Annotated in this window: 53 protein-coding genes and 2 tRNA genes (1 of these 55 running past the window's edge); 7 read left to right on the top strand and 48 right to left on the bottom strand. The window is 62.2% G+C overall.

From position 1 onward, the window contains the following. The 5 genes from IFO71_RS06115 to ppsR all read right to left on the bottom strand — a co-directional run. A protein-coding gene (locus IFO71_RS06115) for a ligand-binding sensor domain-containing diguanylate cyclase (protein WP_192028657.1) crosses the window boundary here: on the bottom strand, positions 1 to 2,409 show its 5' portion. The gene continues 684 nt to the left of window position 1, outside the view; the window shows 2,409 of its 3,093 coding nt (coding positions 1-2,409); it begins with the start codon at positions 2,407 to 2,409; the stop codon falls past the left edge of the window. A 185-nt stretch (positions 2,410 to 2,594) separates the two neighbouring features. After that, positions 2,595 to 2,670 (bottom strand) — tRNA-Glu (locus tag IFO71_RS06110). Positions 2,671 to 2,692: 22 nt separating this feature from the next. Next, positions 2,693 to 2,768: transfer RNA gene (locus tag IFO71_RS06105), tRNA-Ala, on the bottom strand. Positions 2,769 to 2,811: 43 nt separating this feature from the next. Then, the gene (locus IFO71_RS06100) at positions 2,812 to 3,300 is read right to left on the bottom strand and encodes a DUF1249 domain-containing protein (protein WP_192028656.1); all 489 of its coding nucleotides are present in this window, start codon (positions 3,298 to 3,300) and stop codon (positions 2,812 to 2,814) included. Positions 3,301 to 3,418: 118 nt separating this feature from the next. Continuing rightward, positions 3,419 to 4,243: a posphoenolpyruvate synthetase regulatory kinase/phosphorylase PpsR gene (ppsR, locus tag IFO71_RS06095; protein ID WP_192028655.1), complete on the bottom strand. Its 825-nt coding sequence runs from the start codon at positions 4,241 to 4,243 to the stop codon at positions 3,419 to 3,421. Positions 4,244 to 4,583: 340 nt separating this feature from the next. On the opposite strand from ppsR, the gene ppsA reads away from it, so the two are divergent. Beyond that, positions 4,584 to 6,956 carry a phosphoenolpyruvate synthase gene (gene ppsA, locus IFO71_RS06090; RefSeq protein WP_192028654.1) on the top strand — a complete coding sequence of 791 codons (2,373 nt, stop codon included), beginning with the start codon at positions 4,584 to 4,586 and terminating at the stop codon, positions 6,954 to 6,956. A gap of 57 nt (positions 6,957 to 7,013) precedes the next feature. On the opposite strand, the gene IFO71_RS06085 is transcribed toward ppsA, so the two are convergent. The 19 genes from IFO71_RS06085 to ndk all read right to left on the bottom strand — a co-directional run bounded on the left by IFO71_RS06085 (position 7,014) and on the right by ndk (position 28,045). Next, positions 7,014 to 10,004: a ligand-binding sensor domain-containing diguanylate cyclase gene (locus tag IFO71_RS06085; RefSeq protein ID WP_192028653.1), complete on the bottom strand. Its 2,991-nt coding sequence runs from the start codon at positions 10,002 to 10,004 to the stop codon at positions 7,014 to 7,016. Positions 10,005 to 10,083: 79 nt separating this feature from the next. Continuing rightward, positions 10,084 to 10,686: an oligoribonuclease gene (gene orn, locus IFO71_RS06080; protein WP_192028652.1), complete on the bottom strand. Its 603-nt coding sequence runs from the start codon at positions 10,684 to 10,686 to the stop codon at positions 10,084 to 10,086. A 211-nt stretch (positions 10,687 to 10,897) separates the two neighbouring features. Next, positions 10,898 to 11,431 (bottom strand): tRNA adenosine(34) deaminase TadA, encoded by a 534-nt coding sequence (gene tadA, locus IFO71_RS06075; RefSeq protein WP_332309328.1) that lies wholly within the window; start codon positions 11,429 to 11,431, stop codon positions 10,898 to 10,900. Between the two features lie 5 nt (positions 11,432 to 11,436). Further along, complete coding sequence (gene guaA / locus IFO71_RS06070; RefSeq protein ID WP_192028651.1) at positions 11,437 to 13,002, bottom strand: glutamine-hydrolyzing GMP synthase; 1,566 nt, start codon at positions 13,000 to 13,002, stop codon at positions 11,437 to 11,439. 197 nt (positions 13,003 to 13,199) lie between these two features. Beyond that, positions 13,200 to 14,657: an IMP dehydrogenase gene (guaB, locus tag IFO71_RS06065; protein WP_192028650.1), complete on the bottom strand. Its 1,458-nt coding sequence runs from the start codon at positions 14,655 to 14,657 to the stop codon at positions 13,200 to 13,202. 98 nt (positions 14,658 to 14,755) lie between these two features. Further along, the gene (locus IFO71_RS06060; RefSeq protein ID WP_192028649.1) at positions 14,756 to 16,033 is read right to left on the bottom strand and encodes a TRAP transporter large permease; all 1,278 of its coding nucleotides are present in this window, start codon (positions 16,031 to 16,033) and stop codon (positions 14,756 to 14,758) included. Further along, positions 16,030 to 16,533 carry a TRAP transporter small permease gene (locus tag IFO71_RS06055; protein ID WP_192028648.1) on the bottom strand — a complete coding sequence of 168 codons (504 nt, stop codon included), beginning with the start codon at positions 16,531 to 16,533 and terminating at the stop codon, positions 16,030 to 16,032. Before IFO71_RS06055 ends, IFO71_RS06060 begins: the two co-directional genes overlap by 4 nt. Continuing rightward, positions 16,530 to 17,534 carry a TRAP transporter substrate-binding protein DctP gene (gene dctP / locus IFO71_RS06050; protein WP_192028647.1) on the bottom strand — a complete coding sequence of 335 codons (1,005 nt, stop codon included), beginning with the start codon at positions 17,532 to 17,534 and terminating at the stop codon, positions 16,530 to 16,532. The genes IFO71_RS06055 and dctP overlap by 4 nt, the downstream gene beginning before the upstream one ends. Further along, on the bottom strand, positions 17,521 to 18,300 hold the full coding sequence (locus tag IFO71_RS06045) for a TRAP transporter TatT component family protein (protein WP_192028646.1): 780 nt from the start codon (positions 18,298 to 18,300) through the stop codon (positions 17,521 to 17,523). Before IFO71_RS06045 ends, dctP begins: the two co-directional genes overlap by 14 nt. A gap of 80 nt (positions 18,301 to 18,380) precedes the next feature. Next, positions 18,381 to 19,259 carry a bifunctional methylenetetrahydrofolate dehydrogenase/methenyltetrahydrofolate cyclohydrolase FolD gene (gene folD / locus IFO71_RS06040; protein WP_192028645.1) on the bottom strand — a complete coding sequence of 293 codons (879 nt, stop codon included), beginning with the start codon at positions 19,257 to 19,259 and terminating at the stop codon, positions 18,381 to 18,383. A 142-nt stretch (positions 19,260 to 19,401) separates the two neighbouring features. After that, the gene (moeB, locus tag IFO71_RS06035; protein WP_192028644.1) at positions 19,402 to 20,577 is read right to left on the bottom strand and encodes a molybdopterin-synthase adenylyltransferase MoeB; all 1,176 of its coding nucleotides are present in this window, start codon (positions 20,575 to 20,577) and stop codon (positions 19,402 to 19,404) included. Further along, positions 20,574 to 21,326 (bottom strand): hypothetical protein, encoded by a 753-nt coding sequence (locus IFO71_RS06030; protein ID WP_192028643.1) that lies wholly within the window; start codon positions 21,324 to 21,326, stop codon positions 20,574 to 20,576. Before IFO71_RS06030 ends, moeB begins: the two co-directional genes overlap by 4 nt. A 109-nt stretch (positions 21,327 to 21,435) precedes the next feature. After that, complete coding sequence (der, locus tag IFO71_RS06025; protein ID WP_192028642.1) at positions 21,436 to 22,833, bottom strand: ribosome biogenesis GTPase Der; 1,398 nt, start codon at positions 22,831 to 22,833, stop codon at positions 21,436 to 21,438. Positions 22,834 to 22,850: 17 nt separating this feature from the next. Then, the gene (bamB, locus tag IFO71_RS06020; protein ID WP_192028641.1) at positions 22,851 to 24,017 is read right to left on the bottom strand and encodes an outer membrane protein assembly factor BamB; all 1,167 of its coding nucleotides are present in this window, start codon (positions 24,015 to 24,017) and stop codon (positions 22,851 to 22,853) included. Further along, positions 24,010 to 24,678 (bottom strand): YfgM family protein, encoded by a 669-nt coding sequence (locus IFO71_RS06015; protein ID WP_192028640.1) that lies wholly within the window; start codon positions 24,676 to 24,678, stop codon positions 24,010 to 24,012. Before IFO71_RS06015 ends, bamB begins: the two co-directional genes overlap by 8 nt. 102 nt (positions 24,679 to 24,780) lie before the next feature. Continuing rightward, positions 24,781 to 25,656 (bottom strand): RodZ domain-containing protein, encoded by an 876-nt coding sequence (locus IFO71_RS06010; protein ID WP_192028639.1) that lies wholly within the window; start codon positions 25,654 to 25,656, stop codon positions 24,781 to 24,783. Between the two features lies 1 nt (position 25,657). Beyond that, positions 25,658 to 26,383, bottom strand: coding sequence for a type IV pilus biogenesis/stability protein PilW (gene pilW / locus IFO71_RS06005; RefSeq protein WP_192028638.1), 726 nt, complete (start codon positions 26,381 to 26,383; stop codon positions 25,658 to 25,660). 19 nt (positions 26,384 to 26,402) lie between these two features. Continuing rightward, positions 26,403 to 27,578 carry a dual-specificity RNA methyltransferase RlmN gene (gene rlmN / locus IFO71_RS06000; RefSeq protein ID WP_192028742.1) on the bottom strand — a complete coding sequence of 392 codons (1,176 nt, stop codon included), beginning with the start codon at positions 27,576 to 27,578 and terminating at the stop codon, positions 26,403 to 26,405. A gap of 41 nt (positions 27,579 to 27,619) precedes the next feature. Next, the gene (ndk, locus tag IFO71_RS05995; RefSeq protein WP_192028637.1) at positions 27,620 to 28,045 is read right to left on the bottom strand and encodes a nucleoside-diphosphate kinase; all 426 of its coding nucleotides are present in this window, start codon (positions 28,043 to 28,045) and stop codon (positions 27,620 to 27,622) included. A gap of 262 nt (positions 28,046 to 28,307) precedes the next feature. Between ndk and IFO71_RS05990 the strand changes: the two genes are divergently transcribed. The 3 genes from IFO71_RS05990 (at position 28,308) to IFO71_RS05980 (ending at position 32,703) form a co-directional block, all read left to right on the top strand. Further along, complete coding sequence (locus IFO71_RS05990) at positions 28,308 to 28,928, top strand: TetR/AcrR family transcriptional regulator (protein WP_192028636.1); 621 nt, start codon at positions 28,308 to 28,310, stop codon at positions 28,926 to 28,928. 39 nt (positions 28,929 to 28,967) lie between these two features. Then, positions 28,968 to 31,337, top strand: coding sequence for a 3-hydroxyacyl-CoA dehydrogenase NAD-binding domain-containing protein (locus IFO71_RS05985; RefSeq protein ID WP_225444433.1), 2,370 nt, complete (start codon positions 28,968 to 28,970; stop codon positions 31,335 to 31,337). A 166-nt stretch (positions 31,338 to 31,503) separates the two neighbouring features. Then, positions 31,504 to 32,703 carry an acetyl-CoA C-acyltransferase gene (locus IFO71_RS05980; protein WP_192028635.1) on the top strand — a complete coding sequence of 400 codons (1,200 nt, stop codon included), beginning with the start codon at positions 31,504 to 31,506 and terminating at the stop codon, positions 32,701 to 32,703. A 102-nt stretch (positions 32,704 to 32,805) separates the two neighbouring features. Here IFO71_RS05980 and IFO71_RS05975 read toward each other — a convergent pair whose 3' ends face one another. The 22 genes from IFO71_RS05975 to IFO71_RS05870 all read right to left on the bottom strand — a co-directional run bounded on the left by IFO71_RS05975 (position 32,806) and on the right by IFO71_RS05870 (position 53,593). Next, positions 32,806 to 33,930 carry a hypothetical protein gene (locus tag IFO71_RS05975; RefSeq protein WP_192028634.1) on the bottom strand — a complete coding sequence of 375 codons (1,125 nt, stop codon included), beginning with the start codon at positions 33,928 to 33,930 and terminating at the stop codon, positions 32,806 to 32,808. A gap of 136 nt (positions 33,931 to 34,066) precedes the next feature. Next, positions 34,067 to 35,356, bottom strand: coding sequence for an NAD(P)/FAD-dependent oxidoreductase (locus IFO71_RS05970; RefSeq protein WP_192028633.1), 1,290 nt, complete (start codon positions 35,354 to 35,356; stop codon positions 34,067 to 34,069). Between the two features lie 8 nt (positions 35,357 to 35,364). Further along, a complete protein-coding gene (gene pgsA, locus IFO71_RS05965; protein ID WP_192028740.1) occupies positions 35,365 to 35,937 on the bottom strand; it encodes a CDP-diacylglycerol--glycerol-3-phosphate 3-phosphatidyltransferase in 573 nt (190 codons plus the stop codon). 8 nt (positions 35,938 to 35,945) lie between these two features. Further along, on the bottom strand, positions 35,946 to 37,826 hold the full coding sequence (gene uvrC / locus IFO71_RS05960) for an excinuclease ABC subunit UvrC (RefSeq protein ID WP_192028632.1): 1,881 nt from the start codon (positions 37,824 to 37,826) through the stop codon (positions 35,946 to 35,948). Beyond that, on the bottom strand, positions 37,826 to 39,250 hold the full coding sequence (locus IFO71_RS05955) for a redoxin domain-containing protein (RefSeq protein ID WP_192028631.1): 1,425 nt from the start codon (positions 39,248 to 39,250) through the stop codon (positions 37,826 to 37,828). The genes uvrC and IFO71_RS05955 overlap by 1 nt, the downstream gene beginning before the upstream one ends. 69 nt (positions 39,251 to 39,319) lie before the next feature. Further along, complete coding sequence (locus tag IFO71_RS05950; protein WP_332309326.1) at positions 39,320 to 39,796, bottom strand: low molecular weight protein-tyrosine-phosphatase; 477 nt, start codon at positions 39,794 to 39,796, stop codon at positions 39,320 to 39,322. Beyond that, on the bottom strand, positions 39,793 to 40,563 hold the full coding sequence (kdsB, locus tag IFO71_RS05945; protein ID WP_192028630.1) for a 3-deoxy-manno-octulosonate cytidylyltransferase: 771 nt from the start codon (positions 40,561 to 40,563) through the stop codon (positions 39,793 to 39,795). The genes IFO71_RS05950 and kdsB overlap by 4 nt, the downstream gene beginning before the upstream one ends. Next, on the bottom strand, positions 40,560 to 41,582 hold the full coding sequence (gene lpxK, locus IFO71_RS05940; RefSeq protein ID WP_192028629.1) for a tetraacyldisaccharide 4'-kinase: 1,023 nt from the start codon (positions 41,580 to 41,582) through the stop codon (positions 40,560 to 40,562). Before lpxK ends, kdsB begins: the two co-directional genes overlap by 4 nt. Before the next feature lie 27 nt (positions 41,583 to 41,609). Next, a complete protein-coding gene (gene msbA / locus IFO71_RS05935; protein ID WP_425502871.1) occupies positions 41,610 to 43,394 on the bottom strand; it encodes a lipid A export permease/ATP-binding protein MsbA in 1,785 nt (594 codons plus the stop codon). After that, on the bottom strand, positions 43,391 to 43,819 hold the full coding sequence (locus IFO71_RS05930; RefSeq protein ID WP_192028628.1) for an ExbD/TolR family protein: 429 nt from the start codon (positions 43,817 to 43,819) through the stop codon (positions 43,391 to 43,393). The genes msbA and IFO71_RS05930 overlap by 4 nt, the downstream gene beginning before the upstream one ends. Continuing rightward, positions 43,816 to 44,460, bottom strand: a complete 645-nt coding sequence (locus IFO71_RS05925) for a MotA/TolQ/ExbB proton channel family protein (protein WP_192028627.1) — start codon at positions 44,458 to 44,460, stop codon at positions 43,816 to 43,818. Before IFO71_RS05925 ends, IFO71_RS05930 begins: the two co-directional genes overlap by 4 nt. A 99-nt stretch (positions 44,461 to 44,559) precedes the next feature. After that, positions 44,560 to 46,890, bottom strand: coding sequence for a DNA internalization-related competence protein ComEC/Rec2 (locus IFO71_RS05920; protein ID WP_192028626.1), 2,331 nt, complete (start codon positions 46,888 to 46,890; stop codon positions 44,560 to 44,562). Between the two features lie 89 nt (positions 46,891 to 46,979). Then, positions 46,980 to 47,669, bottom strand: a complete 690-nt coding sequence (gene lolD / locus IFO71_RS05915; protein WP_484573324.1) for a lipoprotein-releasing ABC transporter ATP-binding protein LolD — start codon at positions 47,667 to 47,669, stop codon at positions 46,980 to 46,982. 4 nt (positions 47,670 to 47,673) lie between these two features. Beyond that, complete coding sequence (locus tag IFO71_RS05910; RefSeq protein ID WP_192028624.1) at positions 47,674 to 48,921, bottom strand: lipoprotein-releasing ABC transporter permease subunit; 1,248 nt, start codon at positions 48,919 to 48,921, stop codon at positions 47,674 to 47,676. A gap of 28 nt (positions 48,922 to 48,949) precedes the next feature. After that, on the bottom strand, positions 48,950 to 49,348 hold the full coding sequence (locus IFO71_RS05905; RefSeq protein ID WP_192028623.1) for a hypothetical protein: 399 nt from the start codon (positions 49,346 to 49,348) through the stop codon (positions 48,950 to 48,952). 13 nt (positions 49,349 to 49,361) lie between these two features. Next, the gene (locus IFO71_RS05900; protein ID WP_225444432.1) at positions 49,362 to 49,613 is read right to left on the bottom strand and encodes an FAD assembly factor SdhE; all 252 of its coding nucleotides are present in this window, start codon (positions 49,611 to 49,613) and stop codon (positions 49,362 to 49,364) included. Next, complete coding sequence (locus tag IFO71_RS05895) at positions 49,606 to 49,914, bottom strand: hypothetical protein (RefSeq protein WP_192028622.1); 309 nt, start codon at positions 49,912 to 49,914, stop codon at positions 49,606 to 49,608. Before IFO71_RS05895 ends, IFO71_RS05900 begins: the two co-directional genes overlap by 8 nt. Beyond that, on the bottom strand, positions 49,911 to 50,696 hold the full coding sequence (locus IFO71_RS05890; RefSeq protein ID WP_192028621.1) for a succinate dehydrogenase iron-sulfur subunit: 786 nt from the start codon (positions 50,694 to 50,696) through the stop codon (positions 49,911 to 49,913). The genes IFO71_RS05895 and IFO71_RS05890 overlap by 4 nt, the downstream gene beginning before the upstream one ends. Positions 50,697 to 50,782: 86 nt before the next feature. Continuing rightward, complete coding sequence (gene sdhA, locus IFO71_RS05885; protein WP_192028620.1) at positions 50,783 to 52,570, bottom strand: succinate dehydrogenase flavoprotein subunit; 1,788 nt, start codon at positions 52,568 to 52,570, stop codon at positions 50,783 to 50,785. Positions 52,571 to 52,581: 11 nt separating this feature from the next. Next, positions 52,582 to 52,962, bottom strand: coding sequence for a succinate dehydrogenase, hydrophobic membrane anchor protein (gene sdhD, locus IFO71_RS05880; RefSeq protein WP_192028619.1), 381 nt, complete (start codon positions 52,960 to 52,962; stop codon positions 52,582 to 52,584). After that, positions 52,959 to 53,357 (bottom strand): succinate dehydrogenase, cytochrome b556 subunit, encoded by a 399-nt coding sequence (gene sdhC / locus IFO71_RS05875; RefSeq protein WP_332309325.1) that lies wholly within the window; start codon positions 53,355 to 53,357, stop codon positions 52,959 to 52,961. The genes sdhD and sdhC overlap by 4 nt, the downstream gene beginning before the upstream one ends. 71 nt (positions 53,358 to 53,428) lie before the next feature. Next, a complete protein-coding gene (locus tag IFO71_RS05870) occupies positions 53,429 to 53,593 on the bottom strand; it encodes a DUF1674 domain-containing protein (protein ID WP_192028735.1) in 165 nt (54 codons plus the stop codon). 63 nt (positions 53,594 to 53,656) lie between these two features. Between IFO71_RS05870 and ygfZ the strand changes: the two genes are divergently transcribed. Both ygfZ and IFO71_RS05860 read left to right on the top strand, forming a co-directional pair. Further along, positions 53,657 to 54,493, top strand: coding sequence for a CAF17-like 4Fe-4S cluster assembly/insertion protein YgfZ (gene ygfZ, locus IFO71_RS05865; RefSeq protein ID WP_192028618.1), 837 nt, complete (start codon positions 53,657 to 53,659; stop codon positions 54,491 to 54,493). Positions 54,494 to 54,606: 113 nt separating this feature from the next. Continuing rightward, positions 54,607 to 55,431, top strand: coding sequence for a phosphate/phosphite/phosphonate ABC transporter substrate-binding protein (locus IFO71_RS05860; RefSeq protein WP_192028617.1), 825 nt, complete (start codon positions 54,607 to 54,609; stop codon positions 55,429 to 55,431). 22 nt (positions 55,432 to 55,453) lie between these two features. Here IFO71_RS05860 and IFO71_RS05855 read toward each other — a convergent pair whose 3' ends face one another. Then, complete coding sequence (locus tag IFO71_RS05855; RefSeq protein WP_192028616.1) at positions 55,454 to 56,338, bottom strand: DnaJ C-terminal domain-containing protein; 885 nt, start codon at positions 56,336 to 56,338, stop codon at positions 55,454 to 55,456. 122 nt (positions 56,339 to 56,460) lie between these two features. Next, positions 56,461 to 56,901, bottom strand: coding sequence for an Hsp20/alpha crystallin family protein (locus IFO71_RS05850; RefSeq protein ID WP_192028615.1), 441 nt, complete (start codon positions 56,899 to 56,901; stop codon positions 56,461 to 56,463). 148 nt (positions 56,902 to 57,049) lie between these two features. Between IFO71_RS05850 and IFO71_RS05845 the strand changes: the two genes are divergently transcribed. Beyond that, positions 57,050 to 57,529 (top strand): peroxiredoxin, encoded by a 480-nt coding sequence (locus IFO71_RS05845; RefSeq protein ID WP_192028614.1) that lies wholly within the window; start codon positions 57,050 to 57,052, stop codon positions 57,527 to 57,529. The last annotated feature ends 142 nt before the right edge of the window (positions 57,530 to 57,671 follow it).

The following is a 57,671-nucleotide window of genomic DNA, read 5'->3' as shown; positions in this document are numbered from 1 at the left end:
CAGACGTTGGTTCGCTTCGGCCAAGTCGGCGGTGCGGCTTTGAACCAACGCTTCAAGCTGTTTGGCTTGTCGCTGATAACGCAATCGTTGAATTCGATAGGCCAACCACGAGAGCAGGACCAGCGAAGCCACAACCAGCACCTTGAATCCAGTGGTTTCACCAAAGCTCGGTGCAATCTTGAAGTCCAGGGAGGCAGCGTCACTCCATTCACCGTTGGCAGTTGAGCCTTGCACTTCGAAGCGCAGATCGCCGGCGGGAAGATTGGTGTAGCTCACGATGCGTTGGCCGATTTCATCAGGCGAACGCCAATCTTCATGGTAGCCAAGCAGGCGATAGCGGAAGCTGACGCTACGCGGCTCGTGGAAGCTGATGGCGGTGAATTCAAAGCCAAGATCACGCGAACTCGCCGCTAGCTCAAGTGTCGATTCCGGACGAATCTGGCGCCATTCATCTACCACGCGAAGCCGTTCCACCACGGTGGTCGGCGGCGATTTGGGGAACAGCACATCATCGGTGTCGATCACCACCAGCCCATCGCGCGTCGGCGCCCACAGTTCGGGTCCGCGTTGCAGGCCTTTGGCATTGCCAGCACCATTGCAGCAGAAGCCTTTCTGGCCACCGCGGTGGTCGCCGCGTTCATTCAGCAGCATCTGACCATGCACGCGATCCGTCTCACCGCGCGCCAAGGCGTAAAGATCGCTCAATGGCACGCGTTCTACACCACGAATCCCCCCCAACCACAGATAGGTATCGTCATGCGCAATGAAGAATGCCGCATTGCTGGGCATGCCCTGCTCACGCCCGGCCCGAGTCCAGCGCTGGTCGTGCAGAAAGTACACTTCTTCGGACAGTGAGCCGGCAACCAGGTCGCCACTTGGCAACTCGTGCAGTGCGGTGATGTCGAGCCCTGCGGGCAATCCATCACTTGGTTTGAAGGGCTGCACGCGCCCGTCGGAAAACTCGAACAATCCAGCTTGCCCACCGAGCAACAGACGTCCATCACGCGTTTGCAGTAGAAAGCGCAACCTTGGGTCGGGCAATCCGTCAGCGGTAGCGAACTGCTGCAGTTTTTTGCCATCGTCGCGAAACAGGCCGCCAGTGGTGGCAAACCAGAGCACCCCGTTTCGATCGCGGATAATGCCATTGATCTGCAGCGCTTCCATCGGACGATAGCGTTCGGGCTGCAGCAGTTGTTCGTCTTGCCATACGGCCAGACCGCGTCGAGTACCGATCCACACAACACCCGGTTCAACCAACAGGGTATAGGCGTTTGGATGGGGCAGATGGCTGCCGTCGACAATGTGCCGGAACTTGCCGTCTTCAAACAGGCTCAGACCCTCGTCCGTACCCACCCAAAGTCGGTCGCCCTCGCCCGCCGCTACCGACCACAGCAACGGCGTGGCTAGCCCCTCGCGACGACTGAAACGCCGGGTCCAGCCATTGCGCAATCGGGTAACGCCGTTCCATTGACTGCCAAGCCAGAGGTTCGCTTCGCGATCCTGGAACAGGGACCGCGGCGCCAAGGCGGTTCCTTCGCGGACGATCCGCTCAACCAGACGGCCGCCGCGAATACGACTGAGGTGGGCAATTTCCGCCACCCACAGATTGCCATCAGTGTCTTCCAGCAATGCCTCGATCGGCACTTGCGACAGCGCATCGTCCGAGTAGCGCTGCCATTGTCCGAACTCAAGCAGAAACAGGCCTTCACTGGTGCCCGCCCAAAGTCTCTCGTCAGAGTTGACAAGCGAACTGACCTTGGCATTGTTGGCTTCGACGGGAAAGGCCAGAAACTGCAGTTCGGCATCTGACTTGGCACGCCGATACACGCCGCCGACGCTGCCGATCCACAGCGCATCCGGACCAGCCAGCAGCGAGTGCACCGATCTTGGAAGTTTGAGCAGGGGCTCAAGCGCGCGCTCGCGAATCTGGAAAATGGTCTGGCCTGCCGCAGCAAGCACATCGGAATCCACCTGTGCCAGGGCGACGAAACTGGGCGACTGCAGCTCGCCGTTCTGCACCAGAGGCAGATCCGAAAACACCCCCTGCTCCCAGACCGCCAGGCCTTTGTAGGTCGCGATCCACAGCCGCCGCTGGCGGTCGACCATCAAGGCATTGATATAGGCACCGGGCAGATCGGGCACATTCTCCGGCGTGTAGACAGTGAAGCGGTGACCATCGAAGCGCGCCAGGCCGGCTTGCGTGCCGACCCAAAGATAGCCTTGATGATCCTGCGCCAGGGCCAGTGCGCTGATCTGCGGCAGGCCTTGCTCGATGCTCCAACTGTCGCTGACATAGTCGTGAAATGACTTGTCAGGGTCGAGCGCCTTCAGCGCGGGACTGAATGCCAGCGCGAGCAGCAGCAGGAGGCGCAGCCCGGCGTGGGCTGTGACGGTTCGAGGCAAATCCATGCCCAATCATAGCCGTGCCGAGCCAGTTGAGCGCGTGATCGATCCGACAACTGCGGCATATCGGCGTGCAAGCGGCTTCCGCATCGGAACCTGCAACGGCGCGCAGCCATGCCCCAGAAGCTCGCCCAATCTACATGCTAAGTAGACAGACAAGAAAAAGGGCCCGGTTTCCCGAGCCCTTCAATTGGCGTCCCCACGGGGATTCGAACCCCGGTCGCCACCGTGAAAGGGTGATGTCCTAGGCCTCTAGACGATGGGGACGTGTTCTTATTGTCTGGTTTCCTGGTGGAGCCAGCCGGGATCGAACCGGCGACCTCTACAATGCCATTGTAGCGCTCTCCCAGCTGAGCTATGGCCCCACTGCTGGAAAGACGCGCATTCTATGGGGCGTTTGGGACCTCGTCAAGCCTCTGCAACCTCTTTGTCTGAATATTCGCTCGCGACCTCCAACAAGGTGAACGGCGAATGCCCCAGGTCGGCCAGATAGTCGAGCCACTTCGACAGGAACACATTCATCTTCAGTCGGTGTCCGACCACGGTTCGAGCAGTGGCGTCCAGGCCCAGAACATCGTGCCAGTTGCGGCCGATGTAGCAGTGCGTCACTTCGGCCATGCGTGCGTCCATGTAGTAACGCAAGTAGGCCGATGGATCACGTGCGCCGGTCTCATCATCCAGCATGTCGTAGGTCAGCCGAATCTCCAGCGTGTAGGGATGGCGCTCGAGGATATCGACACACAGATCTAGCCCGTCATCGACACTGGAACGCATCGAGTTCGGCAACGCGCTGGACAGCGCGAACACGCGCTGCAACTTGAGAAAGTTTTCGGCGTACAAACCCATCAGAAAGCCAAATCGGCTTAAGCGCATACCGGCGGCGTCTGAGAGGCTCATGGCTCGATACTAGCACGCGATCTGGCGCTGCCCGCCAGCCCACTTAGGCTGGCATACTTGGCTCTTGCCACGCGCCGTTTGCCCGGGCGGAAATCCGCTGACGCCGGGGTGGCTATCGCTAGAACATCTCGCGTTCGATACCTAGGGCGCTCATCATCTTGCTGGCGATTTCCTCGATCGAAGTGTGCGTCGAGTTGAGCATCGGAATCGCTTCCTGACGAAACAGCGTCTCGGCGGCGCTGACTTCAAATCGGCATTGGTCGAGGGTGGCGTAGCGGCTGTTCGGGCGGCGCGCCTGGCGCACCTGCTGCAGTCGAACCGGATCGATGGTGAGACCAAACAGCTTGCGGCGATGCGGCTTGAGCTTCTTCGGTAACTCTGCGCAGCCTAGATCATCATCGGTCAGCGGGTAGTTGGCGGCGCGAATGCCGAAGTGCAGCGCCAGATACAGACAGGTGGGCGTTTTTCCGGAACGCGAAACGCCGACCAGTATGACATCCGCATCGTTGTAATCGAGGTCGACACCATCATCGTGCGACATGGCATAGTTGGTGGCGCTGATGCGTGCTTCGTACTCGGCCATGTTCACCAGACCGTGGGCCTGCCCTACGCGCGGCTGCCGCTGCACGCCAAGTTCGGTCTGCAACGGTTCGATGAAGGGCTCGAACACGTCCAGAATCAGCGCCCCGCTCTCGGCCAGCAAGCGTGAGAGTGAGGGATCCATGATGGTATTGACGATGATGGGCTTGCAGGCGCGCTGTTCGCCGACACGGCGAATCCGCTCCGCCGCCAAGCGGGCCTTGTCTTCCGTGTCGACAAAGGGAATTCGCTGGGTCACGAACTCGACGCCGGAGAATTGCGTCAACACGCTGTGGCCGATGGTTTCGGCGGTAATGCCGGTGCCATCGGAGATGAAGAACACTGGACGCGCGGTGGCGGACATCGGCGACTCCCCAAACAAAGCCGGCCGCAGTCTAGCAGTTTGTCCAAGAGCGCCTTGGCGTGGACGGTTCGGCGACGTCCGATTCCGCATCAACCCGCCCGCCGTGCTTCGCTCAGGCTGGTTTCGACGCGTTCAGCCAGCGCACCGAGGCACTCCAAACGAGGCGCATGGCGCCGACGCGCTGCGGTCACCGACGACACCGGAACCTCTCCGATGGCATCAGCAAATGCCTACAGCCCGCACCAGATTGGCCATTGTGAACAAATCAAGCTTGTTTGCACTATGCCGGGCGGCGAAAATACGGGGCTGATTCTGATCGGCATGTCTGCCGGGAGCCCTCTTGGACGCCAATATCCTCTGGTTGCACCAGCTTCGCCTCTCCGACCTCGCCGACGTCGGCGGAAAGAACGCCTCTCTGGGCGAAATGATTGGACACCTCAGTGAGCTCGGGGTGTCGGTGCCCGGTGGCTTTGCTACCACGGCACACGCATTCCGCGCCTTCATTGCCCATAACAATCTGCATGAGCGCATCTATTCCAAACTGGCCACGGTCGACGTTGACGACGTTGATGCCCTGGTCGCCGTCGGTCGTGAGGTTCGTGGCTGGGTGATCGAAGCGCCGTTGCAGCCGGATCTCGATCAGGACATCCGCAAGGCCTACGTCGAACTGTGCGAGAAGGCCGGTGCCGCTGACATCGCGGTTGCGGTTCGCTCATCGGCCACTGCTGAGGACCTTCCCGACGCCAGCTTCGCCGGCCAGCAGGAAACCTTCCTCAATGTCGAGGGCGCCGATGCAGTGGTTGTACGTGTTAAGGAGGTGTTCGCCTCCTTGTACAACGACCGCGCGATTGCTTATCGCGTTCATCACGGTTTCAAGCACGAGGACGTGTTCCTGTCCGCCGGCGTGCAGCTGATGGTGCGTTCGGATGTCGGCGCATCGGGCGTGCTGTTCACCCTCGACACCGAGAGCGGCTTTCGCGATGCGGTGTTCATCACCTCGAGCTACGGGCTGGGTGAAAACGTGGTGCAGGGCGCCGTCAATCCCGATGAGTTCTACGTGCACAAGCCGACCCTGCTGGCAGGGCGTCCGGCCATTCTGCGCCGCCAACTGGGCTCCAAACAGATTCGCATGGTGTATTCCGTTCAGCCGGGCGAACGCGTGCGCAACGAAGACACGCCGGCGGCCGATCGTATGCGCTTTTCGATCAATGATGCCGACGTCGAAGAGCTGGCTCGCCAGGCACTGACGATCGAAGCGCACTATGGCCGCCCCATGGACATCGAGTGGGCCAAGGATGGCGTGACGGGCAAACTCTATGTTGTGCAGGCACGTCCGGAAACCGTACGCTCGCGCGGTCACGCCACCCAGATTGAGCGCTTCCATCTTGGCGCGCGTGGCGAAGTGGTAACCGAGGGCCGCGCCATCGGACACAAGATCGGCTCCGGCGTTGCTCGCGTGGTGCGTAGCGTGGCAGAAATGTCGAAGGTACAGGCCGGCGATGTGCTGGTGGCTGACATGACCGACCCTGATTGGGAACCGGTGATGAAGCGTGCTGCCGCCATCGTTACCAACCGCGGCGGGCGCACCTGCCATGCCGCCATCATCGCCCGCGAACTCGGCGTGCCGGCGGTGGTGGGCTGCGGCAATGCCTTGTCGACGATTGAGGACGGTGCCGAAGTTACCGTCAGCTGTGCCGAAGGCGATACCGGGTTCATCTATCGAGGCACCCTGCCCTTCGAACGCGTGGTCACCGATCTGGGCAACATGCCGCCGGCACCGCTGAAGATCATGATGAATGTGGCCAACCCCGAGCGTGCGTTCGATTTCGCCATGCTGCCGAACGCGGGTGTCGGCCTGGCGCGACTGGAGATGATCATCAACAGTCATATCGGCGTCCATCCGAAAGCGCTGCTGGAATTCCAGCGCCAGGATGCGGACACCAAGCGATTGATCGAAGCCAAAATGGCTGGCTACAGCGATCCGGTGCAGTTCTACATCGATCGCCTGGCCGAAGGGATTGCCACGATCACCGCTGCGTTCGCACCCAATCCGGTCATCGTCCGCCTGTCTGACTTCAAGTCGAACGAGTACGCCAACCTGATCGGCGGTCGCAACTTCGAGCCGCATGAAGAGAACCCCATGATCGGCTTCCGTGGAGCCAGTCGTTATGTGGATCCGAGCTTCCGCGAGTGCTTTGCGCTTGAGTGTCAGGCCATGCGCAAAGTGCGTGAGACCATGGGGCTCAGCAACGCCTGGGTGATGATTCCCTTCGTGCGAACACTGGAAGAAGGTCAGCAGGTGATCGACGTGCTGGCCGAAAACGGCCTGAAGCGCGGCGAGAATGGCCTGAAGGTGATCATGATGTGCGAACTGCCGTCGAATGCGCTGTTGGCCGACGAGTTCCTGGAGATGTTCGATGGCTTTTCGATCGGCTCAAACGACCTGACCCAGCTGACCTTGGGTCTTGATCGCGATTCGGCGCTGATCGCCGACCTGTTCGACGAGCGCAATCCTGCGGTCAAGAAGTTGCTGGCCATGGCGATCAGCGCAGCCAAGCGCAAAGGCAAGTACATCGGCATCTGCGGCCAGGGGCCGTCGGATCACCCGGACCTGGCCGAGTGGCTGATGGACCAGGGCATCGAATCGGTGTCGCTGAATCCGGACACCGTGGTCGACACCTGGCTGCGTCTGGCCAAGCACCGGGCGGGCTGAGCCAGAGCCCCCAGGCAGCTGCCCGGCGTGTCGGGCAGCTCGCCCGGATATCCGGGCCTAGCTTTTCGGCAACTCCGACTGCCAGACGCAAACCCGGTCTCGGCCGCTGCGTTTGGCCTCATACAGGGCCTGATCGGCGCGCCTGACCAGCATCGCTTCATCGGTGCAGCCTTCGGCACTGGCCACACCGAAACTTGCTGTTAATGTCTCGCCGGCGGCAAATTCGCCACAATCAATCGCCGCAATCTCAGAGCGCAGGCGCTCGGCCAGTTGATGGGCTTCTTCGATGTCGCTGTTGGGCAGAATCAGAGCGAATTCTTCGCCGCCAAAGCGAGCAGCCAGATCCATCGTACGACACTTTTCCTGCAGCACCTGGGCCAGAGCCTGCAGGGCCTGATCGCCAGCGCTGTGCGAAAAGCAGTCATTGATGCGCTTGAAGTGATCGAGATCAAGCACCGCCAGGCAAAGCGGCTGGTGCAGGCGCTGAAAGCGGGCAAACTCACGACGCAGCCATTCATCGAAGGCGCGACGATTGGCCAAGCCGGTCAACGGATCCTCTCGGGCCTGACGCTCAAACGCCTCGCTTTGCTCACGAAGTTGCGTCAGCAAGGACTCGCGGTCGCGGTCGGCCACCACCAGTCGTTCAGTCTGCTCGCGCAGCGCTTCGGTGCGTTCATCCACCAGTCGCTCCAGCACCTGCCGGGCCGATTTCTGTTGCTGATGGCGATAGCGGACCAGGAGCAGCACCAGCAGAACGCCGACGGCGGCAGCGGCAAACCAGGTGATGGGTCGCTGCCACCAGAACGGCAGCACCTGCACCTGTACGCTCGCCTCAGAACCGTAGGGCAGTCCCCGGCGCAGGGCCGCCGACACGCGGAACTGGTAGCGACCCGGCGGTAGGCTGGTGAATTCGGCCGACATCCGATTGCTCGACTCAACCCAGTTCCGGTCAAAACCGTCCAGTCGATAGCGATAGGTGATGGTTTCCGGGCGCAGGAAGCTGAGTCCGGCAAAACTGAATTCAATGCGTCGACTGCCGGGCGGCACCACAATGCTGGCCCGCTCGCCCGTTCGGACGCGACGATCATCGACCATCACTCGCTCAATCGCGACCGGTGGCGGCACGGGTTGAAACGCATCCAGGGCGGCCGGGTCGACCAGACTGAGACCGAGCGCAGTCGAGAAGGCAAGGCGGCCATCGTGTAGCAAGGCCGCTGATGGACTTGAGCCGCCATTGCACTGGGCACTGGCCATGCCATCGAGTTCGGTGAAGTGCTGCGCATCCAGACGTTCCACCCGACCATCTACCAATGCCTTGGCCGACGCTCGCTCCAGCCTGATCACGCCGCGATTGGAACTGATCCAGATATGACCCTGTTGGTCGAGCACGATCTGGAACAGTTTCTCGACCGGGAGGCCATGTGCATAACCGATTCGTGCCAGCCCATCGCCGCGACGATAGATCACGCCGCGGTCGCTGGCTAACCAGAACGCACCATCGGCATCTTCGGCAATGCCGAACACGCTCTCCGCGCCGTCGATCAACGCCACGTGCTCGAATCGCCGCGTGTCCTCGTTGAACCAGGCCAATCCCTTGTCGGTACCGGCCCAGATCCGGCCATCGCGATCCTGATGCAAGGTCAGCACGTATTCTCTGGGCAAGCCATGTCGGGCATCGAACACCGTCTGCTCCGCCCCATCGAGCAACAGCAGGCCACGCGTCGTGCCGATCCAGATTCGATCTTGGGCATCGCTGAGCAAGGTCCGCACCTGGTTACTGGGCAAGCCACCGGCGCTGTCGAGAAACGGCTGCACCATGCCATTGGCCCAGCGCATCACGCCTTGCAGATAGGTACCGATCAGCAACTCACCGCCATCCAACTCGGCCAAGGTCAGCACTGACATCAGTGGCCCCACTTGCTCTGCCTGATTGCCGCGCATGCGCACCAGACCGGTGCTGGAGCCTATCCATAGTTCTCCGTTGGAGGCAGGGAGAACGGATCGCACGTAGTCGTCGGCCAGCCCTTGCGCCTGACGCACATTGACGAAGGGGCCCTCACGCAGACGCATCAAACCGCCGCTGGTGCCCACCCAGAGACTGTGCTCGCGATCTTCGAACAGCGATGCAACGCGCTGATTGGGCAGGCCCAGAGCCTCTCCGAAATAGTCGACGCCGCCGTCGGCGCGCAGCCGATACAGGCCGCGATGGGTGGCCCCTGCCCACACGGTGCCATGGCGATCGCGCAAGATCCGTTGAATCGCAATGCCGTCGAGTGATGGGTTGAACGAGGCAAACGATCCGCCGTTGCTGACCACGAGGCCAAACTCCCCCCCCACAAGCAAGCGATCGTCCTGACTGTGAACCGCGAACACCGCCCCGGCCGGCAAGCCTCGTTCGGCGCCAACCTGACTGATCTCGTTGTGGTCAAAGACAGCCAACCCGGTGCCGGTGGCGATCCAGATGCGACCGTCGGCATCTTCATGCAGAGCGTTCACCAGCGGGCTGGGCAGGCCTTGCGCGACGGCAAAATGCTCAACGCGCCCATCCGGATGGCGCCGATCAACCCCGCCGAACTGGTAGCCGATCCAAAGACTGCCATCGCTGGCCTCCAGCAAGGCCATCACTTCATTGTGGGAGAGGCCTTGTTTGGTACTCAGGAATTCCCATTGGCCACGTTGCACTCGGGCAATTCCGCCGCGCGAGCTACCCAGCCAGACGCCCCCATCGCGCGCCGCAATCACGGCCCGATAGCCTTCGTCTGGCATCTCCGGCAGTTCATCTCGGCCGAACAGGCGGAAATCGCGACCGTTATAGCTGACCGCCCCCTCCCAGGTGGCGAACCAGAGGTAGCCCTCTTCGGTTTGCGCAATGCCATTGACCAGGTTGTGCGGCAGCCCCTCGCGGGTTGTCCACACCTCGCGCAAATAGTGGCTCAGGGGGCGCTGATCGGCCGTTGCAGCGTGTACAGCGACGCTGCCAAACAGCATCAGGGCCAGCAAGCAAGGCAACAGTCCGGCAGGTTTTGCCCAACGCTTGCGCCCGTTCATACCGGTGGGTTCAATCCGGGTGGGTGGCTGAAGCTCCAGGCTAACGCCGTGCAGCGCGCTCGTCTAGCGCGGGCTTGGACTAAGCGCTGGCGCTCGGGCCAGCGAGCTGCCCCATGAACTTTCGGTAATAGCGCAGTTCTTCGACCGATTCCCGAATGTCGGCCAAGGCGGTGTGAGCCGACTGCTTGACCATGCCCGAAGCCACTTCAGGTGCCCACTGCTTGGCCAGCAACTTGAGAGTTGAGACATCCAGCAGGCGATAGTGGAAGTAGTCGTCCAGCCGCGGCATCCATCGGTTAAGGAAGCGTCGATCTTGATAGATCGTATTGCCACATAGCGGTGATACTCCGGGTGCCACCCATTGGGCAAGAAAGTCCAAGGTCTGCTGCTCGGCCTCAGCCAGGGTCACCAGCGATTCCAGAGCGCGCTGCCACAGGCCAGACTTGCTGTGCTGGTTGCGGTTCCAGTCATCCATGCCCTCAAGCCGCTGGAGTGAGGTCTGAATCGCCAGCTCCGGCCCTTCGGCCAGCACCTGCAGATCGGCATCGGTGACCAGACACGCAATCTCCAGGATTGTGTCCTTGTCCGGATCAAGACCGGTCATTTCCAGATCGATCCAGACCCAGCGCACGGCGGCGGGTGTGGCAGGGTCGGTGCTGGCCGGTTTTGCCGCTTCGCTCATGGTGTTTGCCTGTACTGAGGTTGGGAAGGCATAAGCCTCACGGGCATCTTGCGACTTGCGCCGCCGGCGGTCGTGGAACGGGTTAACAATTCTGCGACCGGTGAACTGTAACGGATGACGGGGTAGAAGGATCGCGAAGCGGAGAACGCGGCACTGTTGGCCAGAGTCCAAGCCCGGCGGCCTCGTATTTCAACCTCACCGCCCGGATTGATCAACAAGCATCCAAGGGCGCACGTCCGCGTTTCTTGCGGAAGTAATTGCTCAAGCGACGACTCGCGTCTTCAGCCAACACGCCGCTCAACACCTCGACGCGGTGGTTGTGACGCGGATCGGCCAGCAGATCGAACACGCTGCCACAGGCCCCGGTTTTCGGATCATCCGCCGCAAACACCAGCCGTTCCACTCTGGCATGAATCAGGGCCATGGCACACATGGCACACGGCTCCAGGGTGACATACAGGGTGAGCCCGGGTAGACGATAGTTTTGCAAGCGCTGACCCGCCGCACGCAAGGCAACGATCTCGGCATGCGCGCTGGGGTCATGCTCGGCGATGTTGCGATTGCCACCGATCGCGATCAAGGCATCGTTGGCATCGACCAGCAAGGCTGCCACCGGCACCTCGCCGTCTTCGCGCTCGATGCGATCGGCCTCATCCAGGGCGCGTTGCATCCAGTAGCGATCACGCTCCTCGACCGAGCTGCCGCTGGCCGGGCAGGCCTCCGATTGCGCCGCTGCGTCTTCCACTCGCCCTATTCCCACTCGATGGTGGCGGGCGGCTTGCCGGAGATGTCGTACACCACGCGCGACACGCCGCGCAATTCGTTGATGATGCGGCGCGAAACCTTGTCCAGGAAGGCGTACGGCAAATGCGCCCAGTGCGCCGTCATGAAATCGATGGTTTCGACCGCACGCAGCGCGATCACCCACTCGTAAGCGCGAGCATCGCCGACCACGCCCACCGACTTCACCGGCAAGAACACCGCAAAGGCCTGGCTGGTCTTGTCGTACAGGCCGGCAGCGCGCAGCTCTTCGATGTAGATTGCATCGGCCTTGGCCAGCAGCTCGGCAAACTCGCGCTTGACCTCGCCGAGAATGCGCACGCCGAGGCCCGGCCCCGGGAATGGATGGCGATAGACCATTTCGCGCGGCAGGCCGAGCTGGACGCCCAACCGACGCACCTCGTCCTTGAACAGCTCGCGCAAGGGTTCGACCAGCCCCAGATTCATGTGTTCGGGCAGGCCGCCGACATTGTGGTGACTCTTGATGACGTGCGCCTTGCCGGTCTTGCTCCCGGCCGACTCAATCACGTCGGGATAGATTGTGCCCTGGGCCAGCCAGCGCGCATTGGCTCGCTTGCCGGCTTCCTCGTCGAAGATATCGACGAACAGATTGCCGATGATCTTGCGCTTGCGCTCGGGATCACTCACCCCTTCCAATGCATTGAAGTAGCGATCGGCGGCATTGACCCGGATCACCCGCACGCCAAGATGCTCGGCGAAGGTATCCATCACCTGATCGCCTTCCTTCCAGCGCAGCAAGCCGGTGTCGACGAACACACAGGTCAGCTGATCGCCGATCGCCTTGTGCAACAGCGCGGCCACCACGGAGGAATCAACACCCCCGGAGAGACCGAGAATGACTTCGTCATCGCCGACCTGCTCGCGCACCCGGGCGATCTGATCGTCGATGATATTGGCCGCGGTCCACAAGGTTGCGCAGCCGCAAACGTCCACCACGAAGCGACGTAGCAAGGCCTGACCCTGCTTGGTGTGGGTGACTTCCGGGTGGAACTGCACGCCATACCAACGCTTGTCGTCATTGGCGAACGCCGCGACCGGAATGCGATCGGTGGTGGCGGTGACGGTGAACCCCGGAGGCGCTGCGGTGACGTGATCACCATGGCTCATCCAGACATCCAGGCGCGGTGCATCGTCATGATCGGACAACCCGCCGAGCAGAGCATCCTCGACCAGCAGATCCACTTCAGCATGACCGAACTCGCGCTGATCGGCCGCTTCAGTCGCCCCCCCCAGCTGCACCGCCATGGTCTGCATGCCATAGCAAATGCCGAGGATCGGCAGCCCGCTGTCAAACACCTCCTGTGGCGCTCGCGGCGAACCGGTCTCGGTGGTCGACTCCGGCCCACCGGACAGAATGATCCCCTTGGCACCGTACGCAGCGATTTCCGAGGGATCATGATCCCAGGCCCAGATCTCGCAATACACGCCGATCTCACGCACCCGCCGCGCAATCAACTGCGTGTACTGCGCACCAAAGTCGAGGATAAGAATCTTGTCGCTGTGGATGTTGGTCATTGGGAGCCGTGATTGGGGTGATTGGTGATTGGTGATTGGTGATTAGTTAAGAGCGCTGGCGTGAGGCAGGAAACTGGCCTTGTAAACGCACCTGTCGAGCTGGGGAGCCGGATGCCCGCAACGGAGCGAATCAAATCGGACTGGCGACGCCTTCTCTTACAAATCACCAATCACAAATCACCAATCACAGCTCTCCCTCAACTCATCCTATAATTCGGCGGTTCCTTGGTGATCTGCACATCATGCACGTGCGACTCGCGTACGCCGGCGTTGGTCACGCGGACAAACTGCGGTCGGGTACGCATTTCTTCGATGCTGCTGCAGCCCACATAACCCATCGATGCGCGGATGCCGCCGGCCAGTTGGTGGACGATGGCACTGATCGAACCGCGGTAAGGCACACGGCCCTCGATGCCTTCGGGCACCAGCTTGTCGGCGTCGGAGGCGTCCTGGAAGTAGCGGTCCTTGCTGCCCTGTTGCATGGCGCCGAGTGAGCCCATGCCGCGGTAGCTCTTGTAGCTGCGGCCCTGGTATAGCTCGACTTCACCCGGTGCTTCTTCGGTGCCGGCAAACAGGCCACCGATCATCACCGCATTGGCGCCGGCCACCAGGGCCTTGGCGATGTCACCTGAGTAGCGGATGCCGCCGTCGGCAATCAGGGGAATCTGATCTTTCAGCGCTGCGGCCACCATGCCGATCGCGGTGACCTGCGGCACGCCCACGCCAGCGACGATACGGGTGGTGCAGATCGAGCCCGGCCCAACACCGACTTTCACCGCGTCGGCGCCGGCATCCATCAAGGCCAGCGCAGCATCGCCGGTGACGATATTGCCGCCGATCACCTGCACTTTGCCGAAATTCTTCTTGGTCCAGTTGACCCGATCCAGCACGCCCTGCGAGTGTCCGTGCGCGGTATCGACCACGATCACATCAACCCCGGCGGCGACCAGGGCTTCGATCCGCGCTTCGGTGTCGCCAGCCACGCCCACCGCAGCGCCGGCCAACAAGCGCTCGTCGGCGTCCTTGGCGGCGTCTGGGTTGTCCTGGGCTTTCTGAATGTCTTTCACCGTGATCAGGCCGCGCAAGTGGAACGCGTCATCGACCACCAGGACTTTCTCGATGCGGTGGGTGTGCATCAACTGCAGGACCTCATCGTGGCCGGCACCTTCGCGCACGGTGATCAGGCGATCCTTCTTGGTCATGATGTGGCGCACCGGATCGTCCGGTTTGGTTTCAAAGCGCATATCGCGGCTGGTTACGATGCCGACCAACTGCCCCCCCTCCACCACCGGCACGCCGGAAATGCGCCGATCAGCGGTGAGCTTCATCACCTGGGCAATGGTGGTATCCGGGCTGACCGTGATCGGCGAGCGGATCACACCGGCCTCGAACATCTTCACCCGCCGAACCTCATCGGCCTGGCGCTCCAACGGCATGTTCTTGTGCAAGATGCCGATGCCGCCCAGCTGGGCCATGGCAATGGCCAGTCGGGACTCGGTGACCGTATCCATGGCGGCACTCAGGATCGGCAGGTTGAGTTCGATGCCACGCGTCAAGCGGGTGGCGAGCCGAACGTCCTTCGGCAGGACGTTGGAATGCGCGGGGATCAGCGAGACGTCATCGAAGGTAAGGGCTTCGGTGTGGATGCGCAGCATGGGCGGCTCCGACAAATGAAGCCCGGCATTATAACCTGCCGCGGGCCAACGAATCAGACTGTGCTCGCAGTTGGCGGCGCCGGGTTCAGCTGATGGTCTCAGCCTATCGCGAACAGCGATAGGGTCGACCACCAGGTGATCAGCAGCACGCAGCCCAGCAAGACCAGGAAGAACGGCCAGCTGGCCCGCACCAGGGTGGTGACCGGCGCGTCAAAACGGTAGCTGGCTATGAACAGGTTCATTCCCACCGGCGGAGTGAAGTAACCGAGCTGCAGATTGGCCAGCAGGATGATGCCGAGGTGTACCGGATGGATACCGAAACCGGCGGCGACCGGCATGAGCAAGGGCACCAGAATGACGATGGCGGAAAAGATATCGAGCAACATGCCCACTGCCAGCAGGAACAGGTTCAGCAGTAGTAGGAATACCCAGGGGCTCTCGATGCGGGCGCTGATCCATTCGAACAATCGGCTGGGGACTTCCTGATCGATCAGCCAATTCGAGAGCGCCAAGGCCATGCCCAGCACGACCAGGATGGCGCCGATCAGCCGCACCGAATCGGCCGCGGCGTCCAACAGACGCGGCAGTTTCATCTCACGCCGAATCAGCACCAGCACTACCAGGACATAGAGGGCGGTGAGCGCGGCGGCCTCGGAGGCCGCCACCCAGCCGGCGTAGATGCTGCTCAACACCAGCACCGGCAGGGGCAATTCCCAGGCCGCCTTGCGCAACGAACTCAGGCCTTCGGCGAGTTCAAAGCGACTGCGCGTCTGCGGGCGTTGCAGACCGCGCCACACCGCCAGAACCGACAATGCCGCCACCATCAGCAGGCCAGGCACGATGCCAGCGATAAACAGGTCTTCCACCGTGGTCGGCGGATCGGTGCCCAACTGGCCGGCGACAAAGCCGTACAAGATCAGCGGCAAGGAAGGCGCAAACAGCAGGCCCAGGCTACCTCCGGCAGTGAGCAAGCCAAGGGTGAACTGGCGGCTGTAGCCAGCGCCGACCAGGGCCGGATACAGCAAGCCGCCCAGCGCCACGATGGTGACCCCGGAGGCACCGGTGAAGGCGGTGAACAGCGCACAGACGCAGAGCGCGACGATGGCGACACCGCCGGGCAACCAGCCGAGCCAAGCCTGCACTACAGCCAGCAGCCGCTTCGGCGCCTCGCTTTGCCCCAGCAAGGTGCCGGCAAAAGCAAACAGCGGGATCGCCTCTAACCCGGGCAACTGGCCAAGGCGCTGGAACTCCACCGCGACCAGGGTCAAATCGTAGTCAAGTTGATGAAAGCCGATCATCGCCGCAGCGCCAATCAAGACGAACAACGGCACGCCCAGCAAGGCCGCCAGCAGCAAACCGAGCCAGGCCCAGATCACGGCGTTTCGGCCTTTGCTGCCACGATCGATTGCCAGCCAAAGCGCAGCGCCATCAGACCGAAGCCGATTGGCAGAATCAGCAAGCTGCACCACATCGGCAGGCCGGGCAGCAATTCCATCCCACCGTCCCTTTCCAACTCCACCAGCCGCCAGCCGTACCAGGCCAGGGTGGCGCAGAAGGCTGCCGAGATCAGGCTGACCAGTCGCGATTTCCAAGCCGCCCAGGGCCGCTGATCGGCCTTGGGGTCGAGCTCGATGGCGATGTGCTTGCGCCGTCCGGTCGCCGCCAGGGCGCCCAGCACGGCCAGCCAAAGCACTGACTGCCGAATCAGCCCGTCGGCGTGGATCCAGGCCTCATTGAACAGGGCGCGGCGAATGATCTGCCAGGCAGCCAGCAGAACCAGGGCAACGATGGCCGCGCCCAGGATGTGGCTCTCGACCCTGTGCAACAGCGAGGGCGAGTCCTTTTCTTGTTGAGGGTCGGCCGGCTGCTCGCTCATCCTTGCCTGCGGCGCTGCAGCTCTGCCCGAAGCTTTCCGATCACCTCTCCATCGAGCCGGCTTTCGGCGATCAAGGCGTCTACCACCTCGCGCCCGACTGTGCGCCAACGATCGCGCTCGCTTTCCGACGGTTGCACTACCTGGACACCGAGTTGCTTCAAGGCATCGAGCGCGGAGGCATCGGAACGACGATTCTCCGACTCGATGCGATCGCTACCCTGGGCGAATGCCTGCAGGGTGGCCTGTTGATCGGCTTCGCTGATCTTGTTCCAGGCGCGTTGATCGATCACCACATAGCCGAGGATATAGCTCAGCGGCAAATCCAGCAGCCGGCGCATCTTCGAATGCCACTGCAGCGCGATGGCGCCTGAAGTGGTGTTGGCGACAGTATCGATCAGCCCGGTCTGCAGACCGGTGAACACATCAGGCAAGGCCAGAGGGATGGGCGACACTCCCCCGGCCCGGAAGGTGCGCTCGGCAATCACGTCGTTCTGCGGCACCCAGATCTTGCGGCCTTCAAGCGCCTCCCGGCTGCCCACATCATCGCTGGACATCAGATAGGCAAAGCCGACGCCGGTCATCGACAACACCGCATAACCGGCCTTGTTCAGATCATGCCGGATGTACTGATCGAACTGCTGGCGAATCGGTTTGATCTCGGCCGGATCATCAAACAGGAAAGGCAGTCCATACAACTGGGCATTCTTGCTCAAGCCGCCAAGCTCGCTGCCGGTCAGAGCCCCCCCATGCAGCTGGCCAAGCTTGATCTTGCGCAGCACGGTGGCGTCGTTGCCCATCACCCCGCCCGGATAGAACTTGATCTTGACCCGGCCCTCAGTGGCCTGCTCAGCACGCTCGGCGGATGCCCGCATTTCGGTCATCCACAGCGAGCCCTCAGGCGCGACAGTGGCGATTTTCAGTGTCTGGGCTGCGTGCGCCTGCCCGGCGAGAGCGAGCAGGCAGGCGAGCGAGCTGCTCAGCAACCGGCTAAAAATAGTCATCTGCCGTCTCCATCAAATGCTTGGCGCGCTGCTTAGCCAGCACGTTCGCCAAGGTCAACTCCGGTGCGGTGGCATCAGCGGACAGCACTTCTTCCACCAATCGATCATGCAATTCGCGATCAAACTGAGCGCGAGCATAGTGTTGAGCGAACATCGCCTTGGCCATCAGGTTGCGTCCTGATGACACTTCGACCGCCCGCTCGAACGCGGCCTTGGCCTGCTCCGGCTGGCCGCCCACGGCCGCCGGCCTGAGCGAATTCAACACGCCCATTACCACCCAGGGCATGCCTTGACCACGCAGCGGCTGCTGTTCAATCACACAGCCGATCAAGCTCTCCACCTTGGGCAGGGCGGCAATCGCGCCCCAATCCTGACTATTGGCCTGAATATAGGTTGCCCAGGCATTGCCCAGCACGAACAGCATGTCGGCCGATTGCGCGTCACAGGACTGCAACTGTGCCTGGAACACATCGACCGGACCGTCAAGTGCCTGACACAGAGCCTCATCCTGCAGACAGATGTAGCGACGCGCATAGTCCAGGGCGCGCCTGGACAAGCGCCGAGCACGCTCTGGCTCGTCGATGAAACTAACGGCATAGGTGGCATTAAGCTCGGCCGCGGCACTTAGCAGAGGCTTTGACTCCGGCCGATCGATCAGCAGACCATCGAGCAACAGCAGATAGGCCGGCAAGGCTTCGGCCACGGTTTTCGGGTCATCATGGCTGCGAATGCCAGCGGCAAGGCCATTGCCAACGCCGCTGAACATTGAGGCGCACCCTGCCCCAAGGACGCTCACGCACAGTGCCAGCGCGATGCCCATGAGACGACTGGCGAACGGCAAGTGCATTAGCTTTGATCCGAATGGCGTTTGCGGGTCAATCGGGCAGCTTCCAGGGTGTTCTGCATCAAGGTAGCCACCGTCATCGGCCCCACCCCGCCCGGCACCGGGGTAATCCAGGCCGCACGCCGACTGGCGGCAGCAAATTCCACATCACCTACCAATCGGCCGTCATCCAAGCGGTTGATACCGACGTCGATCACCACCGCACCGGGTTTCACCCAGTCGCCCGGAATGATGCCCGGCCGGCCAACGGCGACCACCAGGATGTCGGCCTTGCCCACCTGCTCGCGCAATTCCTCGTGCGGGGTGAACTTGTGACAGGCCGTCGTGGTGGCCCCAGCGATAAGCAGTTCCATCACCATCGGCCGCCCGACATGATTACTGACGCCGACGACAACCGCGTTACGCCCTCGGACCGGCCGATCGGTATGGCCCAGCAAGGTGGTGATGCCCTTCGGTGTACAAGGACGAAGGCCCAGCTGACGCAAGGCCAGGCGACCGACATTGGTCGGATGAAAACCATCGACGTCCTTGTCCGGATCGATGCGGTCGAGCACCGCAGTGGCATTGATATGCGGCGGCAGCGGCAGCTGCACCAGGATACCGTGCACTTCGGGGGCGGCATTGAGGCGATCGATCAGCTCGCGCAGCTCGGATTCGCTGGTGTGCTCGGACAGATCGAAATCCAATGAGCGAAAACCGATCCGCTCACAGGCCCGACGCTTGTTGCGTACGTACACCGCCGACGCCGGGTCGGCGCCGACCAGCACCACGGCCAGCCCGGGCGGTGAAATCCCTTGTTTTTGCTCTTGCATCACTTGCCGGCGCAAGTCGTTGATCAATTCATCGGCAACTGACTTGCCATCCAAAATGCGGGCCGACATTACTGCTCCAAGAAGATGCGTGAGTGGAAGGTCGCCCGGACGCAGCGACTTTCTGCTCTGGCGAGTTGAAACCATCGCTCACCGGAGCAACAAGACTCCTGATTATCGCCGATCAATCGTTTCAGCGTCAGATCGTCTCAAATCAGCCTTGCGGCGGCGAATTCGCGCACCATTCGGCCACCGGTTGCAGGTCGCTCGTGCCGGCGCGACCACAGGCCGGGCAATCCGGATCGGGCGGGATGCGGGTCAAGCGCATTTGCAGACTGAGCAGGTCAAGACTCAACAATCGCCCATCCAGTGAATCGCCAATCCCCAGCAGCAACTTGATGGCCTCGTTGGCCTGCAACAGGCCAAAGATTCCCGGCGTCACACCGAGCACGCCGACTTCGCTGCAGTTGGGGGCGAGCTCGGCCGGCGGCGGAGCCGGAAACAGGCAGCGATAGCATGGCGAATGACCGCGCCTGACCCCGGCATTGAACACAGCCACTTGACCCTGGAAACGATGCACCGCGGCGAACACCATCGGTTTGCCCTGGCGCACACAGGCATCGGACACCCGATAACGCGTCGGCAGATTGTCCGATCCATCGACTACCAGATCGCAGGCGGCAACGTGCTGATCGACATTGGCATCGTCGATCCGCTGTGTCAGCACCTCGACCTTAACTCGTGGGTTCAGCGCCTGAAGACTGAGTCTGGCCGACTCTGCCTTGTTCATGCCGATACGCGCCTCGGCATGCAGCACCTGGCGCTGCAGATTGCTGCGTTCCACCTTGTCGTCATCGGCAATGCGAATATGGCCCACCCCGGCCGCAGCCAGGTATTGCAACGCAGGGCAGCCCAGTCCGCCGGCTCCAATCACCAGAATCCGGCTCGCTTGCAGTGTTTGTTGACCACTCAGGCCAATCTCGTCGAGATTGATATGGCGCGCATATCGCTGCAGCCAATCGGGGTCAAGATCACGCTGCTCGATGGGCAAGCCGGCCGCCTTCCACGCATCGAAACCACCGGCCACCGAGCGCACTCTGGAATAGCCAAGACGCTGCAGTGCCAAACCGGCCAGCAACGAACGCCGTCCACTGCCGCAGATCAACAGCAATTCCTCATCCGGCGACCAGGCGTACTCACCCAGCCCCAGCTCCAGCGCCGAACGCGGCGCCGACTGCGCGCCGCTGGGCGCCGCCACGGCAAACTCATGCGCTTCGCGCACGTCGATCAGGCGCGCACCCTGGGCCTGACGATCGAACGCTACCTGACAATCCACCTCTTCGACCAGCCGGCGCGCTTCTGCCAATGGATCGTAGGGTTGATAGCTCACTCCATTGCCCTCGCCGACTGCCACAGCAAACGCCCGCCCTGTTCGCTCATCTCGATCAACCCCAGTTTTTCCGGCAGATTCTGCCAATCAGCCGCTGGCAGCAAGGTGCCCAATTGGCGCACTGCCACCTGATTCAAGGTCAGCCATCCCAGCTCCACCAGCCCCATTCGCCCGGGAACCCGCTGTCCGGGGCCGAGCAGGGTCAGCTCAACGCCGGCCCGTGGTGCAGTCGGCAGTCCCTCGAGCTGATCGAGCAAGGGAACCATGGCAAGACACCAAGCTGCGATCAACGATAGCGGATCCGACTCGACCTTGACTGTCCATTGTTGTTGCTGCTGCTGAATGATCAGCTTGCCGTGTTCGCGCGCGGCCCAGGTCCAGTGCTCAGCTGTGGCGCGCTCGGCCGGCAGACGGTCCAGACTGCCCGGCGGCAACAAGGCGATGACCAGATCGAACCCTTCCTGCAGGCTGCGCAGGGCGGCATTGAACACCCCTCCCGGGTAGTCCGCCGCAGGCCAACTGGTCGGCGCTACGCCGCGCTCGGCGAGCGCGGCCTGCAGAAAACGCAGCCCCGGGTCCGCCGATGCTTGCGAGCACTGGGCAGGAAGCAGACCCACACGAGGCCGACTGACACAGTTGAGTTGGATTGCGCCGTGTGCCGTCTGTGCTGCGATCGCCAACGGAGTCAGACGCCTGCCCGAATCTGCGACTACCCGTCCAGCAGCGTCGGCCAGTCCCACTGCCTGCACGGGCAGAGTCCGGACCCGCGGCTTCAAGTCCGTTGCGCACTGCAGCAGCGATGTTGATTCGGACATGAGCGCAGTCGCCTGGCAGTTCAGATCCTGGTGTATGAGGCGGTCAGCGCCGCTTGACGTGGCGGATCAGGCGTTTGCGACGCTGGACCTGACGATCGCTAAGCGCGTTCTTCTTGCCCTCGTAAGGGTTGTCGCCGACGCGGAACTCGAGGCGTAGCGGCGTACCGACCAGTTTGAAGCGACGGCGGAAGAAATTTTCCAGATAACGCTTGTAGCTTTGCGGCAAGGTCGACACCCGCGAGCCGTGGATAACCACGGTAGGCGGATTGCTACCGCCCGGATGGGCATAGCGCAGCTTGGCCACATGTCCGCGAACCACCGGCGGCTGCAGGGCCTCGTATGCCGCTTCCAGCGCACGGGTCAGCTCCGAGGTCGAGAACTGCCGGGTCGACGAGGCATGGGTTCGGTGAATGGCGCGAAAAAGCTCGGCCAGACCCGAGCCGTGCTTGGCCGACAGGGTGAGCACCTGGGCATACTCGACAAAGGCGAGCTTGCGCTGCACGTCGGCCTTGCATTGCTCGCGCTGATAGGCGTCGAGCCCATCCCACTTGTTCAGCGCGATGACCAGGCCGCGTCCCGACTCCAGTACTTGCCCCAGCACCGTGGCATCCTGGTCGGTGACACCTTCGCGGGCATCCAGCATGCAGATCACCACCTCAGCCGATTCGATCGACTGTAGGGTCTTCAGCACGCTGAATTTCTCCACCGCCTCTTCGACACGCGCACGGCGACGAATACCTGCAGTGTCGATCAGCCGATAGCGCTTGCCATCGCGATCAAGATCCACCGCAATGGGGTCGCGTGTGGTGCCGGCGACCTCCGACACAATCACTCGATCTTCGCCCAGCAATCGATTGACCAGGGTCGACTTGCCCACATTGGGTCGACCGACCACGGCCAGGCGCATACGACCAGGATCTATCTCCGCCTCGCTCTGGCCCGGTTCGACCTCGGGCAAGTACTTGCCAATCGCTTCCAGTACCGGATGCAGGCCACGTTGGTGCGAGGCTGCCACGGCGAACATTTCAGCTATGCCGAGACTGGCGAATTCCGCCATTGAGGTATCGATGTCGAGACCGTCGGTCTTGTTGACCAGTAACAGCATCCGTTTGTTGGCGCGGCGGATTTCCTGCAGGATGCTGAGGTCGGAGGCCAACAGGCCATCTCGCGCATCGACCACCAGGGCGACCACATCCGACTCTTGAACCGCCAGGCGCGATTGCGCCGAGGTCAATCCGGCCAGACCTTCCGATTCATCGGTCAGCCCACCGGTATCGATCACGAAGAACGGCTGATCCAGCAGCCGGCAGATGCCGTATTGGCGATCGCGCGTCACCCCGGGCTGGTCGGCGACCAGAGCATCACGACTGCGAGTCAAGGCATTGAACAGCGTTGACTTGCCAACGTTGGGGCGGCCAACCAGGGCGACCAGCGGAAGCATGCGTCGCCCCGCCCGCTCTACGGACCGATCCGATAGGCGGCGAGGTCGCCGTCAATCGTCACAGCAAGAACCAGATCGTCGGCCAACTGCGGGGTGGCTCGGATCGGATCACCACCGACCTGGTCGCGGCCCACGATCATGCCCGACTCGACATCAAGCACGTGCAAATACCCTTCGAGATCACCCACGGCAAGTCGAGTGCCGGACACCACCGGCGTGGTCAGCCAACGGTGAGCCAATCCATCCTGGCGCCATAGCGAGGCACCAGTGCGGCGGTCCAGCGCCCATACCGTGGCAGCCTTGTCAGACACCAGGATCTTGTCACCAGCCAGTGCCAGACCGCTGAACACCGACATCTCACGGTTCCACAAGGGACGGCCGGAACCGGCATCCAGTGCTACAACCTGTCCATTGAAGGCTGCGGCGTACACCTCACTACCCGAGGCGACGATCTCGCCGTCGATGTCCACCATGCGATCCAGTTCGTGGCGCCCTTCACCTTCGGCAACGGTCTGCTCCCAGAGCTGGGCGCCATCGAGCAGCTTCAGCGCGACCACCACGCCAGAATCGTAACCGAGGAACACGCGGTCCCCTTCGATCACCGGCCTACTGTTGCCACGCAAGGTCAGCGACGGCAATCCGCGGTCGTAGACCCACCGACGCGTGCCATCGGTAATCGAGAACGCAAACACGCGACCGTCATTGCAGCGCACCACAGCCAGGCCGCGACCGATCGCCGGCACCGAAATCACCTCGGACGACACCTTGGCCCGCCAGCGTTCGCTGCCGTTGTCGGGGTTATAGGCAATCACCTGCCCATCCAATGTGCCGACAACCAAGGTGCCCTCACCCACGGCGGGTCCGCCGGCGTAGCGATCTTCGCCTTTGATTTCCCACAGCGCCTTGCCGCCACTGCGATTCAAGGCCAGCAGACGACCATCAGGTCCGCCGGCATAGACGGCGTCACCCAGGGCAGCAACTGGCTGTCGCAAACCAAGCTTGCGCTCGCCATCGCCAATCGAGCGACTCCAAGCAGTACTGACCGGGATCTCGTTGGCGATATCGGTCAGCTCAATCGGCGGCTCGATGTTTTCTTTGTTGGTCTTGCCCTTGAACGCACTGCAGCCGACCAAGGACACCGTCAACGCGAGGACGATGGCATGAGACAAGCGAGCTTTAGGCATCGGCCTTCTCCGTTTCGGCTGCGGGCACCGTAGCCCCCAGGTCGAGCAGCTTCATTTCCACCATGCTGCGCGCGGGCATCGTGTCTTCGTAGCGCTGGTAGGCCGATTGCCAATGCTGAATGGCGGCGTCGCGGTTGCCCAGCTTTGCTTCGATATCACCCAGCAACTCATCCACCATCGCGGAACCCTGGTCCTTGCCGACTGCGGCAAGCACGCCGCGGGCAGCTTCGGCTTCGCCGCTGGCCAGCAACACTCGCGCCAGACGCGTATCGATCACCGCGCTCAACTCTGCAACCTTGTTGGCCTGCTTGGCCTGGCGCAGCGATTCAGCGGCACCGGCCAGTTCGCCGGCATCGACCTGCATATCGGCCCAGTGCAGCGCTCCCAGCACCGAGTATGCGGTGCTGCCGTAGTCGCTCTCAATCGACTTCAGCAGTGCCTGGACTCCGTCACGATCGTTACGCTCAACGGCCTCAGCCAGCTCAGCGTACTGCGCCGCCGCGTTGTGCTTTTGCTGCTCCTGGTTGCTACCCCACCATTGCCAGCCAAAAATGCCGGCAACGCCAAGCAAGATTCCGGTGACGATGGAAGACCCATTCTCTTTCAGCCAGGCGCGTACGCGTTCGCCTTGTTCGTGCTCGTCCATCAATTCAATGCTCATTGACTCTCTCCCCGACGCTGCCACCGCCTCGTCGGTTTCACATGTGGTTTCAGTGGATGCTCAGGATGCGGACCCGAAGTGAGCGCAGGCTTAACCGCCCGGTCAGCGAGGGTCGCCGCTGATCTCGCCGGCGGAGGATACCGTAAAGCGGGCCACGTTTGCCCGAGTGACCGAATCCAGCGCCACGGGCTCACCGTCAAAGTGCAGTTCCACGGCGTGCACATTGCCCAGCGCGACCCGGCTGAGTTCGTTCGCGGCGAACTGACGAGTCTCGCCCTCGCGCAGAAGACCGTACTCCAAGCGGCCGTTCGGCCCTTCGATTTCAACCCAGCTATCGCCGATGAAGTGGAAAGTCCAACCATCAGTGTCAGCCACGGTGGCCGCAGACGGGCCTTGCTCGGTCTTGCTGCCGCCAAATGGGGTCATCGAGGCCATCACCGGCAATGGCGCCTCCGAATCAGCGGCCGCAGGCGTGGTCGAGGCGTGCTCCGATGTTGGCGCAGCGACCGGCAGCGCGGCTGGCACCTGCGCCGATGGCGCGGCCTCATCCAGCGAGCGGCCGTTACGCCATGGGTCCAAGCCTGAGCGTTCGGTAGCCACCCACAGCGCAGGCACCAGAATCGATGCGGTCAGCACCGCATACACCGCTCGCAGGGCGTTTCTCTCCACCCAGGCCCTGCTGCGCGAAATGCGCATGCTGGGTTGCAGGCTCGGCCCTTCATCGGACGGCGCGACCAGCTGCTCCGCCAAACTCTCCGGCAAACCCAGCCAGCGCAAGTAGGCACGCAGATGGCCGCGGGCATACACCGGGGCACCGAGGCGCGCAAATTGATCCTGTTCCATCGACTCGATGATCGAGGTCGGCAACTTCAGCGCCTGAGCCGCTACCAACAGCGAATCGCCACGATCCTCGCGGGCCGTTCTCAATTGCTTGCCCAGCGAAATCTGCTGATCGACACCTGCTTCTGGTTGCGACATATCAGGGAGTCTCACTCTGAAGGTCGGAAGGTAATTCGATATCGGGGTACTCAGACACCAGCCTGTCGCGATAACGCTTTGCCGCGCGCTCATCGCCGAGCCGGTTCTCCACTCGCACCGCCAGCGCCAACAGGCTTGGATCGGCACGGTTATGCGCTTCGAAGCGTTGAATGAAAGCGCGCGCGCGGAGGTAATCCTCCTTGTTGAACGACAGCGATGCCATTTCATACAACGCGACCGTGTTGCGCGGCTCCAACTCCAGCGCTCGCCTCAGACTCTCCTCAGCGCGACTGCGTTGACCCGCCTTGCGCGCGCAAACACCTTGATTGGTGAAGGCCACGGCCGGGGTCTTGTAGAACGGATCCTGCACGGCTTTGTCAAAGTACGGCAAAGATTCTTCGAACCTGCCCTGCGCACAGAGAAATGCACCAAGATTGTTGCTGGCGGCACCGTCATCAGGCTTGAGCTTCACCGCCTTGCGGTAAAACTGTTCAGCCAGCTCGGGGCGATTGATCCGCTCATTCAGGATGCCTAGCAGGGTGTGTGCGCTGGCAAGATTGGGGTCGAGCTGAACGGCGCGCTGCAGCTTTTCCTGAGCGGTCTCGAAGTCGCCCTTGGAAATGTACTCCTGTCCCAGCTTGGCTTGCAGTTCGGCCGCGTCCGTCCGTTCGTCACTCACCGCTCGGTAACCGCCGCCGCCAGCGCAGGCTGCCAGCGTCAGCGCCAATGCGGTTCCCGCGAGACACTCACGCCACACGTTCACCCCCTAGTTGCTGAAGTTTGTCGCGGAACATCTGTTGACGGCGGGTGCGGTCCAGCACCTGCCCTTTCAATTGACCACAAGCGGCATCGATGTCGTCGCCGCGAGTGCGTCGCACCGTCGCCAGCACGCCGGAATCGAGCACGATTTTCTGAAACGCCCGAATAGTGGTTTCATCCGAGCGCTCAAAGCGGGTACCCGGGAACGGATTGAAGGGAATCAGATTGAGCTTGCTGGGCAATTTGCGCAGCAGCTTGACCAACTGGCGGGCATGCTCGGGTTGGTCGTTGACGCCCTTCATCAGGGTGTACTCGAAGGTCACCGAGGTACGCGGCCGTCGCGATACATAGCGTTGACAGGCGGCCAACAGCTCGGCGATCGGATATTTCTTGTTCAGCGGCACCAGTTCGGTGCGCAGCTCGTCGTTGGGCGCATGCAGAGAAACGGCCAGGGCCACATCGCTCTCGGCCGACAACCGATCGATCATCGGCACCAGACCCGAGGTCGACAAGGTCACTCGCTTGTTGGCCAGCCCCAGCCCGAGATCATCGCGCATCAGCGACATTGCCTTGACCACATTGTCGAAGTTGAGCAGGGGCTCGCCCATGCCCATCATCACCACATTGGTCAACTTGCGCTGATGGTGCGGCACATTCCCCAGGTGACGCGCTGCCACCCAGACCTGGCCGATGATCTCAGCCGTGCTGAGGTTGCGGTTGAAGCCCTGAGTTGCAGTACTGCAGAACTGGCAGTTCAGACCGCAGCCCACCTGAGAGGACACACACAGGGTGCCCCGCCCCTTGTCGGGGATGAACACCGTCTCGATGGCATTGCCGCCATCCATGCCGAGCAGCCACTTGTGCACGCCATCGCTGGCGTCCTTCTCGAACAAAATGTTGGGCGGACGAATTTCGGCCACCGCTTCCAGCTTGCCACGCAGCACCTTGCCAAGATCGGTCATCTCGACAAATTCGGTCACGTGGCGGTGATAGATCCACTTCATCACCTGATGGGCACGGAAGCGCTTTTCGCCAATCGACTCGAACAGCGCTTCGATCCCCGACCGGTCGAGGTCGAACAGATTAACCTTCTCGGACTTCGGGGCTGCCTCGGCCAACGCACGCAGCGAACGCGGCGCGGGCTGTTCCAGCGCGACTTCGATGCGTGGTTGGTCGGTACTCATCAGGCTATCGCTCCATCAGCTCAGCGCGGGCAGAGCTCGGTGCTGGAAAAGAAGTAGGCAATTTCGACCGCCGCAGTGTCCGCGGCATCGGAGCCGTGCACAGCGTTGGCGTCGATTGAATCGGCGAAATCGGCGCGAATCGTGCCGGCCTCGGCCTTCTTCGGGTCGGTGGCGCCCATCAGTTCGCGATTCTTGGCAATGGCGTTTTCGCCTTCCAGGGCCTGAATCATTACCGGGCCGGAAATCATGAACTCGACCAGCGCGCCGAAGAACGGGCGCTCACGATGAACGGCATAGAAACCTTCGGCCTCGCGGCGCGACAGGTGCTTCATCTTGGCCGCGACGACCTTGAGTCCGGCGCCTTCAAAGCGGCTGTAGATTTGGCCGATCACGTTCTTGGCAACGGCATCGGGCTTGATGATGGACAGAGTGCGCTCCAGCGCCATGTCGAAACTCCAAATAAAACAAGTGGTTGAGGAAACTTCTTAAGAAAGAACAAGTTCCGACACCGAGCCGGAATCCGCTCTTAAGATTAGCAGATAAGTCTACGCTTTTTCAGGGGATTTTTTCCAGGACGACGGCTCGAAAGCGCGATCACCTACGCAGTTGTGAAGAAGGAGTAGACTGCCTGCACGGACTCAGTTGACGGGTTTCCCCACAGGGGTTACCGTCTTCAAACGAACGTTTGATCCAGGCCTGCAGTCTCTCATGTCCTCGCCGCATTTCTCCACCAAGGAACGCATCCTCGGCGCCGCCGAGGCGCTTTTCGCCCAGCACGGGTTCGCCGAAACCTCGTTGCGCCAGGTTACCAGTCGCGCCGACGTCAACCTTGCCGCGGTCAATTACCACTTTGGCTCCAAGTCGAACCTCATTAACGAGGTGTTTCGCCGCCGGTTGGATGATCTCAGCGAGCGTCGTCTGCAAGCCCTGCATGAGGCGCAAGCCGACCGGTCAAACGATCTGGAGGCGATCCTGACCGCCTTCATCGAGCCCGCGCTGATGCTGACCCTGGATCGACACGGCGGCGCCGCATTTGTCCGCGTCATCGCTCGCGCCTACGCCGAAAAGGACGAAAACCTGCGCAGTTTCCTCTCCGAGCACTACGGTCATGTGATGCGCGAGTTTGCTCAGGCCATCGGTACTGCGCTGCCGACACTCAGCAAGCAACAACTCTACTGGCGGCTCGACTTCGTTGCCGGTGCGCTGACCTATGCCATGGCTGATTTTGGCCAGACCCGGCGACCTTCCGGTGTCAGCGATGCCGAACACGTGCTGCAGGCTGTGAAGGAACTGGTGGCCTTTGCCGCCGGTGGTCTTCGCGTCGCTTAACCCCTCCCTTCCTCCCGCTTTCCCTCCTCGGAGTTCATTATGAGCAAGCTACGTGTTCGCAAAGTGGCCGTGCTCGGCGCTGGCGTCATGGGCGCCCAGATTGCCGCCCACTTGGTCAATGCCGGTGTTGAAGCCGTGCTGTTCGATCTGCCGGCCAAGGACGGCGATCCCAACGGCATCGTCAACAAGGCTTTGGCTGGACTGGCCAAGCTGTCGCCGGCGCCGTTTGCCAGCAAGTCGCTGAGCAATGCGATCGTGCCGGCCAACTACGACCAGCACCTCGAGTTGCTTCGCGAATGCGACCTGATCATCGAGGCGATTGCCGAACGCATGGATTGGAAGCTGGATCTCTACAAGAAGATCGGCCCGTTCATCGCGCCGCATGCCATCGTCGCCTCGAATACCTCGGGATTGTCGATCAATGCCATGGCTGACGCCCTGCCGGCCGACGTGCAACCACGGTTCTGCGGCGTGCATTTCTTCAATCCGCCGCGCTACATGCATCTGGCCGAACTGATTCCCTGCACCAATACCGATCGCGCCATTCTCGAGGGCCTGGAGACCTTCCTGGTCAGCACCCTGGGCAAGGGCGTGGTCTATGCCAAGGACACACCGAACTTCATCGGCAATCGCATCGGCGTGTTTTCGATGTTGTCAGTGATGCATCACACCGAAGCGTTTGGACTGGGCTTCGACGAAGTCGATGCGCTGACCGGGCCCTTGCTCGGCCGACCGAAATCGGCCACCTATCGCACCGCCGATGTGGTCGGTCTCGACACCATGGCCCACGTGATCAAGACCATGGCCGATACGCTGCCAAACGACCCCTGGCACCAATATTTCAAGGCCCCAGCCTGGCTGCAGGCGCTGATCAGCAAGGGCGCACTGGGTCAGAAGACCGGTGCCGGCATCTTCCGTAAGGTCGGCAAGGATATCCACGTCATTGATGTCGCCAAGCAGGACTACCGCCCCGCCGCTGGCGAAGTGGCACCTGAGGTGCTGGAAATTCTCAAGCTGAAAAATCCAGCCGAGAAGTTCGCCAAGCTGCGCGCTTCCGAGCACAAACAGGCGCAATTCCTCTGGGCCTGCTTCCGCGACCTGTTCCACTACACCGCGTTCCACCTGGAGTCGATTGCCGACACCGCGCGTGACGTTGATCTAGCGATCCGCTGGGGTTACGGCTATCAACAGGGCCCGTTCGAAACCTGGCAGGCCGCCGGCTGGAAGCAGGTCGCCGAATGGATTGCCGAAGACGGCAAGGCCGGCAAGAACATGGCCGATGCCGCCCTGCCCGCCTGGGTCAGCGACGGCCGCGAGGGCGTGCACGATGCCGCTGGTAGCTTCTCGCCGAAGTCGGGCAAGAGCGAGCCGCGGTCGAAACTGGCGGTGTATGACCGTCAGCGCTTCAAGGATCCGGTGTTGGGCGAGCGCGCCGACCCGGGCGAAACGGTGTTCGAAACCGATGCCGTGCGTTGCTGGCACGATGGCGACGGCATTGCCGTGCTCAGCTTCAAGACCAAGATGCACACCGTGTCCGACGGCGTGTTGGCTGGCATCCAGCAAGCGATCGACGTCGCCGAGAAGGATTTTGACGGTCTGGTGCTGTGGCAGCCGAAGGAACCGTTCTCGGCCGGCGCCGATCTGTCGGGCGCAATCGCTTCGCTGCAGGCCGGAAAGCTCGATCAGTTCGAAGCCATGGTGAAGACCTTCCAGGACACCAGTCAGCGCATCAAGTATTCGCTGGTGCCGGTGATCGCCGCGGTGCGCGGTATGGCGCTGGGCGGTGGCTGCGAATTCCAGATGCATAGCGCCCGCACCGTCGCCGCGCTTGAAAGCTATATCGGCCTTGTGGAAGCCGGTGTTGGGCTGCTGCCGGCCGGCGGCGGTCTGAAGGAGATCGCGGTACGCGCCGCGGCCGCCGCAGGCCCGGGCGGCGACGTGTTCGCCCAACTCAAGCCCTACTTTGAAGCAGTCGCCATGGGCAAGGTCTCGACCTCGGCGGTTGAGGCGAAGGAACTGCAGCTGCTGCGTTCCAACGACCTGATCATCTGCAACACCTGGGAAGCCCTGCATGTGGCTCGCACGCAGGCCCGTGCTCTGGCCGACTCGGGCTATCGCCCACCGTTGCCGGCCAAGCAGGTGCAGGTCGCCGGCGACGTCGGTATCGCTACCTTCAAGATGATGCTGGTTAACATGCTGGAAGGCCGCTTCATTTCCGAACACGACTTTGAAGTCTCAGCCCGCATCGCCACCGTCATGTGCGGCGGCGAAGTCGACCGCGGCTCCCTGGTCGACGAAGACTGGCTACTGCGCCTCGAACGCGAACACTTCGTTGCGTTGGCACAAATGCCCAAGACCCAGGAACGCATCCTCCACACCTTGAAGACTGGGAAACCGTTGAGGAATTGATTGGCGGCCGGGATTCGGGATTTGGGATTCGGGATTCGCAAGAGCGGGACACGGCAAGCATCACCGCCAACGCTCAAATCGAGCCCTCAAACCCAACGTCTTGCGAGTCCCGCTTCTATCGAATCCCGAATCCCAAATCTCGAATCCCAGCTTTCGGAGAAAGCAAATGAGCAAACAAATTCAAGACGCTTATATCGTGGCAGCGACGCGCACGCCGGTGGGCAAGGCGCCGCGTGGTGTGTTCCGCAACACCCGTCCGGATGAAATGCTGGCGCATGTGTTGCGTTCGGTGGTGGCGCAGGCGCCGGGTATCGATACCTCGCGGATCGATGATGCAATCATTGGTTGTGCCATGCCGGAAGGCGAGCAAGGCATGAATGTGGCGCGCATCGGCGTGTTGCTGGCCGGGCTGCCGAATACGGTGGCGGCACAGACCATCAATCGCTTCTGTTCCTCCGGTGTGCAGGCGATTGCCTTGGCTGCCGACAGGATTCGCCTGGGCGAGGCCGATCTGGTCCTGGCCGGTGGTACTGAGTCGATGTCGATGGTGCCGATGATGGGTAACAAGGTCGCGCTCAGCCCGGAAGTGTTCGCCAAGAACGAGAACATCGCGATCGCCTACGGCATGGGCATCACCGCCGAGAAGGTGGCCGAGGAATGGAAGGTCAGCCGCGAAGATCAGGACGCCTTCGCCCTCGCCTCGCACCAGAAGGCGATTGCCGCCATCCAGGCGGGCGAATTCAAGCAGGAAATCACGCCGTACGAGGTGACCGCGCGGATTCCGGATCTGGCTGGCAACGCCGTCCGGCTGAAGAAGGGACTGGTGGAAATAGACGAGGGCCCGCGCGCCGATTCCTCGGCCGAAGGCCTGGCCAAGCTGCGCCCGGTGTTCCGCAACGGCGGCTCGGTGACCGCCGGTAATTCCTCGCAGATGTCCGACGGCGCCGGCGCCGTGCTGCTGGCATCGGAACAGGCAGTCAAGGACTACGGCCTCACGCCGCTGGCCCGCTTCGTCAGCTTCGCGGTGGCCGGTGTGCGCCCGGAAGTGATGGGCATCGGCCCAATCGCGGCCATTCCGAAAGTGCTCAAGCAGGCCGGCATCAGCCAGGATCAGCTCGACTGGATCGAACTTAACGAGGCGTTTGCCGCGCAAGCACTCGCGGTGATTCGCGATTGCGGCCTTGATCCGAACAAGGTTAACCCGCTCGGCGGGGCCATCGCCCTCGGCCACCCGCTGGGCGCCACCGGCGCCATCCGCGCCGCCACCCTGGTCCACGGCCTGCGCCGTCGTCAGCAGAAGTACGGCATGGTCACCATGTGCATCGGCACCGGCATGGGCGCGGCGGGCATATTTGAGGCGCTGTAAGCCCCAGACCCTACCCTGAGCGAATTGCTACGGCGAAAACGGGCACGCATACCCAACAACCTCGCTCAGCGAGGTTGCTGGGCTCTGCCTATGGGCAATCACTCAACGCTCAACGCTCCCAGCCTGCCCCACCATCGGCGCCTCAATCCATCGCACCCCGAGGGCGCCGGGGTGTAGCTTGATCATTACTTCCGTGCCTGGCATGAAATCGTTGAAGCGTGAGCGATCGACTTTCAGTCGTTGCTTGTCGCCCAGGAGCGGTGCACCGGATAGCTGTACGTAGTAGCAGGTAGAGCGCTTGCCGCAGCGGCGGCTGTAGCGATCGGCGACAGTCGCCGAAACCAGGGCTGGGCTGGCGCGATCGAACTCGATGTTGTAGTCGCGGAGCGAAGTGAAGGCGCTGCCGAAGGCGCCGAACCCACCGACCAGCAGGAGCTCGATCAGCACGATGTGCGAGCGTGAGGTGCGACCAAGCAGGAATACGCAGGCGCCCAGCAGGGCCAACAATAGCCCGGCGCCCAAGGCGGCAGCAGTGGCATTCAGCTGAGCCAGATCAATCACTACAGGGAACTTGGGAATGGCGGTATGCAGCAACTGGATGGCGGCATTGATCGCCAGTGCAGCGCTGATCGCGGTCAACAACAAGGCTTTGACGATAAAGCCATCGTGCGCGCCACTACCCGGTGGCGCCGTTGAGGCCAGTAAGCCTGCCAATTCGCGCAGCACCGGCACCACCTCTGCGGCCAATGGCTGAGGCGAACATTCCTTCATCGAACTGGCCGGCGCCGCTTCAATCCACAGCCGTTCACCCCGGCACCAGAGTTTCTTGATCTTGAAACCCTGCAAGACCCGGCCATCGAAGAATCGCCCCAGCACTTCATGCAGCTGAGACTTCTGCTTCAGCACATAACTCAAGCGTCGATCATCAGAAACAACATAGACGTTCTCGTCGAATTGCAGCCGGTTGAGTTGCTGCTCCTCAGACAGGCCTAACGACTTGAACAGTCGGTCCAACCAGCTCTCGCGCTTGAGTTGAAAGTGCATGCCGGTCTGGCAAATCAGCCCCAGCCGGATCAGCTGCACGCGCCCCTTGTGCTTGCTGATCGAGTATTGATAGCGCACGCCCTCGTGTTCGGCGCTCTGCCCTTTCCATTGATTGGCCCGGCGCCAGCTGTACATCAACCAGGCGCTGACCGAGATGGTTAACAAACCGATGGCAAACCACATAGCTCCCCCGAATCTTGAACCGCAGCGTGGCAGTACAGAGCAAACTGGACCCTGGCACTTCGACCAACTCCAAGCATCGCTTGCACCGGGTGACCGCGCTGGTTGGCAGTGAAGCAGACGACGAAGCTGCTGCCACTCAGTGACGCGATCGACTCTCACGCCAATCACGCCATGCATCCTGCGCCTGCAGCCACCAATAGGTCAGCTGGGCACCCCACAGCCCCGCCGGTCGAAAGGTCGGGCTGAATCCGTAGCGTGCGAAGCGTTGCCAGCGGTTATCGCCTTCGCACAAGGCGGCGGCAAGCAGCTCACCGGCCAGGGTAGTCGGCGCCACACCATGGCCGCCGAAGGCCTGCGCCACCCATAGACCCGGCTCGACCTGACCGATCTGCGGCATTTCGTGCGTGGCATAGCTCATCAGGCCAGACCAGGCAAAATCGATTCTGGCATCGCGCCAGTGTGGAAACACCCGGCCCAGGTCGCGACGCAGCAGTTCCTTGACCGCGTTCGGGGAGCGATCCTTGATCGAAATTCGACCGCCCCACAACAGCCGTGAGTCGGTCAATGGACGGTAGTAGTCGAACGCGAATCGGGTGTCGTAGATGCAGGCTTGGGTCGGCAAGACTCGGTGTAACTCACCACCCAGGGGCTCGGTGACCATCACATAGGTGGCAATCGGCATTACCGCCCGATCCACCGCGCTCACCAGACCGGCGAGGTAGCCACCGCAGCTCAGCACCACCTGCTCGGCCTCGATACGTCCCTCGGAGGTATGCACGCACCACCCGCGGCCACGACGTTCAAGCTTGATGGCCGGCGATTGATCAAAGAGGCGTACCCCACGGGCAGCCGCCGCCCGCCCCAACCCGTCGCAATAGTTCAGTGGATGAATCTGCGCCGCCTCGGCTTCCAGCAGTCCCGCACTGTAGCGATCGGACATCACATAGCGATCCAGCGCCTGTTTATCCAGCCAGCGCCAGTCGGTGGCAAAGTGTTGTCGCAAGAGCTGCTGCCTGGCGCGCAGGACCTGCGGATCGCGAAACCAGTTCGCCAGCACCACGCCATCGGCCTCCAGCCCGCAGTCGATGCGGTAGTCGTGCACCCGGCGTTTAATCAGGGTGACGGCATCGCGGGTGTCGCGATACAGCTCAGCGGCGGCAGACTCGCCGAGATCAGCCAGCAGGCTGGCCTCAGAGCGCGAGAACCCGCCAAACACGAAGCCGCCATTGCGACCCGACGCACCGTAGCCGATGGTCTTCGATTCGAGCAGCACCACGCCGGGCTTGCCACGTTCGGCGCAGCCAAGCGCAGTGTTAAGGCCGGCAAAACCGCCACCGATGATGCATACCGATGCCTGTTCGCTGCCGCGCAGCGCACCCGGCCCGAACGGCGCCACTCGGGTCGACTGGTAGTAGGTGTCCGCCATGGCCCTGCTCAGTCGTGCTCAGCGTCGCTCTTGGCCATCGCCGGAAGGGCGGCATGCAGATAGGCATAGCCCGACCATAAGGTCAGCGCGGCCGCCACCGCCAGCAGCGACTCGCCAATCAGCAGCGTCGGGAACTGACCAATCGGCTGGTAGTAGAGCAAGGTGGTGATCGCCACCATTTGCACGATGGTCTTGATCTTGCCCAATCCCGCTACCCCGACCTTGGCACGCTGACCGATCTCAGCCATCCACTCGCGCAATGCCGAGATGGTGATCTCACGACCGATGATCACCGCTGCCAGCAAGGCCATCAGCCAGGTCGGGTGGCGCTGAACAATCAAGACCAAGGCTACGGCCACGGCCAACTTATCGGCCACCGGATCGAGAAAGGCCCCGAACTTCGAATACATGCCGAAGCGACGCGCAATCCATCCGTCGAGCCAGTCGGTCAACGCGCCCAGGGCGAAAATCGCTGCAGCGGCCAGATTGGTCCACTTGTAGGGCAGATAGAACACCAGGACCAGGATCGGAATCGAAGCAATCCGGGCCAGAGTCAGTACGGTCGGCAGGGTGATCTTGATCCGATAACTCACGCTTGCTGTTCCCCCTCCTGCCCCATGCCTTCCTCGTCTATGCCGCGCAAAGCCGCGTAAATGCGGCGTGCCAGGGCCTCGTTGATGCCTTCCACTGCGGAAAGTTCCTCTACCCCGGCGGCCTTGACACCGGCCAGGCCACCGAAATGGGTCAGCAATGCCACGCGCCGCTTCGGCCCGACACCCTCAATATTCTGCAATGTACTCTGAACTCGCGCCTTGGCGCGACGACCGCGATGACCGGTGATGGCAAATCGATGTGCTTCATCGCGTACCTGCTGAATCAACTGCAGACCCAGCGACTGCGGCCCTGGACGTAGCTCTCGACCATCCGGCAGCACCAGGGTTTCCATGCCCGGCTTGCGTTCCTCACCCTTGGCCACACCGACCAGACTGAGGTTGGCGATTCCCAGTTCACTGAGTACCGAGATGGCCTGTTTCAGTTGTCCCATGCCACCGTCAATCAGCAACAGATCAGGTAGCTCGCCCCGTTCGGCGGCCTGGCGAAAACGCCGGCTCAGGGCTTGTTGCATCGCGGCGTAATCATCACCCGGCGTGATGCCACTGATATTGAAGCGTCGATACGCGCTGCGATCGGCGCCGTCAGTGCCAAACACCACGCAGGAGGCCACCGTCGCTTCGCCTTGGGTATGACTGATATCAAAACACTCGATGCGCTGCGGTGCCTCGGCCACGCCCAGCAAATCGGTGAGCGACTGCAGGCGCTGTTGCTGCAGCTTGCCGGAGTCCAGCCGGCTGGTCAGTGAAGCCTGCGCCGTCTTGCGCGCCAATTCCAGAAACTGTGCCCGGTGCCCGCGCACGCCATGACGAATCCTGAGCCGCCGTCCGCAGGTCTCGCCCAAGGCGGCTTCGATCACCTCACGCTCGGCAAGCTCGTGTTCAACCAGCAACTCGCGCGGCGGTGGAACCTGCAGATAGTGCTGAGTGATGAAGGCGGCCAACAGCTCAGGTTCATCGACCTCCGAGCCGATACTCGGAAAATAGCTGCGGGTACCGAGATTCACCCCATTGCGAAACGACAGCACGACCACGCAGGCCTGATAGCCACGAAGCTCGACGGCAATCGCATCGAGATCGGCATCGGCATGCTCAACAAACTGTTTGGCCTGTGCACCACGCAGTCGGGCAATCACATCACGCGCCTTTGCAGCCTGCTCGAACTTCAGCTCCTGGGCTGCCTCCTGCATGCGCTCGGTCAGCTGCTCGACCAGGGCGTCGCTGCGTCCCTCCAGGAACAGAGCGGCCTGACGCAGAGACTCGGCATAGTCAGGCTCACTGATCAAGCCGACGCAAGGCGCACTGCAGCGTCCTATCTGGTGCTGCAGGCAAGGTCGGGAGCGGCCACTGTAGACGCTGTCTTCGCATGAGCGAAGGCGGAACAACTTGTGTAGAAGTGCCAAGGTCTCGCGCACGGCATGAGCGCCGGGGTAAGGGCCGAAGAATCGTCCGCCGACCTTGCGCGAGCCCCGATAGAAACCCACCTTGGGAAAGGGATGGGCGGAGAAATGCACGAACGGGTAGCTCTTGTCATCGCGCAACAGTATGTTATAGCGCGGCCGGAGCGATTTGATCAGCTCGTTTTCCAGCAGCAGGGCCTCACCCTCGGTGCGGGTGATGCTGACCTCCATGCTGGCCACCTGACTCAGCATGTGGGCTATGCGCATCGAGGTTGGCTTGCCGGAAAAATAGCTGGCTACGCGCTTGTCCAGTGCCAGGGCCTTGCCGACATACAGCGCTTCGCCCGCAGCGTCGAGCATGCGGTAGACGCCGGGCAGGCTGGGCAGGGAGCGAGCGAACTGGCGCCCGTCGAAACCCACCTCATCCTGCTGTTCGCTTGGAGCACGACCCTCGGACATCACTCGCCAATCGGCAGTCGTCTCACCTGCGCCGAGTCGATCTCGATACGCAACACTTCATGGGCGTTGGTGTTGGCTACCCACAGTACGCCTTCACTGCTGGCGATGGCGGCTGGCTCACACAGCGAATAGCTCAGCGGCAGTCGGCGCAATTCGCCGCCACCCAGGCGCAGCGATCGAATCTGATTGTTATAGGTGTCGGCAATCCACAATTGTGGGGCACGCGAATCGAGGCAGAGACCAAGCGGGCACTGCAACAAGGCATGCTGGCGCGGTCCATCCTGATCGCCATAGTCGAACAGACCATGTCCGACCAAGGTGTGTACCTGACCGCCCTGCACATTGATGCCACGAATCGCTGACGAAGCTGAGTCAGCCACGTACAGCGTCTGTTGGATCATGGTCAGCGCTGAGGGCTGTGCCAGCATGGCGCGCTCACCGGCGCCATCGCATAGTCCAATCTGCCCGGTTCCGGCGACACATCGAATGCGCCGGACACCCTGATCGTACTCCCAGATCTCCTGACCACTGGCCATGGCGATATAGATCTTGTCGTGGTTGCCAACCAGCGCCCACGGGCTATCCAGAGAGGTCTTCAGAGGATCTTCGCCGACCAGATTGGCCGAAACTCCGCGCACGCCATTACCGGCCAGGGTATCGGTATCGCCACTTAACAATGACATCCGCCGCAATGCATGATTGCCCGCATCGGCGATGTACAGCGCATCACGGCTGAGGAACAAGCCACGCGGCCGATTGAAACAGGCTTCTGCGGAATTACCATCGACCAGACCCGGATTGCCGGTGCCGATCTGGCGCATGATGCGGCCATCGTGGGAGCACTCAACAATCCGATGGTGTGCGGTATCGGCGACAAACAAGCGCGTGGCATTCACTGCCACGCCAGCCGGAAACAGCAAGGGCAGGCGCGGCTCGGGCTTGGAACCGGTGGGCGCTGGCTGGAACACGCGGTCCTGCAGACCGGCCTGATCAAGCAGATCGCCGACCAGTTTTTCCAGCTCGGCCTTGATCGCATCGCCCACCAACAGCCGGCATAGCTGTTGAGTGGTGTCGATCACCACCACCGAGGGCCAGGCAGTGATCTCAAAATGCTGCCAAAGCAGGAAATTAGGATCGTGCAGCAAAGGCAGGCGCAAGCCCAGACTGTTCAGCGCCCTCTGCGCGATGCGCGGCTCGCGCTCGGCTTCGAATTTCGGTGTGTGCACCGCCACCAAGGTGGTGCTGTCGGAGAAGCGCCCCAACAAGGACTGCAGGTCAAGCAACACATTGTGTGCGTACGCCGATGAGGCGTTCCAGAATGCCAACAGCACGACTCGGCCACGCTGCTCGGCCATGCTGATCGGTTCGCTGTTCAGCCATTCCACACCTTCAGGGAATTCCGGTGCCGCCAGCGGTGGATTCATGCGCTTATTGTCCTTGCCTTCCTGGGTCGGTCCGTGCCGGCGCGCCCTGGGCGCAACCCGCAAACCCAATTATGCCGGGTTTAGCCAAGAACTCAGCAACTTCCGGGCCGCTCGGTCCAATAGATCGAAACATGCCTCGAACTCTCGCAGGCTAGCGTAGTACGGATCAGGCACCTCGCCGCGTGGATCAATGCCGGCCTTGGCAAGCAGCAGCTGGGCAGTCTGTGAGACCGGCCCCAAACGAGCTTGCAGCGCCTGCAGGTTGGCATGATCGGCGACCAGGATGCAGTCGAACCGAGCGAAATCTTCGGCCTCAATACGCCGCGCGCGCAGCTGTTCGATGTTCACTCCGCGCGCTCGCGCCGCCTGAATCGCGCGAGCATCGGGGGGCTCACCGACGTGATAGCTGTGCGTTCCCGCCGAATCGAACTCGATGTTCAGACCGGCTGCCTGGCTATGGTGACGCAAGATGCCCTCGGCCAGCGGGGATCGACAGATATTGCCGGTACAGACCAGCAATACGCGGCGTGGCACAGCCGCGCTCACCGTTTCGTCTCCAGTACCCGGCGCACCCGTTCGAGATCCTCAGGCGTGTCGACGCCGGCCGGCACGGCCACCGGGCTCAAGGCCACGGCCACGCGCCAGCCGGCCTGCAGCGCCCGCAACTGTTCCAGCGCCTCGACCTGCTCGAGCCAGGCCGCGGGCAGACGGGTGAATGCGTCCAGGGTGGCCCGACGGTAGGCATACATGCCGATATGGCGCAGCCAGCCCTCGCCCGGCAGGTTGACCCGATCGAGCTGAAATCGATCGCGATGCCAGGGAATCGGCGCACGACTGAAGTACAGCGCCTGTCCCAGATCATTCCTCACCAACTTGACGCAGTTGGGGTCGAATAGTTGTTCACTCGATTCAATCGGCCAGCCCAGGGTGGCGATCTCACAGCCCGACTGCACCAGACATTCCGCTACGCCGCGAATCGCGGCCGGCGGTGCCAGCGGCTCGTCGCCCTGCAGATTGACGATCACGGTGTCCTGCTCCCAGCTACACATGGACGCGCACTCGGCCAGACGATCGGTGCCCGAGTTGTAGCCGGCGGCAGTCATGCAGACACGAATGTTTTGCGCCGCCACCGCGTCCGCGACACGTTGATCATCGGTCGCCACCACGACTTCGCGCGCGCCCGCTGACAGCGCGCGATCCACCACATGAGCAATCATTGGCCGCCCAGCCAGACTGGCCAGCGGCTTGCCGGGCAGTCGACTCGAAGCGTAGCGAGCCGGAATGGCCACGACAAAATCAAGCGCTGTGCTCATGGTGAATCCTTCGCGTTGTGCCAAATCAGCCGCTGCAGCCGATCCATGATTTCATCATCCAGTTCCACCGACACCTCCAAAGCATACGCTTCGCGCGAGATGAGGGCGGCACACTTGACAGCGTCCTTGTCGGTGACGACCACAGGCGTGTCATCTGGCCAGCAGAAGTCGGCGGCCGAAAACGAATGATGATCCGGGAACGGATGGGCAATAACACGGGCGCCCAGCGATTCAAGACTGGCAAAGAAACGCTGCGGGTGTCCGATACCCGCGGCAGCGTGAACCTGCCTGCCCTGCAACCACTCCAGCGACTGATCAACTCGACCGCGCTCGGCATGGCGGCCAATGGCCCGCAATCGTCGCGGTCGCAAGCACATGCGGGCATCGATGCCGAGTTCCGGTTCGCCCGGATAGTCGCCATTGCAGATCCGCAGATCGCATTCAGCCAATCGCTGCGGGGCTTCGCGCAAGGGTCCGGCGGGCAGCAACTGGGCATTGCCCAGACCTCGCTCACCGTCGATCACAGCGATTTCGACATCGCGCGCCAGGGCATAGTGCTGCAACCCGTCATCGGCAATGACCAGGTCGATGGATGGATCTTCAAGCAGGGCCTGCACCGCCTGCGGGCGATACTCGGCCACCACCACGGGACATCCTGTGGCCTCAAAGATCAACTTGGGCTCATCCCCCACCTGTTGCGCGCTGCAGCCCGGGGTGACCCGCTGCAGGCCGCGCGATTGCCGCCCGTAGCCGCGCGACACCACACCCGGATGGAAGCCGCGCTGCTGCAGCTGTCGACACAGCGCAATCACCAAGGGCGTCTTGCCAACCCCGCCGACCGAAATATTGCCCACCACCACCACCGGTTTGGGTGCGCGATAGACCGGCTTGCGACCTTCCAGGTAGGCGCGCCGCCGGCGCGCCACCAACCATCCGAACAGCCTTGCCAGCCCCCGTAGCCAGAACTCCGGAGGCTCGCCGCCGTACCAGCGCCGCTCAAGCCAGCTCTGCAAACTCACTGCAGTTCCGCGGCGTTATGCGCATGGCTACTGGCCCTCGGATGCGGCGGGATCGCGAAACTGCAGGCGATGCAATTGCGCGTACAGGCCACCGCGACTCAACAGTTCAGTATGGGTACCTTGTTCGACCAGTCGCCCCTGGTCAAGCACCAGCACCTGATCGGCGTGCTCCACCGTAGAAAGTCGATGCGCAATGATCAGGGTGGTTCGATCCGGGATCAGGCGATCGAGTGCCGCTTGAACCAGTCGTTCAGAACGTGAATCCAGAGCCGCCGTGGCTTCATCCAGAATCAGAATCGGCGCATCCTTGAGCACCGCGCGGGCAATCGCCAAACGCTGTCGCTGGCCGCCCGACAGGCGGCTGCCCTTGTCGCCAATTTCCGCCTGCATGCCGTTCGGCAATTCGTCGATGAACTCGCTGGCATTGGCGATATCCGCCGCCTTTCTCAGCGCCGCCGGATCGGCCTCGGGACGGCCAAAGCCGATGTTCGACGCCACCGAGTCATCGAACAGGATCACCTGCTGGCCGACCATGGCGATCTGCCGGCGCAGATCGGCCAGCGCGTAGTTCTCCAAGGGTTGACCGTCGAGCAGGATGCGACCCGCGCTAGGCTCGTAAAAGCGTGGAATCAGGCGTACCAAGGTGGTCTTGCCAGACCCCGATCGCCCAACGATGGCGGTGACCGTGCCTGGCCTGGCGACGAAGCTGACCTCGCTCAGCGCGTCACCTTCCTGACTGGCGTAGCGAACACCCACCCGCTCAAACCGCAGCTCACCCTTGGCGCGAATCAAGGGATGGCCACTGCCCTCTTGCTCTTCCTCCAGATCGAGCACGGCAAAGATCCGCTGCGCCGCAGTGACCCCGCGCGACAGCTGCGATTGCACCGTGGTGATCCGCTTCAAAGAGGGCAGCAAGGCCATCATGGCAGTCATCAGCGATACGAACTGACCGGCATTGACTCGGCCGGCCTGCGCTTCACCACTGGCGACGTAGACGATCACCGCCAGAGCCATGGCGGCCAACAACTGCACCGTCGATGAGGACATCGCGCGCGTGGCCTCAACTCGGGTATTGAGCCCTAGCAGCCGATCTGCCTGCTCGCCATAACGCTTGAGTTCACTTGCCTGCGCCCCGTACAGCTTGACCTCCTGCTGAGCGTAGAGCGTCTGTTCGGCCCGGTGCGCCATGGTGCCGACACCGGATTGAATCTCACGATTCAACCGCCGATAGCGCTTGCCCACAGTCGACACGATCAGGGCAATCACCGGCGCGGCGACAAACATGGTCACCGTCACCTTGACGCTCTGACTCAACATAACGGCAATCAGGGCGATGATGTACAAGGAGTCGGTGACGACCACCTTCAAGGCATCGCTGCTCGCCTGCGCCACTTGTTCGGTATCGAAGTTGAGGCGCGACACCATCACCTGCACCGGCTCGGCATCGAAGCGTTCACCGCGCAGGCGAAGATATTTGGCCATCAACGCCTGGCGCAGATCCCGCACTACCGAGCGTCCGGCGCGCGCCATGCCGTAATCGGTGGCAAAGGTGGCGGCACCACGCAGCAGGAACAGGCCGACGATGATCAAGGGCAGGATGATGCCGGCGTCGGGGTTCTTGGCCACAAAGGCTTCGTTGATCAGCGGCTCCATCAGCTTGATGAAGCTGGCCCCACAGGCGGCGTCCAGCACCATGCCGACCAGGGCCGCCAGCAGCAGCGTCCGATAACGAAACGCGTAGCCGAGAAGACGCTTGTAACTCGGCCACGCCGGTGGCAGCGCGTCTCCCGAATCCATCGGTGAACCGCTCATGGTTGCTCTTTCTGCGCCTCGACCGTGGCGATGGACACCTTGGAGAACCCGAGATTCCCCAACACCGTCATCGCCGTCACCACACTTTGATGCGTGGCCTTGGCATCGGCGCGCAGAGTGACCGTTTGATCGCGCTGATCGCCCGCGACGCGCAGAATCGCCAGCCGCAGGCTGTCGGCATCCTGCTTCAGCACTTCATCGCTTCCGACATAGAAGCGGCCTTGCGCATCGACCGCCACGGTCAGGCCATCGCTGGTGCTGAGCTTCTGTTCGGTGCTGGCCTTGGGCAGGTCCAGCTGCACCGCGCTACGCTCATCGAAGGTGGTGGTAACGACGAAGAAAATGATCAGGGTGAACACCACATCGATCAGCGAGGTCAGGCTGATCTCGGGCTCTTCACGCATTCGGCCCGAAGTGAAATTCATCGAGCAACCCGCTTGCCGCGCGCCTGCGGCGCCTTCGGTGTGCCGGACTCGATGGTGTCGAGCAGGGCAATTGCCTGCTTTTCCATATCGATGGTGTACTCGGTGACCCGACCGCGCAGATAGCGATACAGCATCAACGCCGGGATCGCCACGCACAGGCCAGCCGCCGTGGTGACCAGGGCCTCGCCAATGCCACCGGCCAGGCGGCTGGCATCACCCACACCGGACTTCAGAATGCCGAGGAACATCCGGATCATGCCGAACACCGTGCCGAGCAGCCCGAGCAGGGGCGCCACACCCGCCACGGTACCCAATGTGTTGAGAAAGCGATCCATATCGTGGGCGACATGGCGCCCAACGTCTTCCACCCGTTCCTTGATCTGCTCGCGCGGCTTATCACGCGCTTCCAGCGCCGCGGCCAGCAGCTCGCCAAGCGGCGAATTCTGCCGCAGCGCATCGAGGTGCCCGGGGTCGAGGCGACCAGTGGCGGCCCACTCGCGCACCTCATCGCCGAGGGTCGGCGGCAATACACTCTTGCGGCGCAGGGTCCACAATCGTTCCAAGGTGATCGCCAGAGTCAGCACGGCGCAGGCCAAGATCGGCCACATGACCCAACCACCCGCTTTGATCAGCTCCCACACGAGTTCATGCTCCTGTCGTTGTCTTCCATGGCTCCCGCGCAGCGGGCGTCGCGAAGTGTAACCCGGCTGCGCCGACGATCGTTCCGTTGCGATCGACTATCACGGTGGCGGTCGGCGCCAGAATCGAGCGCGCTGACGCCGCAGTTCAGACACTGCGATTGCGCCTGCTGGGCCCCAAGCAAGCTCGATCGCGCCGCTGTGCGCAGTATTCAGCAGGGGAATTCGCCTGTTCTCTAGCGCGTCCAGCACCTCGATGGCCGGGTGCCCGAACGGGTTGTCAGCCCCCGCAGCCACCACTGCCAGCCGAGGATCGACGGCATCCAGGAATGGGCTGCTGGAAGAGTGCTTGCTGCCATGATGGGCCAGCAACAGGATGTCGGCCGCCAACAGCTCGGGCATCCGCTTCAGCAGCCTCGATTCGATCACCGCGCCGATATCGCCGGGAATCAGCATCGACCGGCCATCGGCGGTCAGGCGCAGCACGCATGAACTGTCATTCCCCATCTCGGGAAAGTGAATGGGCGGATGCAGAAACTCAAACTCCACGTCGTCCCAGCGCCAGCGAGCGCCGGCCTGACAGGCGCTGGCCGGCGCGCTGCGCTTCGGTTCACCGGCCAGCGTCGGCACCGGACCGAACAAGGCGCGCAAGGTAGCCAGCCCGCCTGCGTGATCGAGGTCGCCATGACTGACGATCAATAGATCGGGCGCCGATCGCTGCTGGGCCTGCAGGGCCGGAACCACGGTGCGTTCGGCCGCATCACTGCCGGAACGGAAGGCCGGGCCGGTATCGTAGAGCAGGCTGCGAGAGTGGGTCTCGATCCAAACGGCCAGGCCCTGACCGACGTCCAGCACCTGCACCCGCACCGCGCCTGGCGCAGGGCGATCAGCCGGCGGCCACGCCAAGGGCAGCAACATCAGTAGTCCTGACCCACGCCATGCAAAGCCGCGTGGCAGCAGGAGCAGACATATACCCAGCACGGCCAGCAACAGCGATGGCAGGCTGGGCTCAGGCCAGACCGATGCCGCCCCCGGCAGTTCCGCCGTCCACTGCACGAACGCCCAGCCAGCGGCCATCAGACGCTCGAACAAGGCGAACACCCAGGTGGCGAGCGCCGGCCAGAGCAGACTGACCAGCCCAACCAGGGCCAGCGGCACCATGACGAAGCCGACCAGGGGCACCGCCAACAGATTCAGCGGCGCCGCAATCCACGACGTCTGGGCAAAGAACACCACGCTCAGTGGCAACAGGCCCAACGCCAGCACCCACTGCGCGCGCAGCAGGCTGCCAGCCCAACGCCAGGGCGATTCAGCCAGCTGAGGCAAACACAGCATGAGCCAGAAAACGCCCGCGAAGGACAACCAGAAGCCGGCCCCTAGCAGGGCCATCGGATCGATCAAGGCCACCGTCATGGCGGCCAGCGCCAAGCCCTGCCAGGGATGCTGGCGGCGCCGCAACAGCACCGCGGCGAGAAACACCGACAACATCAGCAGGGCCCGCTGTACGGGCAGGCCAAGACCGGCCAGTCCGGCATACGGCAGGGCAAATGCCAGGGCGCCGAACGCCGCCCACAGTGGTCGCGGCAGGGAACGCGGAGCGAGCCGACTGAGACCGCGCAGCAACAGCGCCCCGAGCCCGGCCAGCAAGCCGATATGCAGGCCGGAGATGGCCAACAAGTGACTCAGGCCGGTCTTGCGCAACACCAGCCAGTCCGATTCGGTCAGGCCGCGCGTATCCCCCAGGGTCAGCGCACGCAGGAACCGGGCGCTACCGACCGCCGCGGACCGATCGATGCGTTCGGCCAAGTGCCAACGGAGCCTATCGAGCCGAAAATCAGCAGGCGGTAGGGACTGGTGCAGCTTGCGCACATAGCCGACGGCTGCCAGACCGCTCTGCACCGCATAGCGTTCGAGGTCGAAGCCGCCTGGATTGACCTGACCATGCGGCCGGCGCAGGCGTAACTGCACGCGCAGACGATCGCCTGGTAGCCAGCTGGGCGGCGGCGTGCCGTACCAGCTGAGTCGCACCCGCTGCCCCGCCCAGGGGTCGTCATCGCCAGCGGACCCTTCAGTGCGCAGGATTCGGGCGTCGAATCGCAGGCGTTCAGCATCACGTGCTGGCAGATCGGTCAGCTCGATGTCGGCGTTCAAATCACAGGCTTGATCAGCGACGACACATGGCCCGGCTGGCAAATCAACCCAAGGAGAATCCAGCATGGCCTCGCGCATCTGCCAACCCGCACTCAAGGCCGCCAGCGAGGCCCAAAAGGCCAGCCGAAGCGCCGTCACTGCCAGACCGGAGAGTGGATCCTGGCCTGCGCCTTGCTCCGCCCGACGCTTGCACAGCCACTGCAAGCAAACAGCCACGCCGCTCAGCACCAGTGTCAACGACGCCATCTGCCCGCGATTCGGCACCGCAGGCAGTTGCAGCATGGAAACAACCCCGAGAACCGCAGCAGCGCCAGCGACGGGATCCAGCCGCAACCACAGCGGCCAGCCGAACCAGCGCGCTAACACCCGGCTCAGTCGCCCGGCCGCAACGGACGCAGTCCGCCGCCATCAAGAACCAGAATCCGGTCACAGCGCTCGGCCAGACTGCGATCGTGGGTCACGATGACCAGGCTGGTGCCAATCTCCCGGTTCAATTCACGCATCAGTTCCAATACGGATGCTGCGGTCTTGGCATCGAGATTGCCAGTCGGCTCATCGGCCAGCACGCAGGCCGGGCGGTTGACCAAGGCCCGCGCGACCGCGCAACGCTGGCGTTCTCCCCCAGACATTTCGCCCGGTTTGTGCTGCAGTCGTTGCTCCAAGCCCACCCTCACCAACAAATCGCGCGCCCGCGACTCGGCCTTCTGCTTCGACTGGCCGGCAATCATCACCGGCATCATCACGTTCTCCAACGCGGTGAACTCGGGCAGAAGATGGTGGAACTGGTAGATAAAGCCCAGGGACTCATTGCGCAGGCGACCACGCGCGGCATCCGACAGCGTGAACATCGACTGACCGACCACGCTGACTTCACCGGCGCTGGGACGATCCAGCCCACCAAGCAGATGCAGCAAGGTGCTTTTGCCGACGCCGGAGGCGCCGATGATCGACACCATCTCGCCGCGCTCGATGCGCAGGCTCAACTCCTTGAACACCGGCGTGCGCAGCTTGCCCTCGCGATACTCCTTGGCCAGCCCGCGGGCCTCGATGACCGTGTTCATTGACTCACTCATAGCGCAGGGCCGCTGCCGGATCGACCCGCGATGCACGCCAAGCCGGATAGATGGTGGCCAGCATGCAGAGCACAAAGGCGATCAAGCCGATCTGCTGCAAATCGGCGGCGCGCATCAGGGTCGGAATGCCACCGGTGATGTAGTACACATCCGAAGGCAAGGCTTCGAAACCGAAAGTGTCCTCGAGAAAACTGACCACGGTTTGCAGGTTGGCGGTGAGCAGGATGCCGCCGAGCAGGCCGCTCAATACACCGACGATACCGATTGCCGTGCCCTGCACCACGAAGGCAGCCATCACCTGGCGCGGGGTCATACCCAGCGTACGCAGGATCGCAATATCGGCCTGTTTGTCGGTTACCAGCATGACCAGGGACGACACCAGATTGAACGCCGCCACCGCGACGATCAAGGACAGGATGACAAACATCACCAGCTTCTCGGTCTTGATGGCGCGAAAGAAGTTGGCGTGTTCTCGCGTCCAGTCGCGCACCTGATAGTAACCGCCAAGCTCAGCACCTAGGTCCTGGGCCACCGTCCACGATTGGAACATATCATGCAGTTTCAGCCTGACGCCGGTGACCGAGGCACCGAAACGCAGCAGCTTCTGTGCATCTTCCATGTGGATCAGGGCGAGCCCGAAATCGTACTCCTGGGCCCCCGCCTCGAACACGCCAACCACGGTAAAGCGACGCATCTGCGGCAATGCGCCCACCGGCGAAGCGCGAAATTCCGGCACGAACACAGTGACCTTATCCCCCAGGCGCACGCCTAGATAGGCGGCCAATTCGATACCGAGCACGATATTGAATTCGCCTGCGCGCAATTCCTCGAGACTGCCGGCCTTCATCTTGCTGGCGACCTCAGAAACCTTGGGCTCCTGATCCGGCAGGATGCCGCGCAGCAACCCCCCTTGCGTGCGCAGGCCCTGCAGCATCGCCTCGCGCTCGACGAACGGCGCCGCGCCGCTGACCCGTTGATCCTGCTCGGCCAAATCGACCGCGCGCCGCCAATCTTGCAGCGGCTCGCCGGCACCCGCCACCGTCGCGTGCGCCACCATGCCCAGAATCCGACTGCGCAACTCCTGCTCGAAGCCATTCATCACCGAGATCACGGTGATCAACACGGCCACACCCAGGGCGATGCCGACCATCGACACGGCGGAAATAAACGAAATGAAGTGATTGCGCCGCTTTGCTCGGGTGTAACGCAGGCCGAGCGCGAGTGAAAGTGGATGAAACATGGTGATCCGAATTCTTGAGCGGCCAAGATTACACGCTTTGCCCGGCCTCCGGCTTCATCAAGGCCAAACAGCGATGCAAGCGGCGCTGGTCCTCACGTGATAGCAGCGAGGGCAGTAGCAGAAAGCCCCGCGTCTGCCGCTGGTCGCGAACCTGCAACAGCAACAGCGGACCAAACTGCCGTACTCCGGACCACGGCAACCAACGCTGAGTTCCCGCGCCGCCATCACCGCCCCCGACTTCCAAGGCATCGGGGACGCGAAGACGCAGGTAGGTCCAGTTCGAAAGCGCCTGGCTGTGGCGACGATTGAGTACACAGATTCCGAGCCACAGCAGCCACACTGCCCAGTGATTGATCGCACTGAGCCCGATGGCGGCAGCGCTCAGTGCAGCCACCAGCAGTTCGGCCGACCAAAGCGCAACCAGCATCGACCGCGACTGCTCAAGGCGGCAGCTGGAGTAGTCGTTCAACCATGCCCCGCAAAGCTGGATCGTCGACCGGCTCGCGGCCCATGAACCAACGCCAGAGTTTGTCGTCTTCGGTAGCCAGCAGTTGCTCGAATCGCGCGCGTTCTTCGGTGCTGGCTTCGAACCAGCACCGATCCAGATAGCGTTCCATCAACTGATCCAGTTCGCGCATGCCGCGCCGGCAGCGCCAGCGCAACCGACGCAGCTCGGCAACGGGATCAGACAAGCTTGGTGATCCTCCACCACAGTCGCCACAACGCTGCAGGCACCCGTGCGGTGATCGCCACGAAGGCGAAACAAAGGGTCATGGTGCCACCGCCCAGGATCAGTGCCGCATCCTGCAATGCGCTGGTATCAGGTGGGGCTTCGCCCAACCACCAGGCGCGAATGATGCTGTAGGGAATCAGGGCCACCAGTGCACAGAACAGCAAGGCGAGCAACCGGAAGAACGGCCGCGCATGAGCGCCGCCCCGGTCCTCTGGATGGCTATTCTCGAACGCAGCTCGCAAGCGTCGACGAATACTCATCCGCGCCGCTGCAACATCAGCTTCTTGATCTCACCAATCGCCTTGGCCGGATTGAGACCTTTCGGGCAGGTGCGCGCGCAGTTCATGATGGTGTGGCAGCGATATAGGCGGAACGGATCTTCCAGATCATCCAATCGTGCACCGGTGTCTTCATCACGCGAATCGATGATCCAGCGATAGGCCTGCAACAGGATGGCGGGGCCGAGGTAACGGTCACCATTCCACCAGTAGCTCGGGCAGCTGGTGGAACAACATGCACAGAGAATGCATTCGTACAGACCATCGAGTTTCTTGCGATCTTCCGGCGACTGCAGCCGCTCGCGATCCGGCGGCGGTGCGCTTTGCGTGCGCAGCCAGGGGCGGATCGACGCATACTGGGCATAGAAATGGGTGAGATCAGGCACCAGATCCTTCACCACCTCCATATGCGGCAGCGGATAGATCGGCACCTGGCCACCCTTGCAATCATCGATTGCCTTGGTACAGGCCAGCGTATTGGTGCCGTCGATATTCATCGCACAGCTGCCGCAGATGCCTTCACGGCATGAGCGCCGGAAGGTCAGCGTCGGGTCGATCTCGTTCTTGATCTTGATCAGCGCGTCCAACACCATCGGGCCACAACTGCCCAGATCAACTTCATAGGTATCGACGCGCGGATTGGCACCGTCATCCGGATTCCAGCGGTAGATCTTGAAGGTGCGCACCTTGCCCTTGGCATCTTTTGCCGGGAAGTGCTTGCCCTTCTGGACCTTGGAATTCTTCGGGAGGGTGAACTCTGCCATGGCTGCTTAATCCGGGATTCGAGATTCGGGATTCGGGATTCGAAGGCGGGACTACCAGCGCTGCTGCGAGCCCCGCATCCCGGCTCTTAATACGTGCGGGCTTTCGGCGGCACCACATCGACATCCTTGGTAAGGGTGTACATGTGTACCGGTCGATAATCGATCTTGGTGTTGCCGGCCTCATCAATCCAGCACAGGGTGTGTTTGTGCCAGTTGCTGTCGTCGCGGTCCGGGAAGTCTTCGTGCGCGTGAGCGCCGCGAGACTCCTTGCGGTTTTCCGCCGACACCATGGTCACCACCGCCTGCGACAGCAAATTCTGCAGCTCCAGGGTTTCGATCAGGTCGGAGTTCCAGATCAGGGAGCGATCTTCCACCCGCACGTCGGCAAATCCAGCGTGGATCTTGCGAATCTTCTCCACACCCTCGCTCAACGACTGGCTGGTGCGGAACACCGCTGCGTGGTTCTGCATGGTGCGTTGCATCTGGTTGCGCAGTTCGGCCGTCGGCGTGCCGCCCTTGGCATGACGGAGCTTGTCCAGATTAGCGATGGCCTTGTCAGTGGCTGAACTGGGCAAGGCTTTGTGAATCGAATTGGGCTTGATGGTTTCGGCGCAGCGGTTCGCGACGGCGCGTCCGAACACCACCAGGTCAAGCAACGAATTCGACCCCAGCCGGTTCGCGCCATGCACCGAAACACAGGCAGCTTCACCGATAGCATACAGGCCAGGCACCACCGAATCAGGATTGCCGTCACGCAAGGTGACCACTTCACCGTGATAATTGGTCTGCAATCCGCCCATGTTGTAGTGCACGGTCGGCAACACCGGAATCGGTTGCTTGGTGACATCAACGCCGGCAAAGATCTTGGCCGTTTCAGCGATACCCGGCAGCTTTTCGTGAATCACTTCCGGGCCAAGATGCATCAGTTCAAGGAAGATGTGGTCCTTGTCCGGGCCCACGCCGCGACCCTCGCGAATCTCGATGGTCATCGACCGACTGACCACATCGCGCGAGGCCAGATCCTTCGCATTCGGCGCGTAGCGCTCCATGAAGCGCTCACCGTTCGCGTTGCGCAGCACGCCACCCTCGCCGCGCACGCCCTCGGTAATGAGGCAGCCAGCGCCGTAGATTCCGGTCGGATGGAACTGCACGAATTCCATGTCCTGCATGGGCAGACCCGCACGCAGCGCCATGCCGCCGCCGTCGCCGGTACAGGTGTGGGCCGAGGTGGCCGAGAAGTAGGCACGGCCGTAACCGCCGGTGGCCAGGACCACGCCCTGAGCGCGAAACAGATGCAGCTCGCCCGTGGACAAGTCGATGGCTAAGACGCCTCGGCAGGCGCCCTCCTCGTCCATGATCAGATCGAGCGCAAAATACTCGATGAAGAAACGCGCATCATGCGCCAGCGATTGCTGGTACAGGGTATGCAGAATGGCATGACCGGTGCGGTCGGCTGCTGCACAGGTACGTTGCGCGGTGCCCTTGCCGTAGTGGGTGGTCATGCCACCGAACGGCCGCTGATAAATCTTGCCGTCTTCGGTACGCGAGAACGGCACACCGTAGTGCTCCAGCTCGATGATCGCCGGAATCGCTTCGCGACACATGTACTCGATGGCGTCCTGATCACCCAGCCAATCCGAGCCCTTGATGGTGTCGTAGAAGTGAAAGCGCCAGTCGTCCTCACCCATGTTGGCCAGCGCGGCCGAAATGCCGCCCTGCGCCGCCACCGTATGAGACCGCGTTGGGAAGACCTTGGTGATGCAGGCGGTGTTGAGACCTTTGGCGGCCAGTCCAAACGTTGCCCGCAGGCCAGCGCCGCCAGCACCCACGACCACCATGTCGTACTTGTGTTCCTGAATCTTGTAAGCGCTCATATCCCTTAGCTCTAGCTGGCGATGGCGATGCGTGCAACGGCGATCAGTGAGGCCAGACTGGCCAGGGCGCAGGCAAACATGATGGTCACTTGCAGGGTGACCTCGAGCCAGCGCGTGTGGATGTAGTCCTCGACCACCACTTGCAGGCCCAACTTCGCATGCCAGAACAGTGACAATACGAAGGTCAGCATCAAGGTGGCGTTCAACGGCTGCGCCAGAGTGCTGCGTACCGTCGCATAGTCAGCTGAAAGCAGGCAGACGGCGGTGATGACAAACCAGGGCGAGAGCAAGGCCAGGGCGATGGCGGTCAGGCGCTGTAGCCACCAATGATGGGTACCTTCCTTGGCCGAACCGAGGCCTCGGGCGCGGGCAATTGGATGCCGGAGACTCATGCGGCACCTCCGGTGAATGCGACAAACCACAAGCCGGCAGTCAGCGCGATGGTCAGCACCCAGACCGTCCAGCCGGTAGCGTATACCTTGGGGATCTCGTAGCCATGGCCCATGTCCCACCACAAGTGGCGCAGGCCATTGAGCAGATGATAGATCAGGCAGGCGCTGAATCCGGCCAGCGCCACCTTGCCAACCAGGGTGTTAAGCAGGGCCGTGAAACCGGCATAACTTTCTGCCCCGCCGGCCACCGCCACCAACCAGGCAGCGACCAGAAACGCCCCCACCGCAAGCGCCACACCCGTGGCCCGGTGGAGGATCGACATCACCATTGTGATCTGCCAGCGATAGACCTGCAGATGCGGCGAAAGTGGGCGTGCGTGTTTGCTAGTACTCACCGGAGTATCTCGCTCGTCAATTGTGTAAACCAGACATCCATCCGCCGCTTCGGAACGGCACGATGAGAAAATCAAAAATCGATGCAGCGACCGTTCTTTTCCCAGTCGCCGAATCGGGTGGGCTCAGGGCCTTCGCGGCCACCGACCTCGACAGGCCGCTCAGAAACGCCGTGCGGCGGCTGCTGACCGTCGGCCGGAAGCTCCGCCGCTCCCCTTTGGTCTTCCCGCTCTGTCATCATGACCCCGCTCCAGACGCGCTGAAGCGTAATACGCAGCCCCCCTTCGAGCAAGCAAAAACCATGATTGACGCAGTCTACTCCCTTGATGTAGCGGCATTTCCGCTGCCCTTCGACACCGTGCAGATCAGCGGCGCTGACGCCGCAGACTTCCTGCAACGTCAACTGATGAATGACGTTCGGCAACTGCGCCAGGCCGGCGATTCACAGTGGACCGGCATGTTGACGGCCAAAGGCAAATTGATTCACCTGTTCCTGCTACTGCGACTCGACGATCAGCGCTTCGCTGCCATCTGCCCCGATCAGGACGGCGCGGCCCTTATCAGCGCGCTTCAGCGATTACTGTTTCGCAGCAAGCTGCAGATCCAGGCGATGCCGGAGGCGCAGACCTGGTTTCAGCCAGTCGTCGCCTCGGCCAGGTCGGGCATGACGCTGAGCTGGGACGGGCAACGATCGCTGACCTGGTTTGAACACGCCCCGGACCTGACACCGCCGGATGCCGCGGCACGGGCAGCCGCCGAGGCGGCGTGGCAACTGGCCGATCTTGAGGCCGGTATCGTGCGCTTGCAGGACGCCAACCGCGACCAGTTCACGCCGCAGATGCTGGGATTGAACCGTCGCCACGCGTTCAGCCTGAACAAAGGCTGCTACCCGGGCCAGGAGATCGTGTCGCGAACACATTTCCTCGGCAAGGCCAAGCGCGGGCTGCAGCTACTGGCACATACCGGCGAGGTTCAGTGCGGAGACGCCATCCTGCACCAACAACGCGAAGTCGGCAGCGTGGTGTCCAACTCGGTGAATCATCAGGTGCTGGCCGTTCTACCGCTTGAACAGCCTGAACCGCTATCAAACCCACTTGCTGCCTTCACGTACTTATCACCCACTTGGTCTGCAGGCTAGCATTGCGGAGCCGATTCTCAGGCGGCCGCGCCGTACCCGGCGCTGGCCGCTGAAGGCGTTGGCTTTGAAGCACATTTCTGCTATAGCACGAGTTAAACAAAGGGAGGAACGTCATGAGGCACATCGTTGCGAGTGGACTCTTGGCGCTGGGCTTGGCTTCGGCTACTTGGCAGGCCCGGGCAGACACCTACACGGTGACGGTTGAGCCCTCCTATCCGCCCGATCAGGCCGCCGAAGTCTATCAACCCTTGTTCGACTACCTGGGCAAGGAAACCGGCCACACCTTCAAGATTCTGGCGACCCGCAACTACCACTTCTACTGGCGTGACTTGCGCCAGAGTCGGCCCACCGACTTCGCCTTTGAAGAAGCACACTTCACCGACTATCGCGCCAAGCGCGCAGGCTTTGAACCGCTAGCGAAGAAGACCGAGCGCGCCGTGTTCGTGCTGCTGGTTTCCGACCCCGAGTTGGCCGACGCCGGCCTCAACGCCCTGGTCGGTCGCCGCATCGTCTCAATGCCGGCGCCCAGCATGGGCTTCGCCCTGGCAGCCGAAATGTACAAGAACCCCATTGCTCAGCCCGAGATCAGATCCGAGGCCAGCACCTGGCGTGACGGCGTCGAGATGGTGTTTTCCGGTGACGCCGAGGCCGCCATGGTACCCGTCCATATTGCAGACCAATACCCGAACCTGGTTGAGGTCTCGCGCTCGAAGGATTACCCGGGCGCCGCGTTTTCTGCTGGCCCGACGGTACCGGATGAGGTCAAGGCCGCGGTCAAAGCGGCCTTGCTGAAACTGAGCGACGACCCCTCGGCGTTCGAGATTCTGGCCGAACTGGGCGCCACAGGCTTCGTCGAAGTCGCGGAAGGCGAGTACGACGGCCAGGAAAAGATGCTGGCGGCGTTCTTCGGCTACCGGCCGCCACAGTCAGTCGAATAGCGCGGCACTTCGCCGGCCGGCACTATACGCCGGCTTTCACCTTGCTAGCGCCGAACGCCGCCTGCAGCTGTTCGTAGGCCGCGCGCTGCTTTTCCGAATGCGCTGGCGGCGCATGTACTTCGATGATGACGATTTCATCGCCCGATGGGTCACCCGGGAGGGTGGCCGGCAGGCCGCGACCGCGTAGTCGCAGGCGCTTGCCAGTATCGCTGTTGGCCGGCACTCGCAACTGCACCGGACCGCCCAGGGTCGGCACGGTCACTTCGTCGCCAAGCGCCGCCTGCCAGGGCGTCAACTTGAGCTTCACGCGTACCTCCCGGCCCTCGACCTCGAACTGCGGATGAGTACGGTAATTGACATCAAGCAGCAAGTCGCCGCCACCACTGGCCTGTCCGGCCAGCCGAATCTGCTGGCCCTCCAGGATGCCCTTGGGAATGCGAACTTCGAGCACGCGTCCGCGCACTGAAATGCGCTGCTTGCCGCCGGTGTAAACGGTTTCCAGATCGACCTCGATCCTGGCCTGTTCTTTGACCGGTTGAGCGGAAGCAGGCGCCTCACGCTTGGCGCGCCCGAACAGCGACTCGAAGAAATCACTGAAACCGGCTCGGGTGCCGGAAATGTCATCGTTCCAGTCGAAGCCAAATCCGCCCCCCATGTCGGGCGGCGGACGGAATTCCTCGCCAGCGCGAAAACCCCGGCTGCGCATTTGATCGTAGGCCTGACGCTTGGCCGGGTCACGCAGGGCCTCGTAGGCCTCATTGATTGCCTTGAAGCGCTCTTCCGCGCCAGCTTCCTTGCTGACATCCGGGTGATAGCGTCGCGCCAGGCGGCGGTAGGCCGCCTTGATTTCGTCGGCACCGGCATTGGGCTTGACGCCAAGGGCGTCGTAGTAATCCTTGAACTGCATCGTAGGTGTCGGCCACAGGCTGTTGGGCCGCAGGAGCCGCGGCCTTAAACCGCAAGACTACCGCAAGCGGCACGCTGAGACCGGGTCACATGACCCGGTCTGCAGATCGAAGGCCCCTAAACTTAGTCGACGTTAATGCTGATTCGTCGCGGCGTCGTTTCCGGGCGCTTGGGGATGCTGATTTCGAGCACACCCAGCTTGCCACTGGCAGCGATGCCGTCCGGGTTGGCAGTGTCAGGCAAGGCAAAGCGCCGATAGAAGGTGCCGTGCGTACGCTCGATCCGCGAGTACTGGCTGGTTTCCTGATTCAACGCCTTGCGCTCACCGCGAATCGACAGGATGCCTTTTTCCATGTGAATCTCGATCTCGCGCGGATCGACCCCGGGGACATCGGCCAGGATCACGAAACGATCCGGTTCTTCGCGAATATCCACCCGCGGCACCCACTGACTGGTCACCACATTGCTCTGGTCGTTGTCCGGCTCGCCGAAGAATTTCTCCATCACCTGCTTCAGTTCGTCCTGCAATGCGGGTTGCAGGGCCCAATGCGAAAAACGCGTCATTTCGAGTCTCCTGGATGGCACGGCCAGCTGCCGTTCTGTGAACAAAAGTGGCGCCTCACCGGCAAATTTCAAGAGCCCTCCATTCGACTGGAGGGTCCCACGCGACGGCTTCCGGTACCATCACCCCTCCCTCTTCCGAGCAGCGCAAATGAGTATTCAAATCGGCGACACCCTGCCCAAGGCGGATCTGAACTACCTGCAAGACGGCGTCAAGACGCTGTCGACCGAAGACCTGTGCAAGGACAGCAAGGTGCTGCTGTTCGCCGTACCCGGTGCATTCACCCCGACCTGTTCGGCGCGGCACTTGCCGAGCTATGTCGAGAAGATGGATGAGTTTCGCCAGCGCGGGGTCAAGGTCGCCTGCATGGCCGTCAACGATGCCTTTGTCATGAGCGCCTGGGGCAAGCAGTCGGAAGCGCCGGCTGATCTCTACATGCTGGCCGATGGCAATGCCGAGTTCACCAAGGCTCTGGGCCTTGAACTTGATGCCAGTGGCTTTGGCATGGGACTGCGCTGCAAGCGCTTCGCGCTGTATGCGGAGAACGGCGTGGTCAAGCAGCTCTGGGTCGAGGCGCCCGGCGAGTTCAAGGTGTCGGCAGCGGACTACGTACTGAGCAATATCGGCTGAAGCCGGCAAGGCCCTTTAACCCGGATATTTCATGAGGTCGCGCCGAAAGATCCGGCAATTCCAAGCGGGGCGAGAGTTTCGACCGATGGTGTTGAGATAACAGAGTGTTCGCGATCTTTCGGCGCTGGCACGGCCCTCATTC

This window comes from Pseudomarimonas arenosa (assembly GCF_014841215.1).
GTDB lineage: Bacteria > Pseudomonadota > Gammaproteobacteria > Xanthomonadales > Xanthomonadaceae > Pseudomarimonas > Pseudomarimonas arenosa.
The sequence above is the reverse complement of the archived record's forward strand: the minus strand, read 5'-3'. Positions and strand labels throughout refer to the sequence as shown.

Coding starts and splice junctions, on each gene's coding strand:
- IFO71_RS05850 (WP_192028615.1), bottom strand. CDS start 56,901: ATGACGCGTTTTTCGCATTGGGCCCTGCAACCCGCATTGCAGGACGAA.
- IFO71_RS05870 (WP_192028735.1), bottom strand. CDS start 53,593: ATGACAGAGCGGGAAGACCAAAGGGGAGCGGCGGAGCTTCCGGCCGAC.
- IFO71_RS05860 (WP_192028617.1), top strand. CDS start 54,607: ATGAGGCACATCGTTGCGAGTGGACTCTTGGCGCTGGGCTTGGCTTCG.
- IFO71_RS05895 (WP_192028622.1), bottom strand. CDS start 49,914: ATGAGTATTCGTCGACGCTTGCGAGCTGCGTTCGAGAATAGCCATCCA.
- ygfZ (WP_192028618.1), top strand. CDS start 53,657: ATGATTGACGCAGTCTACTCCCTTGATGTAGCGGCATTTCCGCTGCCC.
- IFO71_RS06015 (WP_192028640.1), bottom strand. CDS start 24,678: ATGAGCATTGAATTGATGGACGAGCACGAACAAGGCGAACGCGTACGC.
- folD (WP_192028645.1), bottom strand. CDS start 19,259: ATGTCGGCCCGCATTTTGGATGGCAAGTCAGTTGCCGATGAATTGATC.
- IFO71_RS05905 (WP_192028623.1), bottom strand. CDS start 49,348: ATGCTGGTTGCGCTTTGGTCGGCCGAACTGCTGGTGGCTGCACTGAGC.
- IFO71_RS06055 (WP_192028648.1), bottom strand. CDS start 16,533: ATGAGCGAGCAGCCGGCCGACCCTCAACAAGAAAAGGACTCGCCCTCG.
- ppsR (WP_192028655.1), bottom strand. CDS start 4,243: ATGTCCGCCACCGCGCGTCCAGTGTTCTTCATCTCCGATGGCACCGGC.
- ndk (WP_192028637.1), bottom strand. CDS start 28,045: ATGGCGCTGGAGCGCACTCTGTCCATCATCAAGCCCGATGCCGTTGCC.
- IFO71_RS05855 (WP_192028616.1), bottom strand. CDS start 56,338: ATGCAGTTCAAGGATTACTACGACGCCCTTGGCGTCAAGCCCAATGCC.
- IFO71_RS06100 (WP_192028656.1), bottom strand. CDS start 3,300: ATGAGCCTCTCAGACGCCGCCGGTATGCGCTTAAGCCGATTTGGCTTT.
- IFO71_RS05845 (WP_192028614.1), top strand. CDS start 57,050: ATGAGTATTCAAATCGGCGACACCCTGCCCAAGGCGGATCTGAACTAC.
- IFO71_RS05985 (WP_225444433.1), top strand. CDS start 28,968: ATGAGCAAGCTACGTGTTCGCAAAGTGGCCGTGCTCGGCGCTGGCGTC.
- kdsB (WP_192028630.1), bottom strand. CDS start 40,563: ATGAGCACAGCGCTTGATTTTGTCGTGGCCATTCCGGCTCGCTACGCT.
- guaA (WP_192028651.1), bottom strand. CDS start 13,002: ATGACCAACATCCACAGCGACAAGATTCTTATCCTCGACTTTGGTGCG.
- IFO71_RS05980 (WP_192028635.1), top strand. CDS start 31,504: ATGAGCAAACAAATTCAAGACGCTTATATCGTGGCAGCGACGCGCACG.
- IFO71_RS05910 (WP_192028624.1), bottom strand. CDS start 48,921: ATGTTTCATCCACTTTCACTCGCGCTCGGCCTGCGTTACACCCGAGCA.
- dctP (WP_192028647.1), bottom strand. CDS start 17,534: ATGACTATTTTTAGCCGGTTGCTGAGCAGCTCGCTCGCCTGCCTGCTC.
- IFO71_RS05990 (WP_192028636.1), top strand. CDS start 28,308: ATGTCCTCGCCGCATTTCTCCACCAAGGAACGCATCCTCGGCGCCGCC.
- msbA (WP_425502871.1), bottom strand. CDS start 43,394: ATGAGCGGTTCACCGATGGATTCGGGAGACGCGCTGCCACCGGCGTGG.
- uvrC (WP_192028632.1), bottom strand. CDS start 37,826: ATGTCCGAGGGTCGTGCTCCAAGCGAACAGCAGGATGAGGTGGGTTTC.
- sdhD (WP_192028619.1), bottom strand. CDS start 52,962: ATGAGTCTCCGGCATCCAATTGCCCGCGCCCGAGGCCTCGGTTCGGCC.
- IFO71_RS06045 (WP_192028646.1), bottom strand. CDS start 18,300: ATGTTCAGCGGCGTTGGCAATGGCCTTGCCGCTGGCATTCGCAGCCAT.
- lolD (WP_484573324.1), bottom strand. CDS start 47,669: ATGAACACGGTCATCGAGGCCCGCGGGCTGGCCAAGGAGTATCGCGAG.
- IFO71_RS05890 (WP_192028621.1), bottom strand. CDS start 50,696: ATGGCAGAGTTCACCCTCCCGAAGAATTCCAAGGTCCAGAAGGGCAAG.
- IFO71_RS05975 (WP_192028634.1), bottom strand. CDS start 33,930: ATGTGGTTTGCCATCGGTTTGTTAACCATCTCGGTCAGCGCCTGGTTG.
- guaB (WP_192028650.1), bottom strand. CDS start 14,657: ATGCTGCGCATCCACACCGAAGCCCTTACCTTCGATGACGTCTCGCTG.
- IFO71_RS06085 (WP_192028653.1), bottom strand. CDS start 10,004: ATGAACGGGCGCAAGCGTTGGGCAAAACCTGCCGGACTGTTGCCTTGC.
- sdhA (WP_192028620.1), bottom strand. CDS start 52,570: ATGAGCGCTTACAAGATTCAGGAACACAAGTACGACATGGTGGTCGTG.
- IFO71_RS05920 (WP_192028626.1), bottom strand. CDS start 46,890: ATGCTGCAACTGCCTGCGGTGCCGAATCGCGGGCAGATGGCGTCGTTG.
- IFO71_RS05930 (WP_192028628.1), bottom strand. CDS start 43,819: ATGAATTTCACTTCGGGCCGAATGCGTGAAGAGCCCGAGATCAGCCTG.
- IFO71_RS05970 (WP_192028633.1), bottom strand. CDS start 35,356: ATGGCGGACACCTACTACCAGTCGACCCGAGTGGCGCCGTTCGGGCCG.
- bamB (WP_192028641.1), bottom strand. CDS start 24,017: ATGCCTAAAGCTCGCTTGTCTCATGCCATCGTCCTCGCGTTGACGGTG.
- IFO71_RS05955 (WP_192028631.1), bottom strand. CDS start 39,250: ATGAATCCACCGCTGGCGGCACCGGAATTCCCTGAAGGTGTGGAATGG.
- IFO71_RS06010 (WP_192028639.1), bottom strand. CDS start 25,656: ATGTCGCAACCAGAAGCAGGTGTCGATCAGCAGATTTCGCTGGGCAAG.
- der (WP_192028642.1), bottom strand. CDS start 22,833: ATGCTTCCGCTGGTCGCCCTGGTTGGCCGCCCCAACGTTGGCAAGTCA.
- orn (WP_192028652.1), bottom strand. CDS start 10,686: ATGAGCGAAGCGGCAAAACCGGCCAGCACCGACCCTGCCACACCCGCC.